Source organism: Agrobacterium sp. GD03872 (assembly GCF_029840625.1).
GTDB lineage: Bacteria > Pseudomonadota > Alphaproteobacteria > Rhizobiales > Rhizobiaceae > Agrobacterium > Agrobacterium fabrum_A.
Genome location: NZ_JAOCCY010000003.1, coordinates 389,345 through 444,827 on the forward strand (window position 1 = coordinate 389,345; position 55,483 = coordinate 444,827).

Annotated in this window: 57 protein-coding genes, 4 tRNA genes and 2 pseudogenes (2 of these 63 cut by a window edge); 18 read left to right on the forward strand and 45 right to left on the reverse strand. The window is 59.3% G+C overall.

Annotation, left to right across the window (positions count from 1 at the left end):
• From rplN to rpsL, 16 genes are all read right to left on the reverse strand, one after another.
• Positions 1-85, reverse strand: the start of a protein-coding gene (gene rplN, locus N5D22_RS09570; protein WP_003495199.1) for a 50S ribosomal protein L14. 284 nt of this gene lie to the left of the window's left edge; only the first 85 of its 369 coding nucleotides appear in the window; its start codon is at positions 83-85; its stop codon lies off the left edge, out of view.
• Positions 86-319: 234 nt separating this feature from the next.
• Positions 320-556 (reverse strand): 30S ribosomal protein S17, encoded by a 237-nt coding sequence (gene rpsQ / locus N5D22_RS09575; RefSeq protein WP_003495195.1) that lies wholly within the window; start codon positions 554-556, stop codon positions 320-322.
• An 11-nt stretch (positions 557-567) separates the two neighbouring features.
• Positions 568-768, reverse strand: a complete 201-nt coding sequence (gene rpmC / locus N5D22_RS09580; protein WP_003495193.1) for a 50S ribosomal protein L29 — start codon at positions 766-768, stop codon at positions 568-570.
• Positions 769-780: 12 nt separating this feature from the next.
• Positions 781-1,194, reverse strand: coding sequence for a 50S ribosomal protein L16 (gene rplP / locus N5D22_RS09585; RefSeq protein ID WP_003495190.1), 414 nt, complete (start codon positions 1,192-1,194; stop codon positions 781-783).
• Between the two features lie 38 nt (positions 1,195-1,232).
• Positions 1,233-1,964 carry a 30S ribosomal protein S3 gene (rpsC, locus tag N5D22_RS09590; RefSeq protein WP_003495188.1) on the reverse strand — a complete coding sequence of 244 codons (732 nt, stop codon included), beginning with the start codon at positions 1,962-1,964 and terminating at the stop codon, positions 1,233-1,235.
• Positions 1,964-2,353: a 50S ribosomal protein L22 gene (gene rplV, locus N5D22_RS09595; RefSeq protein ID WP_065113658.1), complete on the reverse strand. Its 390-nt coding sequence runs from the start codon at positions 2,351-2,353 to the stop codon at positions 1,964-1,966. The genes rpsC and rplV overlap by 1 nt, the downstream gene beginning before the upstream one ends.
• Before the next feature lie 2 nt (positions 2,354-2,355).
• Entirely contained in the window at positions 2,356-2,634 is a 279-nt protein-coding gene (gene rpsS / locus N5D22_RS09600; protein WP_003507772.1) for a 30S ribosomal protein S19, read from the reverse strand.
• 15 nt (positions 2,635-2,649) lie between these two features.
• The gene (gene rplB, locus N5D22_RS09605; RefSeq protein WP_003521004.1) at positions 2,650-3,486 is read right to left on the reverse strand and encodes a 50S ribosomal protein L2; all 837 of its coding nucleotides are present in this window, start codon (positions 3,484-3,486) and stop codon (positions 2,650-2,652) included.
• Between the two features lie 43 nt (positions 3,487-3,529).
• Positions 3,530-3,823, reverse strand: coding sequence for a 50S ribosomal protein L23 (locus tag N5D22_RS09610; protein WP_003521003.1), 294 nt, complete (start codon positions 3,821-3,823; stop codon positions 3,530-3,532).
• On the reverse strand, positions 3,820-4,440 hold the full coding sequence (gene rplD, locus N5D22_RS09615) for a 50S ribosomal protein L4 (RefSeq protein WP_279656170.1): 621 nt from the start codon (positions 4,438-4,440) through the stop codon (positions 3,820-3,822). Before rplD ends, N5D22_RS09610 begins: the two co-directional genes overlap by 4 nt.
• A 12-nt stretch (positions 4,441-4,452) precedes the next feature.
• Entirely contained in the window at positions 4,453-5,094 is a 642-nt protein-coding gene (gene rplC, locus N5D22_RS09620) for a 50S ribosomal protein L3 (RefSeq protein ID WP_004442604.1), read from the reverse strand.
• Between the two features lie 168 nt (positions 5,095-5,262).
• On the reverse strand, positions 5,263-5,571 hold the full coding sequence (rpsJ, locus tag N5D22_RS09625) for a 30S ribosomal protein S10 (protein ID WP_003507767.1): 309 nt from the start codon (positions 5,569-5,571) through the stop codon (positions 5,263-5,265).
• Positions 5,572-5,882: 311 nt separating this feature from the next.
• Positions 5,883-7,058, reverse strand: coding sequence for an elongation factor Tu (gene tuf, locus N5D22_RS09630; RefSeq protein ID WP_279656171.1), 1,176 nt, complete (start codon positions 7,056-7,058; stop codon positions 5,883-5,885).
• Between the two features lie 65 nt (positions 7,059-7,123).
• Positions 7,124-9,223 (reverse strand): elongation factor G, encoded by a 2,100-nt coding sequence (fusA, locus tag N5D22_RS09635; protein ID WP_279656172.1) that lies wholly within the window; start codon positions 9,221-9,223, stop codon positions 7,124-7,126.
• 34 nt (positions 9,224-9,257) lie between these two features.
• Positions 9,258-9,728, reverse strand: a complete 471-nt coding sequence (rpsG, locus tag N5D22_RS09640; protein WP_003507761.1) for a 30S ribosomal protein S7 — start codon at positions 9,726-9,728, stop codon at positions 9,258-9,260.
• Positions 9,729-9,805: 77 nt separating this feature from the next.
• The gene (gene rpsL / locus N5D22_RS09645; protein WP_003507760.1) at positions 9,806-10,177 is read right to left on the reverse strand and encodes a 30S ribosomal protein S12; all 372 of its coding nucleotides are present in this window, start codon (positions 10,175-10,177) and stop codon (positions 9,806-9,808) included.
• 526 nt (positions 10,178-10,703) lie between these two features.
• On the opposite strand from rpsL, the gene N5D22_RS09650 reads away from it, so the two are divergent.
• The 3 genes and pseudogenes from N5D22_RS09650 (at position 10,704) to N5D22_RS09660 (ending at position 12,485) form a co-directional block, all read left to right on the forward strand.
• Positions 10,704-10,997, forward strand: coding sequence for a hypothetical protein (locus N5D22_RS09650; RefSeq protein ID WP_035262574.1), 294 nt, complete (start codon positions 10,704-10,706; stop codon positions 10,995-10,997).
• A gap of 11 nt (positions 10,998-11,008) precedes the next feature.
• Positions 11,009-11,301, forward strand: a pseudogene (locus tag N5D22_RS09655) (VOC family protein).
• 98 nt (positions 11,302-11,399) lie between these two features.
• A complete protein-coding gene (locus N5D22_RS09660; protein ID WP_279656173.1) occupies positions 11,400-12,485 on the forward strand; it encodes a helix-turn-helix transcriptional regulator in 1,086 nt (361 codons plus the stop codon).
• Between the two features lie 151 nt (positions 12,486-12,636).
• Here the strand turns inward: N5D22_RS09660 and rpoC are convergent, their stop codons facing one another.
• The 9 genes from rpoC to N5D22_RS09705 all read right to left on the reverse strand — a co-directional run bounded on the left by rpoC (position 12,637) and on the right by N5D22_RS09705 (position 25,047).
• Positions 12,637-16,845 carry a DNA-directed RNA polymerase subunit beta' gene (gene rpoC, locus N5D22_RS09665; protein WP_279656174.1) on the reverse strand — a complete coding sequence of 1,403 codons (4,209 nt, stop codon included), beginning with the start codon at positions 16,843-16,845 and terminating at the stop codon, positions 12,637-12,639.
• A 179-nt stretch (positions 16,846-17,024) separates the two neighbouring features.
• Positions 17,025-21,161, reverse strand: a complete 4,137-nt coding sequence (gene rpoB / locus N5D22_RS09670) for a DNA-directed RNA polymerase subunit beta (RefSeq protein ID WP_279656175.1) — start codon at positions 21,159-21,161, stop codon at positions 17,025-17,027.
• A gap of 264 nt (positions 21,162-21,425) precedes the next feature.
• Complete coding sequence (gene rplL, locus N5D22_RS09675) at positions 21,426-21,806, reverse strand: 50S ribosomal protein L7/L12 (protein ID WP_279656177.1); 381 nt, start codon at positions 21,804-21,806, stop codon at positions 21,426-21,428.
• Between the two features lie 59 nt (positions 21,807-21,865).
• Positions 21,866-22,384, reverse strand: coding sequence for a 50S ribosomal protein L10 (gene rplJ / locus N5D22_RS09680; protein ID WP_003523725.1), 519 nt, complete (start codon positions 22,382-22,384; stop codon positions 21,866-21,868).
• 353 nt (positions 22,385-22,737) lie between these two features.
• Entirely contained in the window at positions 22,738-23,433 is a 696-nt protein-coding gene (gene rplA, locus N5D22_RS09685) for a 50S ribosomal protein L1 (protein ID WP_003523724.1), read from the reverse strand.
• A 2-nt stretch (positions 23,434-23,435) separates the two neighbouring features.
• On the reverse strand, positions 23,436-23,867 hold the full coding sequence (gene rplK, locus N5D22_RS09690; protein ID WP_003523723.1) for a 50S ribosomal protein L11: 432 nt from the start codon (positions 23,865-23,867) through the stop codon (positions 23,436-23,438).
• A gap of 144 nt (positions 23,868-24,011) precedes the next feature.
• Positions 24,012-24,542: a transcription termination/antitermination protein NusG gene (gene nusG / locus N5D22_RS09695; protein ID WP_003523721.1), complete on the reverse strand. Its 531-nt coding sequence runs from the start codon at positions 24,540-24,542 to the stop codon at positions 24,012-24,014.
• 45 nt (positions 24,543-24,587) lie between these two features.
• The gene (gene secE, locus N5D22_RS09700) at positions 24,588-24,788 is read right to left on the reverse strand and encodes a preprotein translocase subunit SecE (protein ID WP_003523719.1); all 201 of its coding nucleotides are present in this window, start codon (positions 24,786-24,788) and stop codon (positions 24,588-24,590) included.
• 183 nt (positions 24,789-24,971) lie between these two features.
• Positions 24,972-25,047: transfer RNA gene (locus N5D22_RS09705), tRNA-Trp, on the reverse strand.
• Between the two features lie 186 nt (positions 25,048-25,233).
• Here N5D22_RS09705 and N5D22_RS09710 point away from each other — a divergent pair.
• Complete coding sequence (locus tag N5D22_RS09710; protein ID WP_279656178.1) at positions 25,234-25,821, forward strand: histidine phosphatase family protein; 588 nt, start codon at positions 25,234-25,236, stop codon at positions 25,819-25,821.
• A 68-nt stretch (positions 25,822-25,889) separates the two neighbouring features.
• Here the strand turns inward: N5D22_RS09710 and tuf (N5D22_RS09715) are convergent, their stop codons facing one another.
• Positions 25,890-27,065, reverse strand: a complete 1,176-nt coding sequence (gene tuf / locus N5D22_RS09715; RefSeq protein ID WP_279656171.1) for an elongation factor Tu — start codon at positions 27,063-27,065, stop codon at positions 25,890-25,892.
• A gap of 404 nt (positions 27,066-27,469) precedes the next feature.
• Between tuf (N5D22_RS09715) and N5D22_RS09720 the strand changes: the two genes are divergently transcribed.
• The gene (locus tag N5D22_RS09720; RefSeq protein WP_279656179.1) at positions 27,470-28,102 is read left to right on the forward strand and encodes a TerC family protein; all 633 of its coding nucleotides are present in this window, start codon (positions 27,470-27,472) and stop codon (positions 28,100-28,102) included.
• 472 nt (positions 28,103-28,574) lie between these two features.
• On the opposite strand, the gene N5D22_RS09725 is transcribed toward N5D22_RS09720, so the two are convergent.
• Positions 28,575-28,943 (reverse strand): MliC family protein, encoded by a 369-nt coding sequence (locus N5D22_RS09725; RefSeq protein WP_279656180.1) that lies wholly within the window; start codon positions 28,941-28,943, stop codon positions 28,575-28,577.
• Positions 28,944-29,569: 626 nt separating this feature from the next.
• Entirely contained in the window at positions 29,570-30,019 is a 450-nt protein-coding gene (locus tag N5D22_RS09730) for a hypothetical protein (RefSeq protein ID WP_279656181.1), read from the reverse strand.
• A gap of 263 nt (positions 30,020-30,282) precedes the next feature.
• Here N5D22_RS09730 and N5D22_RS09735 point away from each other — a divergent pair, with 263 nt between their 5' ends.
• Both N5D22_RS09735 and N5D22_RS09740 read left to right on the forward strand, forming a co-directional pair.
• Positions 30,283-30,609, forward strand: coding sequence for a BA14K family protein (locus N5D22_RS09735; protein ID WP_279656182.1), 327 nt, complete (start codon positions 30,283-30,285; stop codon positions 30,607-30,609).
• A 112-nt stretch (positions 30,610-30,721) separates the two neighbouring features.
• A complete protein-coding gene (locus N5D22_RS09740; RefSeq protein ID WP_279656417.1) occupies positions 30,722-30,916 on the forward strand; it encodes a hypothetical protein in 195 nt (64 codons plus the stop codon).
• A gap of 70 nt (positions 30,917-30,986) precedes the next feature.
• Here N5D22_RS09740 and N5D22_RS09745 read toward each other — a convergent pair.
• Both N5D22_RS09745 and N5D22_RS09750 read right to left on the reverse strand, forming a co-directional pair.
• Positions 30,987-31,060: transfer RNA gene (locus tag N5D22_RS09745), tRNA-Gly, on the reverse strand.
• 25 nt (positions 31,061-31,085) lie between these two features.
• Positions 31,086-31,170: transfer RNA gene (locus N5D22_RS09750), tRNA-Tyr, on the reverse strand.
• Between the two features lie 209 nt (positions 31,171-31,379).
• Here N5D22_RS09750 and rlmB point away from each other — a divergent pair.
• Both rlmB and N5D22_RS09760 read left to right on the forward strand, forming a co-directional pair.
• Positions 31,380-32,267, forward strand: a complete 888-nt coding sequence (rlmB, locus tag N5D22_RS09755) for a 23S rRNA (guanosine(2251)-2'-O)-methyltransferase RlmB (protein ID WP_020009380.1) — start codon at positions 31,380-31,382, stop codon at positions 32,265-32,267.
• Between the two features lie 76 nt (positions 32,268-32,343).
• Positions 32,344-32,736: an acyl-CoA thioesterase gene (locus N5D22_RS09760; RefSeq protein ID WP_279656183.1), complete on the forward strand. Its 393-nt coding sequence runs from the start codon at positions 32,344-32,346 to the stop codon at positions 32,734-32,736.
• 87 nt (positions 32,737-32,823) lie between these two features.
• On the opposite strand, the gene N5D22_RS09765 is transcribed toward N5D22_RS09760, so the two are convergent.
• On the reverse strand, positions 32,824-33,483 hold the full coding sequence (locus N5D22_RS09765; RefSeq protein WP_279656184.1) for a hypothetical protein: 660 nt from the start codon (positions 33,481-33,483) through the stop codon (positions 32,824-32,826).
• Between the two features lie 340 nt (positions 33,484-33,823).
• Between N5D22_RS09765 and N5D22_RS09770 the strand changes: the two genes are divergently transcribed.
• Together N5D22_RS09770 and N5D22_RS09775 are read left to right on the forward strand one after the other, a co-directional pair.
• The gene (locus N5D22_RS09770; RefSeq protein WP_279656185.1) at positions 33,824-34,228 is read left to right on the forward strand and encodes a DUF2946 family protein; all 405 of its coding nucleotides are present in this window, start codon (positions 33,824-33,826) and stop codon (positions 34,226-34,228) included.
• 47 nt (positions 34,229-34,275) lie between these two features.
• Positions 34,276-35,640: a PepSY domain-containing protein gene (locus N5D22_RS09775; protein ID WP_279656186.1), complete on the forward strand. Its 1,365-nt coding sequence runs from the start codon at positions 34,276-34,278 to the stop codon at positions 35,638-35,640.
• A gap of 64 nt (positions 35,641-35,704) precedes the next feature.
• On the opposite strand, the gene N5D22_RS09780 is transcribed toward N5D22_RS09775, so the two are convergent.
• Positions 35,705-36,181, reverse strand: coding sequence for a nuclear transport factor 2 family protein (locus N5D22_RS09780; RefSeq protein ID WP_279656187.1), 477 nt, complete (start codon positions 36,179-36,181; stop codon positions 35,705-35,707).
• Positions 36,182-36,193: 12 nt separating this feature from the next.
• Positions 36,194-36,805, reverse strand: coding sequence for an NAD(P)-dependent oxidoreductase (locus tag N5D22_RS09785; protein WP_279656188.1), 612 nt, complete (start codon positions 36,803-36,805; stop codon positions 36,194-36,196).
• Positions 36,806-36,959: 154 nt separating this feature from the next.
• On the opposite strand from N5D22_RS09785, the gene N5D22_RS09790 reads away from it, so the two are divergent.
• A complete protein-coding gene (locus N5D22_RS09790; protein WP_065655871.1) occupies positions 36,960-37,343 on the forward strand; it encodes a helix-turn-helix domain-containing protein in 384 nt (127 codons plus the stop codon).
• Between the two features lie 17 nt (positions 37,344-37,360).
• On the opposite strand, the gene N5D22_RS09795 is transcribed toward N5D22_RS09790, so the two are convergent.
• Both N5D22_RS09795 and N5D22_RS09800 read right to left on the reverse strand, forming a co-directional pair.
• Positions 37,361-37,783 (reverse strand): GNAT family N-acetyltransferase, encoded by a 423-nt coding sequence (locus tag N5D22_RS09795; RefSeq protein WP_279656418.1) that lies wholly within the window; start codon positions 37,781-37,783, stop codon positions 37,361-37,363.
• Between the two features lie 107 nt (positions 37,784-37,890).
• A complete protein-coding gene (locus N5D22_RS09800) occupies positions 37,891-38,244 on the reverse strand; it encodes a DMT family protein (protein ID WP_003507620.1) in 354 nt (117 codons plus the stop codon).
• Between the two features lie 266 nt (positions 38,245-38,510).
• Between N5D22_RS09800 and uvrB the strand changes: the two genes are divergently transcribed.
• Positions 38,511-41,477, forward strand: a complete 2,967-nt coding sequence (gene uvrB / locus N5D22_RS09805) for an excinuclease ABC subunit UvrB (RefSeq protein ID WP_279656189.1) — start codon at positions 38,511-38,513, stop codon at positions 41,475-41,477.
• A gap of 127 nt (positions 41,478-41,604) precedes the next feature.
• Here the strand turns inward: uvrB and N5D22_RS09810 are convergent, their stop codons facing one another.
• Positions 41,605-42,204, reverse strand: coding sequence for a hypothetical protein (locus N5D22_RS09810; RefSeq protein ID WP_279659049.1), 600 nt, complete (start codon positions 42,202-42,204; stop codon positions 41,605-41,607).
• A 176-nt stretch (positions 42,205-42,380) separates the two neighbouring features.
• On the opposite strand from N5D22_RS09810, the gene N5D22_RS09815 reads away from it, so the two are divergent.
• Positions 42,381-43,349, forward strand: a complete 969-nt coding sequence (locus N5D22_RS09815; protein WP_279656191.1) for an alpha/beta hydrolase family protein — start codon at positions 42,381-42,383, stop codon at positions 43,347-43,349.
• Between the two features lie 35 nt (positions 43,350-43,384).
• Here the strand turns inward: N5D22_RS09815 and N5D22_RS09820 are convergent, their stop codons facing one another.
• On the reverse strand, positions 43,385-43,810 hold the full coding sequence (locus N5D22_RS09820; protein ID WP_279656192.1) for a DUF1801 domain-containing protein: 426 nt from the start codon (positions 43,808-43,810) through the stop codon (positions 43,385-43,387).
• Between the two features lie 141 nt (positions 43,811-43,951).
• On the opposite strand from N5D22_RS09820, the gene N5D22_RS09825 reads away from it, so the two are divergent.
• Positions 43,952-44,407, forward strand: a complete 456-nt coding sequence (locus N5D22_RS09825; RefSeq protein ID WP_003522438.1) for a PRC-barrel domain-containing protein — start codon at positions 43,952-43,954, stop codon at positions 44,405-44,407.
• A 159-nt stretch (positions 44,408-44,566) separates the two neighbouring features.
• Positions 44,567-45,175 carry a DUF922 domain-containing Zn-dependent protease gene (locus N5D22_RS09830; RefSeq protein WP_279656193.1) on the forward strand — a complete coding sequence of 203 codons (609 nt, stop codon included), beginning with the start codon at positions 44,567-44,569 and terminating at the stop codon, positions 45,173-45,175.
• An 8-nt stretch (positions 45,176-45,183) separates the two neighbouring features.
• Here N5D22_RS09830 and N5D22_RS09835 read toward each other — a convergent pair whose 3' ends face one another.
• Complete coding sequence (locus tag N5D22_RS09835) at positions 45,184-45,819, reverse strand: J domain-containing protein (protein ID WP_279656194.1); 636 nt, start codon at positions 45,817-45,819, stop codon at positions 45,184-45,186.
• A 407-nt stretch (positions 45,820-46,226) separates the two neighbouring features.
• On the opposite strand from N5D22_RS09835, the pseudogene N5D22_RS09840 reads away from it, so the two are divergent.
• Positions 46,227-46,536, forward strand: a pseudogene (locus tag N5D22_RS09840) (nuclear transport factor 2 family protein).
• A gap of 90 nt (positions 46,537-46,626) precedes the next feature.
• On the opposite strand, the gene N5D22_RS09845 reads toward N5D22_RS09840, so the two are convergent.
• Positions 46,627-47,196 carry a hypothetical protein gene (locus tag N5D22_RS09845; protein ID WP_279656195.1) on the reverse strand — a complete coding sequence of 190 codons (570 nt, stop codon included), beginning with the start codon at positions 47,194-47,196 and terminating at the stop codon, positions 46,627-46,629.
• A gap of 271 nt (positions 47,197-47,467) precedes the next feature.
• Positions 47,468-47,543: transfer RNA gene (locus N5D22_RS09850), tRNA-Thr, on the reverse strand.
• Between the two features lie 212 nt (positions 47,544-47,755).
• Here N5D22_RS09850 and N5D22_RS09855 point away from each other — a divergent pair.
• The gene (locus N5D22_RS09855) at positions 47,756-49,489 is read left to right on the forward strand and encodes a GGDEF domain-containing protein (RefSeq protein WP_279656196.1); all 1,734 of its coding nucleotides are present in this window, start codon (positions 47,756-47,758) and stop codon (positions 49,487-49,489) included.
• Positions 49,490-49,518: 29 nt separating this feature from the next.
• Here the strand turns inward: N5D22_RS09855 and N5D22_RS09860 are convergent, their stop codons facing one another.
• The 5 genes from N5D22_RS09860 to N5D22_RS09880 all read right to left on the reverse strand — a co-directional run.
• Positions 49,519-50,628: an endonuclease/exonuclease/phosphatase family protein gene (locus N5D22_RS09860; RefSeq protein WP_279656197.1), complete on the reverse strand. Its 1,110-nt coding sequence runs from the start codon at positions 50,626-50,628 to the stop codon at positions 49,519-49,521.
• Positions 50,629-50,843: 215 nt separating this feature from the next.
• Positions 50,844-51,872 (reverse strand): ABC transporter ATP-binding protein, encoded by a 1,029-nt coding sequence (locus N5D22_RS09865; RefSeq protein WP_279656198.1) that lies wholly within the window; start codon positions 51,870-51,872, stop codon positions 50,844-50,846.
• On the reverse strand, positions 51,860-53,554 hold the full coding sequence (locus N5D22_RS09870; protein ID WP_279656199.1) for an iron ABC transporter permease: 1,695 nt from the start codon (positions 53,552-53,554) through the stop codon (positions 51,860-51,862). The genes N5D22_RS09865 and N5D22_RS09870 overlap by 13 nt, the downstream gene beginning before the upstream one ends.
• A 9-nt stretch (positions 53,555-53,563) precedes the next feature.
• Entirely contained in the window at positions 53,564-54,547 is a 984-nt protein-coding gene (locus N5D22_RS09875; protein ID WP_196378737.1) for an ABC transporter substrate-binding protein, read from the reverse strand.
• 330 nt (positions 54,548-54,877) lie between these two features.
• Positions 54,878-55,483: the end of a PLP-dependent aminotransferase family protein gene (locus tag N5D22_RS09880; RefSeq protein ID WP_035223971.1), read on the reverse strand. Its footprint extends 639 nt past the window's final position; 606 of the gene's 1,245 nt are visible here — the last part of the coding sequence; its start codon lies beyond the right edge, outside the window — the gene reads right to left on this strand; its stop codon occupies positions 54,878-54,880.

A 55,483-nucleotide genomic window follows, 5' to 3' on the forward strand; every position in this document is an offset into this window, starting at 1 on the left:
TCGAGCCGCCCAGCACCTTGATGCACATGACACGACGTGCGCCGGAATTATCCGCCACGTCGAGGTTTGTTTGCATCTGAATCATGTCAGGTCGCCTTCTTGTTGTTACCGGAACGGTTGGGCAAACTCTCCCGAGCAAGCCCCCTGCCCCAGCTTATGAATATCTCTTTTTTTGCGCGGAAATGTCGTGACAGGGTGGTTTCCCGAAGGACCTTCCGTGCGCATCAAAGCAAAAGACGCTCGATTCACGAGCGTCCTTGCGGTGCTTCATACAGGAATTCGCGCCAAGTGCAAGACACCTGGCGCGATTCTGATGAAATTAAGCCTGGGCGGAAACGACCGTCCAGCGCTTGTCCTTGGAGATCGGTGCGCATTCCTCGATGGAAACGACATCGCCGACCTTATACTGATTGTTTTCGTCGTGTGCCTTGTACTTCTTCGAACGACGAACAGTCTTCTGAAGCAGCGGGTGAGCGAATCGACGCTCAACGCGAACTACGACAGTCTTCTCGTTCTTGTCGGACACAACGACGCCCTGCAGAATGCGTTTCGGCATATTATTCTTCCTTAGGCCTTGGCTTCTGCCGCCTTCTGGCGGGCAATGGTTTTAACGCGGGCGATATCCTTGCGGACTTCGTTGATGCGCGAGGACTTCTCCAGCTGACCAGTTGCCTTCTGGAAGCGCAGGTTGAACTGCTCCTTCTTCAGATCGGCGAGCTTGTCCTTGAGCTGGTCGGCGCTGAGGCCGCGAACTTCATCGGCTTTCATGTGCCTTGCTCCTTACTCTGCGATGCGCTGTACGAAGCGCGTCTTGACCGAGAGCTTGGCAGCGCCGAGACGAAGCGCCTCACGGGCGATTTCCTCGGACACACCGTCGATCTCGAACATCATACGACCGGGCTTGACCTTGCATGCCCAGTAATCGACCGAACCCTTGCCCTTACCCATACGAACTTCGGTCGGCTTGGCCGTTACCGGAACGTCGGGGAATACGCGGATCCACACACGACCTGCGCGCTTCATGTAACGCGTGATCGCGCGGCGGGCCGCTTCGATCTCGCGTGCATTCACGCGGTTCGGTTCCTGCGACTTCAAGCCGAATTCACCGAATGCCAGGTCAAAGCCGCCCTTGGCGACGCCCTTGATGCGTCCCTTGAACTGCTTACGGTACTTAGTACGCTTTGGCTGCAACATTTTCTTACTTCTCCGAGCTTATCTTTCGCCAGCGTCAATCAAGCGTTTTCGCGACGACGATCGGGACGATCGCCACGCTCACGGCTTGCAGGGCCCTGTGCGTCGCCTTCGAGACCGCGACGCTCAGAAGCCATCGGATCGTGCTCAAGGATTTCGCCCTTGAAGATCCAGACCTTGATGCCGCAAATACCGAATGCGGTTTCAGCTTCAGCCGTGCCGTAGTCGATGTCCGCACGCAGCGTGTGCAGCGGAACGCGACCTTCGCGGTACCATTCGGTACGAGCGATTTCTGCACCGCCGAGACGGCCGCCGCAGGTGATCTTGATGCCTTCGGCGCCAAGACGCATTGCGGACTGAACAGCACGCTTCATCGCACGGCGGAAAGCCACGCGGCGCTCGAGCTGCTGAGCGATCGACTGGGCAACCAGCGTCGCGTCGATTTCCGGCTTGCGCACTTCAACGATGTTGAGGTGCGTTTCGGAGTTGGTCATTTCGGAAAGCTTCTTGCGAAGCTTCTCGATGTCCGCACCCTTCTTGCCGATGATCAGACCCGGACGAGCCGAGTGGATCGTGACGCGGCACTTCTTGTGCGGACGCTCGATGACGACCTTGGCGATGCCGGCCTGCTTGAGTTCCTTGATCAGGTAAGCCCGGATCTTCAGGTCTTCATGCAGAAGCTTGCCGTATTCTGCGGTGTCAGCGTACCAGCGGCTGTCCCAGGTACGGTTGATGCCGAGACGGAAGCCGATCGGATTGATTTTCTGACCCATTATGCGGCCTCCCCTTTTTCCTCGACTTCACGAACGACGATCGTGAGGTGAGAGAACGGCTTTTCGATGCGGGAAGCACGACCACGGCCACGAGCGTGGAAACGCTTCATGGTGATGGACTTGCCAACATAGGCCTCGGCGACGACGAGAGCGTCGACGTCGAGGTCGTGGTTGTTTTCCGCATTGGCAATTGCAGATTCCAGCGTCTTCTTGACGGTGCCTGCAATGCGCTTGCGGGAGAATTCGAGCTCGGCGAGAGCGCGATCAACCTTCTTGCCACGGATAAGAGCGGCAACCAGGTTCAGTTTCTGGGGGCTGACGCGGAGCGTACGGGCAACGGCCTGAGCCTCGTTGTCCTTCAGCCGGCGTTCGGTCTTAGCCTTCGCCATGATTACTTCCTCTTTGCCTTCTTGTCCGCGCCGTGACCGTAATAGGTACGGGTCGGAGAGAATTCACCGAACTTGTGGCCGACCATGTCTTCGTTGACGGAGACGGGCACATGCTTGCTGCCGTTGTAGACGCCGAAGGTCAGACCAACGAACTGCGGCAGGATCGTGGAGCGACGGCTCCAGATCTTGATTACTTCGTTACGTCCGCTCTCGCGCACCTTCTCAGCCTTGGTGAGAAGATAGCCGTCAACAAACGGACCTTTCCATACTGAACGAGCCATTAGTGACTACCTCTCTTACTTCTTACGCTGATGGCGCGAGCGCATGATGAACTTGTCGGTCGACTTGTTCGAACGGGTGCGCTTGCCCTTCGTGGGCTTGCCCCACGGAGTAACCGGGTGGCGACCACCCGACGTGCGACCTTCACCACCACCGTGCGGGTGGTCGACCGGGTTCATGACGACGCCGCGAACGTGCGGACGCTTGCCGCGCCAACGGGAACGACCGGCCTTGCCGTCGTTGATGTTGGCGTGGTCCGAGTTCGAAACAGCACCGATCGATGCGAGGCAGGAGCCGTGCACCAGACGCTGTTCGCCCGAGTTGAGACGCAGGATGGCCATGCCGGCATCGCGGCCGACGAGCTGGACATACGTACCGGCGGAGCGAGCGATCTGACCGCCCTTGCCCGGCTTCATCTCGACGTTGTGGATGATCGAACCGACCGGAATGTACTGAAGCGGCATGGTGTTGCCGGGCTTCACGTCCACTGCCTTGTCGGAGGCGATCACCTTGTCACCGGCAGCGAGACGCTGTGGCGCGAGAATGTAAGCCTGTTCGCCGTCGGTATACGTAACCAGCGCGATGAACGCGGTGCGGTTGGGGTCGTATTCCAGACGTTCAACGGTGCCTTCAACGTCGAACTTGCGACGCTTGAAGTCAACCAGACGGTAGGTCCGCTTGTGACCGCCACCCTGGAAACGGACGGTGATCCGGCCCTGGTTGTTACGGCCACCCTTGGAGCTGAGGCCCTGGGTGAGAGCCTTTACCGGCTTGCCCTTGTAGAGCGAAGCGCGGTCCACGATAACCAGCTGGCGCTGGCTCGGCGTGGTCGGATTGAAACTTTTCAATGCCATTTTCTTGTTCCCTTTTGGGTCTTTGCCCGCTTGGGCCTAACCTTTAGAGTCCGGTGGACACGTCGATGGATTGACCTTCGGCGAGCGTAACGACGGCTTTCTTGACGTCCTTCAGCTTACCGGCGAATCCACGGAAACGACGGGTCTTACCCTTGCGGATAAGCGTGTTCACAGCCGTGACTTTGACGCCGAAGAGAGCTTCCACGGCAGCCTTGATTTCAGGCTTGGAAGCATTCTTGGCGACGTTGAATACGACCTGGTTCTGTTCGGATACCAGCGTCGACTTTTCCGTGATCGAAGGAGATACGATCACATCGTAGTGGCGAAGATCCGTCATTTGAACCGCTCCTCCAGAGCCTCTACAGCAGCCTTGGAAAGCACCAGCTTGCCACGGCGCAGGATGTCGTAAACATTGATGCCCTGAACCGGCAGAACGTCCACATTCGGGATGTTCTGAGCAGCGAGCTTGAAGTTGCCATCAAGTTCGGCGCCGCCGATAACGAGAGCGTTGGTCAGGCCAAGCGAAGCGAAGCTGCCCAGCAGAGCCTTGGTCTTTGCTTCGGACGCAACGAGCTGATCGACGATGATCAGTTCTTCAGCCTTCAGCTTTGCAGACAGGGCGTGACGCAGAGCGAGCGCACGAACCTTCTTCGGAAGATCGTGTGCATGGCTGCGAACGACCGGGCCGTGGGCCTTGCCGCCGCCGCGGAACTGCGGTGCGCGAGCCGAATGGTGACGAGCGCGGCCCGTACCCTTCTGCTTGTACATCTTCGCGCCGGTGCGGGAAACTTCCGACCGGCTCTTGGACTTGTGGGTTCCCTGCTGCTTCTTTGCAAGCTGCCAGCGAACCATGCGGGCCAGGATGTCCTGGCGGGGGTCGAGGCCGAAGATCTCATCCGACAGAGAAACCTTGCCGGCGTCTTTTCCCTCGAGGGTCTTGACGTTCAATTCCATGATAAGGCTCCCTTACTTCGCAGCCGACTTGACGGCGTCGCGGACGATGATCCAGGAACCCTTCGAACCGGGAACTGCACCCTTCACGAGGATGAGGCCACGGTCTTCATCAGTCGAAACGACTTCGAGGTTCTGGGTCGTAACGCGGGTCTGGCCCATATGACCAGCCATGCGCTTGCCCTTCCAGACGCGACCCGGATCCTGGTTGGAACCGGTCGAACCGTGTGCACGGTGCGAGATCGAGTTACCGTGCGAAGCGCGACCACCACCGAAGTTGTGACGCTTCATAGCACCGGCGAAACCCTTACCGATCGTGGTTCCGGTGACGTCGACCAGCTGGCCGGTCTGAAAATGATTTGCGGTCAGTGTTGCACCGATGTCGATCAGGTTCTCGGGGGAAACCCGGAACTCGACGAGCTTTGCTTTCGGTTCGACATTGGCAGCGGCAAAATGACCGCGAAGAGCCTTCGTCGTGTTCTTGACCTTGGACTGGCCGGCACCGAGCTGAACTGCGGTATAGCCATTCTTGTCTTCCGTGCGCTGGGCAACGACTTGTACGTTATCCAGTCGCAATACTGTTACGGGGATATGTTCACCTGCGTCGTTATAGACGCGTGTCATACCCACTTTCTGTGCAATCACACCTGAACGCATTGGTTCATCCTCTTGCGAGCCTTGAAGGGAAAACCCTCTCTGGCCTTTGTTAAGGAGTGCCCTTCGACATCTCACGATGTTTCCGGTCTCCGGTTTGGAAGTCGTTGGATTACTCCACGTACCTTCCTTGTTATTTCAGCCCTCACCATGGATGGTTCGGGCCGGGTCTTAGAGCTTGATTTCCACGTCAACGCCAGCAGCGAGGTCGAGCTTCATCAGAGCATCGACAGTCTGCGGGGTGGGGTCAACGATATCGAGAAGACGCTTGTGCGTCCGCATTTCGAACTGTTCACGGCTCTTCTTATCAACGTGGGGAGAGCGGTTGACGGTAAACTTTTCGATGCGGGTGGGGAGCGGAACCGGGCCGCGAACGCTGGCGCCGGTGCGCTTTGCGGTCGACACGATTTCACGGGTAGAGGCATCGAGGATCCGGTGATCGAACGCCTTGAGGCGGATACGGATATTCTGGCCGTTCATTCGTCTTGTCCTTGTTCTTTGTTATTCGTTTCCGCACGCGGAAACACATGAACTTCTATTGATCGTGGCGCCGCAGATTTTCAAAAATCGAGAGGGATGTGCGTCACACCCCAATCATTTCGGTAGTCTGTATTGCTAAAAACACCGCGTTTCGCAATCGCTTGCGAATCCAGCGGTGATTGTGAGTGCGCGTTTACGCGCTTTCACCGAATTTTTCAAGCACTAAAAATGCAACGCCGCCAGGCTTTTTACCAAAAGTCCGGCGGCGGTGCTGTTCACACCGCCGCCAGTCTGAATTTCAAAGGTCGAAATTACTCGACGATCGAAGCCACGATGCCTGCGCCGACGGTACGGCCGCCTTCGCGGATAGCGAAGCGCAGCTTTTCTTCCATCGCGATCGGAACGATCAGCTCGACGTCAACGGTGACGTTGTCGCCAGGCATAACCATTTCCGTGCCTTCCGGAAGCGTCACGATGCCCGTTACGTCCGTCGTGCGGAAGTAGAACTGCGGACGGTAGTTCGTGAAGAACGGCGTATGACGGCCGCCTTCTTCCTTCGTCAGGATGTAGGCTTCGGCCTTGAACTTCTTGTGCGGCTTCACCGAACCCGGCTTGCACAGGATCTGGCCACGCTCGACGCCGTCACGGTTAACACCGCGAACCAGTGCGCCGATGTTGTCGCCGGCCTGGCCCTGGTCGAGCAGCTTGCGGAACATTTCAACGCCGGTAACCGTCGTCTTCGAGGTCGGACGGATGCCGACGATCTCGACTTCTTCACCAACCTTGACGATACCGCGCTCAACGCGACCCGTCACAACCGTACCACGGCCGGAGATCGAGAACACGTCTTCGATCGGCATCAGGAACGGCTGGTCGATCGGACGCTCAGGCGTCGGGATGTAGGCGTCGACAGCAGCCATCAGCTCGCGGATCGCGTCTTCACCGATCTTCTTGTCAGAATCTTCAAGAGCGGCAAGTGCCGAACCCTTGACGATCGGAATGTCGTCGCCCGGGAAGTCGTAGGACGACAGAAGTTCGCGAACTTCAAGCTCGACGAGCTCGAGAAGCTCGGCGTCGTCAACCTGGTCGACCTTGTTGAGGAACACGACGATCGCCGGAACGCCAACCTGACGGGCAAGCAGGATATGCTCGCGGGTCTGCGGCATCGGGCCGTCGGCTGCCGAGCAAACCAGGATCGCGCCGTCCATCTGCGCTGCACCGGTGATCATGTTCTTCACGTAGTCGGCGTGGCCGGGGCAGTCGACGTGCGCGTAGTGACGGGCAGGCGTTTCGTATTCAACGTGCGCCGTCGAAATCGTGATGCCACGGGCCTTTTCTTCAGGCGCGGCGTCGATCTGGTCATACGCCTTGAATTCGCCGAAGAACTTCGTGATCGCTGCCGTCAGCGACGTCTTGCCATGGTCAACGTGACCGATCGTGCCAATGTTGACGTGCGGCTTATTGCGCTCAAACTTGCTCTTTGCCATTAGTGGCTCTCCATTCTTGTCCCTTGACGGGAATAATCTTCAAAATTCGGTGGGGCGTACCCCGATCACTTCTGACCGGAGTACTTAGCCTGGATTTCCTGCGCCACGTTCGACGGAACCGGCGAATAGTGGTCGAACGTCATCGAGTACTGTGCACGGCCCTGCGACATGGAGCGCAGGTTGTCGACGTACTTGAACATGTTCGCGAGCGGAACATGCGCGTTGATGACAACGGCGATACCACGGCTTTCCTGACCCTGGATCTGACCACGACGGGAGTTCAGGTCGCCGATAACGTCGCCGACATAGTCTTCCGGCGTTACGACTTCGACCTTCATCATCGGCTCGAGAAGCTGTGCGCCAGCCTTCTTCGCTGCTTCACGGAAGCAGGCACGCGATGCGATTTCGAAGGCGAGAACCGACGAGTCAACATCGTGGAATGCACCGTCGACCAGCGTCGCCTTGACGCCGAGCATCGGGAAGCCAGCCAGCGGACCGGAAGACAGAACGCTTTCGATACCCTTCTGAACGCCCGGGATGTATTCCTTCGGAACAGCACCGCCGACGATCTTCGACTCGAACTTGAAGTCTTCGCCTTCGGGGTTCGGTTCGAAGATGATCTTCACGCGAGCGAACTGACCGGTACCACCGGACTGCTTCTTGTGCGTGTAATCTTCTTCGTGCTGACGCGTGATGGTTTCGCGGTAGGCAACCTGCGGAGCGCCGACGGTTGCTTCAACCTTGAACTCGCGACGCATACGGTCAACGAGAATGTCGAGGTGAAGTTCGCCCATGCCCGCGATGATCGTCTGACCGGATTCTTCATCCGTCTTGACGCGGAACGAAGGATCTTCAGCAGCCAGACGGTTGAGCGCGAGGCCCATCTTTTCCTGGTCGCCCTTGGTCTTCGGCTCGATCGCGATCTGGATGACCGGCTCGGGGAATTCCATGCGCTCGAGGATAACCGGCTTCAGCGGATCGCAGAGCGTGTCGCCAGTGGTGGTTTCCTTGAGGCCAGCCAGAGCAACGATGTCGCCGGCAAAGGCTTCTTCGATGTCTTCACGGCTGTTGGAGTGCATCTGCAGCATACGGCCGACGCGCTCGCGCTTGTCCTTGACCGTGTTGATGACAGACGTACCCTTTTCGAGCTTGCCCGAGTAGATACGTGCGAAGGTCAGCGAACCGACGAAGGGGTCGTTCATGATCTTGAACGCGAGCATGGAAAGCGGCTCGCTGTCGTCGGCATGACGCTCGATTTCGGCTTCGGTCTTGAAGTCGATACCCTTGATCGCCGGAATGTCCAGCGGAGACGGCAGGTAGTCGACGACGGCGTCGAGAAGCGGCTGAACGCCCTTGTTCTTGAACGCGGTGCCGCAGAACATCGGGTGGAACTTCACGTCGATGGTGCCGCGGCGAACGAGCGCACGGATCTTGTCGTTGTCGGGCATGATGCCGTTCAGGTAGTCTTCCATCGCTTCTTCGTCGATCTCGACAACGGTCTCGATCAGCTTTTCGCGATATTCGTCAGCCTTGGCCTTCATGTCATCGGGGATTTCGACGACGTCCCACTGAGCGCCGAGCGATTCGTCGCGCCAGATGAGTGCGTTCATCTCGATCAGGTCGATAACGCCCTTGAACTCGGTCTCAGCGCCGATCGGCAGCTGCATGACAACGGCGATGGCGCCGAGACGGGTCTTGATCATTTCTACCGAGCGGTAGAAGTCAGCACCGGTCTTGTCCATCTTGTTGCAGAAGATCATGCGCGGAACATGATACTTCTCGGCCTGGCGCCAAACGGTTTCCGTCTGCGGCTCAACACCGGCGTTGGCGTCGAGCAGCGCGATGGCGCCGTCGAGAACGCGCAGCGAACGCTCAACTTCAATGGTGAAGTCGACGTGGCCGGGGGTGTCGATGATGTTGAAGCGGCGCATCTTGCCGTCGCGACCCTTCCAGAAGGTCGTGGTGGCAGCGGAGGTGATGGTGATACCACGCTCCTGCTCCTGCTCCATCCAGTCCATCGTGGCAGCGCCATCGTGGACTTCGCCGATCTTGTGCGACTTACCGGTGTAATAAAGGATACGCTCGGTGGTCGTCGTCTTGCCGGCGTCGATATGCGCCATGATACCGAAATTGCGGTAGTCTTCGATTTTATATTCGCGAGCCATAATGGACTGCCTTTCGATATGCGACCGGTTAAGATTACCAGCGGTAATGCGAGAATGCGCGGTTGGCGTCGGCCATCTTGTGCGTGTCTTCGCGCTTCTTGACAGCGGAACCACGGTTGTTCGCGGCGTCCATGAGTTCGCCGGAAAGGCGATCGACCATGGTCGTTTCGTTGCGCTTGCGAGCAGCAGTGATCAGCCAGCGGATGGCGAGAGCCTGGCGGCGCTCCGGACGAACATCGACCGGGACCTGATACGTGGCACCACCAACGCGGCGCGAACGCACTTCAACGTGCGGAGCAACGTTGTCGAGGGCGGAGTGGAACACGCCGAGCGGCTCCTGCTTCGTCTTGCCCTGAACGACGTCGAACGCGCCGTAAACGATGCTTTCTGCGACCGACTTCTTGCCGTGAAGCATGATGGCATTCATGAACTTGGTGACGACCAGATCGCCGAACTTCGGGTCCGGGTTGATCTCACGCTTTTCTGCACTATGGCGACGGGACATATTCTTTGTCTCTCAATGTTATTGACGCTAAACCACGCGGAGAACCTCGCGCAGCGCCGGAATTTGTTAAACCCGAATTACTTCGGACGCTTCGCACCGTACTTGGAGCGGCGCTGCTTGCGGTTCTTGACGCCCTGGGTATCGAGAACACCGCGGATGATGTGGTAACGCACGCCCGGCAAGTCCTTTACGCGGCCGCCGCGGATCATGACCACGGAGTGTTCCTGAAGGTTGTGACCTTCGCCCGGAATGTAGCCGATGACTTCGAAGCCGTTGGTGAGGCGGATCTTGGCAACCTTACGCAGAGCCGAGTTCGGCTTCTTCGGGGTCGTCGTGTAAACGCGGGTGCAAACGCCACGCTTCTGCGGGTTTTCCTGAAGAGCAGGAACCTTGTTGCGCTTTACCTGTGCCTGGCGAGGCTTGCGGATCAGCTGGTTTACGGTAGGCATATAACCATCCCTTGCAAAAACTACTTTAGCCACCCTCACGGGTGGCGGCTATGCCGTTGCCGGCGACGATGCACGCATATATCCTCATGCGCAAAACGTGGCCCGATCCGTTTTCACGGATGGACCACCAAGAGCAGAGGACACCGGATGAGGCGTCTTGCGTGCAACATTCGTGTCTTCTACGTGCAATGGAGACCCGTTTGAGATGATGTTCGGGAAAAAGGTTACCGAACGGCCAGCACCCACAGAGGCTCCGATGGCGGGCGTACTACTGTTTTAGCCAGCTTTCGTCAAGGGCGAATCCACATTTTGCGCCGCCACCCATGGCCGCAAAGCCCACGTCCGGGCCATTTCCAACCCGCTTTAACATAAGTCGGCGCAGAAGGCAGCGATTTTGACCTCCACGCTTTGGCTTTTCATAAAATCCGTCTATTGATTCCCCATGGCGGGCCGGAGCGGCTCCGCCATGGGCGGGACCGATTCCCTCGGCCCGCATCACAGCAACGACAGATCAAGGAACCGCGTCATGAGCACCCTCCCCGACAACGACAACGGACGCGACGAGCCGATGGTCTTCATCGTCATCGGCAAGGCCTATGAGACCGACAATTCCGAGGGCATCGACATCCACGTCATCCTGCGCGCGCCGGACGACGATACCGCCGTGCGCGAAACGCTGAACGCGCTTTCCGAGGAAGGTTTCATCGAAGCCGACCTCGACCAGATCGGCATGCTGACCGACGTCCCGGATGAAGAGCCGCATGCCTCCGCCTATCAGGGCGCGCTCGAAGGCGAAGTGGCCATCATCCGCTTCGCCTGAGGTGCAGGACCATGGCGGTAAGACGCGTCGTCGCCAATATTGCAACGCCCGACCCCGCTGGATCGTTACCCATGCCAGCCCGCTCGAAGCGAGAGCACAGGTCAGTTTCGCACGCGAAGGCGGTTCCGGCACGGATGTGCCGGATCTTTCCATCGAGGTCGATAATTTCGACGACGTCCATGCCAGCATCCAGAAGGCCGGCCTGGCGATCGAATACGGCCCCGCCGTCGAGACGTGGGGCGTCCGCCGAATGTTCGTGCGCGATCCGTTCGGCAAACTTGTCAATATATTAAGTCACGCATAGATTATATACTTTAAATACAATCGCATTGTTACTTTATCCATTGAACAACACCCACACATCAGCTTAAAGTAGTACCGGTACATGATTTCGGTGGCGGGTTGGATACTATATCGTCGGCAGACATTATCGATGAGATTTACGAGGCGGCGCTTTTCCCTGATCGCTGGACTGACGTGATAGCGACAATCGGCCAGCGGCTGGATTTCTGGGGCGGCGCTCTTACCTGGGGCAAGGGCGAAGACGAGACCTGGCTCTTCACCCCCAACTTTCAGGAATTGATGCAGGCCTTCATGCAAGGCGGCTGGAACCGGCGCAATGACCGCCTCGCCCGCGCAATCCGCGAAGGGCAGTTTTCCTTCGTCCAGGATTTCGACGTCTTCACCCATGACGAATGGGCCGGATTGCCGATCGTGCGCGACTTCCTGATGCCGCGCGGATTGGGATATGGCGCGGCGACGCAGGTTGCGCCGCCGGACCATCCGGAAATGACGGTGCTTTTCGAACGCAGGCTCGACAGCGGCGTCATCGAGCCGGAAACCATGGCGGCGCTGGACGGGTTGAGGCCGCATATTGCCCGCAGTCTCACCCTCGCAACCCGGCTGCAGCGGCAGAAGGCTGACGCCATGACGCTTGGGCTGAACGCCATTGGCGCCCCCGCCGCGGTGCTTCAGGCAAGCGGACGCGTTCTTTCCGCCAACGATCTCTTTCTTTCCCTGCAGAAATGCATATCCACCCGCGCCCGCGACAGGATCGTGATCTCCGACGAAAGGGTAAACCGGCTGCTCTACAAGGCGCTTGCCGGGCGGAACATCGGCTCTTTTCCCCTTCCGGCCGGCGACGAAGGCATATGCATTCTTCACGTCATACCGCTGCGCCGAAACGCACTGGACCTATCCCCGAATGGCTGCGCCATCATACTGATATCACAGCCCATGGGCACCGTTGCCGATGCGAGTTCACTGCTGAAGGGGCTGTACGACCTCACCAAGGGCGAGGCCCGCGTGGCTCTCGAAATCATGAAGGGGCTTTCGCTTCCCGCCGTCGCAAAACAATTGCAGATCTCCCATGAGACGGTGCGCAGCAACGCCAAGTCGATCTATGCCAAGACCGGCAGCACCGGCCAGACCGATCTCGTTCGTCGGCTCTCCGTCCTCACCCGTTACAACATCCGCGAACAGGGCTGACCCGCGCCCGCGCGGCTGCAGACGCTCTCCAGAGAAATCGTAAAATCGCCCTGGCTCTCCCAGTGCCCCTCACAAACAAAAACGCCCGGATTGCTCCGGGCGTTTTCACTGAACCTTGGCGGAGCTTCGCAAAGCCCCTGCCCTCTCCGCCTTATTCGGCGGCCGGAGCCTGGTCCGTCATGTCCTGCAGCATCTGGTTCGCAGAGCCTGCACCGGTACCCTTGCGGCGTTCCTCGAGGATGAGGTCGTCGCGCGAGGTCGCGATGCGGCGGATCTGCGTCATGGTGCCGCCGGTACCGGCCGGGATGAGACGGCCGACGATGACGTTTTCCTTGAGGCCCTGCAGCGTGTCCGTCTTGCCGGCAATCGCAGCTTCCGTGAGAACTTTGGTGGTTTCCTGGAAGGATGCGGCCGAGATGAAGGACGGCGTCTGCAGCGAAGCCTTGGTGATGCCGAGCAGAACCGGCTCGCCATAGGCAGGCTTCTTGCCTTCTTCGATCAGGCGGTCGTTGTTGTCGTCAAGCTCGATGCGATCGACGTTGTCGCCAACGATGTACTGGCTGTCGCCAGCATCGGTGATTTCAACCTTCTGCAGCATCTGGCGAACGATCACCTCGATGTGCTTGTCGTTGATCACAACGCCCTGCAGACGGTAGACTTCCTGGATTTCGTTCACGAGGTAAGAAGCCAGAGCCTCCACGCCCTTGATCGCCAGAATGTCGTGCGGCGCCGGGTTACCGTCGAGGATGTATTCACCCTTCTCGATATAGTCGCCTTCCTGAAGGTGGAAGGGCTTGCCCTTCGGGATCAGGTATTCGACCGGCTCGACGCCGTCTTCCGCAGGCTCGATCATCACGCGACGCTTGTTCTTGTAGTCGCGGCCCAGCCGGATCGTACCATCGATCTCTGCGATGATGGCGTGATCCTTCGGACGACGGGCTTCGAACAGTTCGGCAACGCGCGGCAGACCGCCGGTGATGTCCTTCGTCTTGGCGCTTTCCAGCGGCGAACGTGCAAGCACGTCACCCTGGGAGACCTTCGCACCCGGCTCGACCGACAGGATGGCGTCGACCGAGAGCTGGAAGCGGGCTTCGCCACCACGGGCAAGCTTGGCAACCGCACCGGAAGCGTCCTTGATGACGATTGCGGGCTTGAGGTCCGAACCGCGCGGCGTCGAACGCCAGTCAATGACCTGGCGCTTGGTGATGCCGGTGGATTCGTCGGTCGCTTCCAGAACGGACAGGCCGTCGACGAGGTCTTCGAAGTGAACGGTACCTTCCACTTCCGTCATCATCGGACGGGTGTAGGGGTCCCACTCTGCAAGACGCTGGCCACGCTTTACCTTGTCGCCATCGTCCACGAAGATCTTCGAACCGTAAGCAACACGCTGCGTGGAACGTTCCGCGCCGCGCTCATCGAGGATCGTAACGGACATGTTACGGCCCATGGCGATGAGAACGCCTTCGGAGTTCCGCAGGATGTTGCGGTTCTTGATCTGGATCGTGCCTTCATACGAGGCTTCGAGGAACGACTGGTCAACCACGTTTGCCGTACCACCAAGGTGGAACGTACGCATGGTGAGCTGCGTGCCCGGTTCACCGATCGACTGTGCGGCGATGACGCCAACGGCTTCGCCCATGTTGACAGGCGTACCGCGTGCAAGGTCACGACCGTAGCAGACGCCGCAGACGCCGATCTGCACTTCGCAGGTAAGCGCCGAGCGGATGCGAACGGACTGGATGCCGGCTTTTTCGATGGTCGCAACATCGGCTTCGTCGATCAGCGTTCCAGCCTTGACGATGTTCTCGCCGGTGACCGGATTGTCGATGTCATCAAGAGCCGTACGGCCGAGGATACGTGCGCCGAGCGAGGCAACGACCTGACCGGCATCGACGATGGCGGTCATGGTGAGGCCCTTGTCGGTGCCGCAATCCCTGGAGTTGACGATGCAATCCTGCGCGACGTCGACGAGACGACGGGTCAGGTAACCCGAGTTCGCGGTCTTCAGGGCGGTGTCTGCAAGACCCTTACGGGCGCCGTGGGTCGAGTTGAAGTACTCGTTAACGGTCAGGCCTTCCTTGAAGTTCGAGATGATCGGCGTCTCGATGATTTCACCCGACGGCTTCGCCATCAGGCCGCGCATGCCGCCCAGCTGACGCATCTGGTTCGGAGAACCACGGGCGCCCGAGTGGGACATCATGTAGATGGAGTTCATCGGCTTCTGGCGGCCCGTTTCCGGATCGAACTCGACAGCCTTGATGCGTGCCATCATCTCTTCGGCGACCTTCTCGGTTGCCTTGCCCCAGGCGTCGACAACCTTGTTGTACTTTTCGCCCTGGGTGATGAGACCGTCATTATACTGCTGTTCATATTCCTTCACGAGAGCTTCGGTGTCGCCGACGATCTTCACCTTGCTGTCCGGAATGACCATGTCGTCCTTACCGAACGAAATGCCGGCGCGGCAGGCATGGGCGAAGCCGAGCTGCATGATGCGGTCGCAGAAGATGACCGTGTCTTTCTGGCCGCAATGACGGTAGACCGTGTCGATCATCTTGGAGATGTTCTTCTTGGTCATTTCCTGGTTGCAGACGTCGAAAGGCACGTTGACGTTCTTCGGCAGAAGTTCGCCAATCAGCATACGGCCGGGTGTCGTCTCATGAATCTTCGAAACCGGCTTGCCATCGGCATCCACGGTCTTGAAGCGGCCGCGGATCTTGGCATGCAGCGTCACGACCTTGTTTTCAAGCGCGTGATGCAACTCGCCGATATCGGAGAAGGCCATGCCTTCGCCCGGCTCGTTCTGGTTCATGATCGACAGGTAATACAGGCCGAGAACCATGTCCTGCGAAGGAACGATGATCGGGTGGCCGTTTGCCGGATGCAGGATGTTATTGGTCGACATCATCAGCACGCGCGCTTCCAGCTGGGCTTCCAGCGAGAGCGGAACGTGAACAGCCATCTGGTCACCGTCGAAGTCGGCGTTGAAGGCCGTGCAGACGAGCGGGTGCAGCTGGATGGCCTTGCCTTCGACCAGCATCGGTTCGAAAGCCTGGATACCCAGACGGTGCAGCGTCGGTGCGCGGTTCAGCAGAACCGGATGCTCGCGGATGACTTCGTCGAGGATATCCCAGACTTCCGGCTTTTCCTTTTCAACCAGCTTCTTGGCCTGCTTGACGGTCGAGGAATAACCCTTGGCGTCGAGGCGGGCGTAGATAAACGGCTTGAACAGTTCGAGCGCCATCTTCTTCGGCAGGCCGCACTGGTGCAGCTTCAGTTCCGGACCGGTCACGATGACCGAACGGCCGGAATAGTCGACGCGCTTGCCGAGAAGGTTCTGGCGGAAGCGGCCCTGCTTGCCCTTGAGCATGTCGGAGAGCGACTTCAGCGGACGCTTGTTGGCACCCGTGATGACGCGGCCGCGACGGCCGTTGTCGAACAGCGCATCGACGGATTCCTGCAACATACGCTTTTCGTTGCGGATGATGATGCCAGGCGCACGAAGCTCGATCAGGCGCTTCAGACGGTTGTTACGGTTGATGACGCGGCGATAGAGATCGTTGAGGTCGGAGGTCGCAAAACGGCCGCCATCCAGCGGAACCAGCGGACGCAGGTCCGGCGGAATGACCGGAACGACCTTCATGATCATCCATTCCGGACGGTTGCCGCTCTCCATGAAGTTCTCGACGATCTTCAGGCGCTTCATCAGCTTCTTCTGCTTGAGATCAGACGTGGTCTCAGCAAGTTCGGCACGCAGGTCGCCGGCGATCTTTTCGAGGTTCATCGAAGCCAGCATCTCGTAGATGGCTTCAGCGCCGATCATGGCGGTGAACTGGTCTTCGCCGAATTCGTCAACGGCAATCATGTACTCTTCTTCGGACAGAAGCTGGTTCTGCTTCAGCGAAGTGAGGCCGGGTTCGGTGACGATGTAGTTCTCGAAATAGAGAACGCGTTCGACATCCTTCAGCGTCATGTCGAGCAGGGTCGAGATACGCGAGGGAAGCGACTTCAGGAACCAGATATGGGCAACCGGCGCTGCGAGCTCGATATGGCCCATGCGCTCACGGCGAACGCGCGACAGCGTGACTTCGACGCCGCACTTTTCGCAGATGATGCCCTTGTACTTCATGCGCTTGTACTTGCCGCACAGGCACTCATAGTCCTTGATCGGTCCGAAGATGCGCGCGCAGAAGAGACCGTCGCGTTCCGGCTTGAACGTACGGTAGTTGATGGTTTCCGGCTTCTTGATCTCGCCGTAGGACCACGACAGGATTTTTTCCGGCGAAGCGATCGAAATCCGGATGGAATCGAAATGCTGCGCAGGCACCTGAGGATTGAAAAGATTCATGACCTCTTGGTTCATGCCTTGTCTCCTTGAGAGGCTAGCTGCTGCCCCTGTTTGCATCTGGACCGGCTTCTTCCCGGGTCGCCGTCCAGAGCTCTAAATACGGATTAACCGCACAATGCGGCGAAAGTGTCCCTCGGCAACGCTGGTGGCCGGAGAACCGGCAGGCGCCCAAAAGGCGCCCGCCTCTCTCATTTTTATTCCGCCGCGTCGGGCAGCTGGTCTTCGGGCTGGTTCTCGATCTTCGAGTTTTCCAGTTCGACCGAAAGACCGAGCGACCGCATTTCCTTGACGAGAACGTTGAAGCTCTCGGGGATGCCGGCCTCGAAGGTGTCGTCGCCACGGACGATTGCCTCATAGACCTTGGTGCGGCCCGCCACGTCGTCCGACTTGACGGTGAGCATTTCCTGCAGCGTGTAGGCCGCGCCGTATGCTTCCAGAGCCCAGACTTCCATTTCCCCGAAGCGCTGTCCGCCGAACTGCGCCTTGCCGCCCAGCGGCTGCTGGGTAACGAGCGAGTAAGGACCGATCGAGCGAGCGTGGATCTTGTCGTCGACAAGGTGGTTCAGCTTGATCATGTACATGTAGCCGACGGTGACCTTGCGGTCGAACGGCTCACCGGTACGACCGTCGTAAAGGACGGACTGACCGGATTCATGCAGACCTGCCTTCTTCAGCATCGCGGCGACGTCAGGCTCATGCGCACCGTCGAAAACCGGGGTCGCGATGGAAACACCGCGCTTGGCTTCTTCGGCAAGCTTGACCAGCGAGTCGTCATCGAAACGCTGAACCTCGTCATTGGCTTCAGACGCGTAGATTTCCGTCAGCTCGCTGCGAAGCTCGCTGATGTCCATCGTCTTGCGATACTCTTCGAGCATCTCGCCGATCTTCTTGCCCATGCCTGCGCATGCCCATGCGAGGTGGGTTTCGAGGATCTGGCCGACGTTCATGCGCGAAGGCACGCCGAGCGGGTTCAAGCAGATGTCGACATGCGTGCCGTCTTCGAGGAACGGCATGTCCTCGACCGGAACGATACGCGAGACGACGCCCTTGTTACCGTGACGGCCGGCCATCTTGTCGCCCGGCTGGATCTTGCGCTTAACGGCAACGAAGACCTTGACCATCTTCATGACGCCCGGAGGCATTTCATCGCCGCGCTGGACCTTTTCGACCTTGTCCATGAAGCGCTGTTCAAGGCGCGACTTGGATTCGTCGTACTGGCCACGAAGCGCTTCCAGCTCGGACTGAGCCTTTTCGTCTTCGACCGCGAACATCCACCACTGCGAGCGGGGATATTCAGAAACGACGGCGTTGGAAAGCTCGACGCCCTTCTTGAAGCCCTTCGGACCGGCGATGGAAACGTGGCCACGCAGCATGTCGATCAGACGGCCGTAGACGTTACGGTCGAGGATCGCCTGCTCGTCGTCGCGGTCCTTCGCCAGACGTTCGATCTCTTCGCGCTCGATAGCCATCGCGCGCTCGTCCTTCTCCACACCGTGACGGTTGAAGACGCGGACTTCGACGACCGTACCGAACGTGCCCGGAGGCATGCGCATGGAGGTGTCGCGAACGTCGGAGGCCTTTTCACCGAAGATGGCGCGCAGAAGCTTTTCTTCCGGCGTCATCGGGCTTTCGCCCTTCGGCGTGATCTTGCCGACGAGGATGTCGCCCGGCTGAACTTCCGCACCGATGTAAACGATACCGGCTTCGTCGAGGTTCTTCAGCGCTTCTTCCGAAACGTTCGGAATGTCGCGCGTGATTTCTTCCGGACCAAGCTTCGTGTCGCGCGCCATCACTTCGAATTCTTCGATGTGGATGGAGGTGAACACGTCGTCGGAAACGATACGCTCCGACATCAGGATCGAGTCTTCGTAGTTGTAGCCGTTCCAGGGCATGAACGCGACGAGCGCGTTGCGGCCGAGAGCCAGGTCACCGAGGTCGGTCGACGGACCGTCCGCGATGATGTCACCCTTGGAGATGATGTCGCCGACGGAAACCAGCGGACGCTGGTTGACGCAGGTGTTCTGGTTCGAACGCTGGAACTTCTGCAGACGGTAGATGTCAACACCGGACTTGCCGGCATCGAGGTCTTCCGTGGCGCGGATAACGATACGGGTCGCATCCACCTGATCGACCACACCGCCACGACGGGCTGCGATGGCAGCGCCGGAGTCACGGGCAACGATCGGCTCCATGCCGGTACCGACGAACGGCGCCTCGGCGCGCAGAAGCGGAACGGCCTGACGCTGCATGTTCGAGCCCATGAGCGCGCGGTTGGCGTCGTCGTTTTCCAGGAACGGAATGAGAGCCGCTGCGACCGAAACGAGCTGCTTCGGCGAAACGTCCATCAGGTTGATGTTGTCACGCGGTGCGAGCATAACTTCGCCCGAGTGACGGCAGACGACGAACTCTTCCGAGAAGGAACCGTCGTCGTTGAGCGGCGCGTTGGCCTGCGCGACGTAATACTTGGCCTCTTCCATGGCGGAGAGGTAGATCACGTCGTTGGTGACCTTTCCGTCCACGATCTTGCGGTACGGGCTTTCGATGAAGCCGTACTTGTTAACGCGGGCGAAGGTTGCAAGCGAGTTGATCAGACCGATGTTCGGTCCCTCAGGCGTCTCGATCGGGCAAATACGACCGTAATGGGTCGGGTGAACGTCGCGGACTTCGAAGCCGGCGCGCTCGCGAGTCAGACCACCCGGTCCAAGAGCCGAAAGACGGCGCTTGTGGGTGATTTCCGAAAGCGGGTTCACCTGGTCCATGAACTGCGACAGCTGCGAGGAACCGAAGAATTCGCGAACGGCGGCGGCTGCCGGCTTCGCGTTGATCAGGTCCTGCGGCATCACGGTGTCGATTTCGATCGAGGACATACGTTCCTTGATCGCACGTTCCATGCGCAGAAGGCCCAGACGATACTGGTTTTCCATCAGTTCGCCGACAGAACGCACACGGCGGTTGCCGAGGTTGTCGATGTCGTCGATTTCGCCCTTGCCGTCGCGCAGTTCGACCAGCATCTTGACGACGGCGAGGATGTCTTCCTTGCGCAGCGTGCGCACGGTGTCTTCCGCATCGAGGTCGAGGCGCATGTTCATCTTGACGCGGCCAACGGCCGACAGATCGTAACGCTCTGCATCGAAGAACAGCGAATTGAACATCGCTTCCGCCGATTCCATGGTCGGCGGCTCACCCGGACGCATGACGCGGTAGATGTCGAACAGGGCTTCCTGACGGTTCTCGTTCTTGTCGGCAGACAGCGTGTTGCGGATATAGGCGCCAACATTGACGTGGTCGATGTTGAGAACCGGAATCTCGTCAAAGCCGGACTGCAGGATGAGACCGAGCGTCTTCTCGTCGATTTCGTCGCCGGCTTCGAGATAGATTTCACCCGTCGCGTAGTTGACGATGTCTTCAGCCAGATAGTTGCCGTAGAGGTCTTCGTCGGTCGCCTTCAGCGCCTTGAGGCCCTTTTCCGAGAGCTGGCGGATGAGGCGCGGCGTCAGCTTCTTACCGGCCTCGACAACCACTTCGCCGGTATCGGCGTCGATCATGTCGGTGACGACCTTGGCGTTCTTCAGAGCCTCGGGCTGGAACGGAATGCGCCAGCCGTCGCCGTCGCGCTCATAGGAAGCCTTGGTGTAGAAGGTCGACAGAATGTCTTCGCCATCCATGCCAAGCGCCATCAGCAGCGAGGTCACAGGGATCTTGCGGCGGCGGTCGATACGCGCATAGACGATGTCCTTGGCGTCGAACTCAATGTCGAGCCAGGAACCGCGATAGGGGATGACGCGGGCAGCGAAGAGCAGCTTGCCGGAAGAATGGCTCTTGCCCTTGTCGTGATCGAAGAACACGCCCGGCGAACGGTGCATCTGCGAAACGATGACGCGCTCGGTGCCGTTGACGATGAACGTGCCGTTATTGGTCATGAGCGGCATGTCGCCCATGTAGACGGACTGTTCCTTGATGTCCTTGATGGACTTCGCGCCGGTATCTTCATCGATATCGAACACGATGAGGCGCAGCGTCACCTTGAGTGGCGCAGCATAGGTCAGATCGCGCTGACGGCATTCCTCGACGTCGAACTTCGGCGCTTCGAATTCGTAGGACACGAATTCAAGCATGGAGGCGCCGGAAAAATCGGTGATCGGGAATACGGACTTGAATACGGCATTCAATCCCTCGTCGGGACGGCCACCCTTAGGCTCGTCAACCATGAGAAACTGGTCGTACGAAGCCTTCTGAACCTCGATGAGGTTCGGCATTTCCGCTACTTCTGGAATTTTGCCGAAAAACTTGCGTACGCGCCTGCGACCGTTAAACGAAAGGGTCTGAGCCATCGTCGCTCCTTTAAAAATTGCATCCGGGCCTGCAACGGACGGGAACCGATGGCCAGTCGATCCCGTCAAGCAATGGGTATCATCAATCTCGTTCCACATCCCGGATCGATCAGGCCGGATTGCCTAGATGAGCCGGTTCGGAACCATTCTCTTGAAGAACCCATTACCCAAAAGCCATTTTCACGCGGCTTTTGGGTAATGAGTTTTAAAAAACGATAACGACGGAAAGGGGCATGAAGCCCCTTCCCGCCAGTAATCGCAAGATTACTTAACGTCGACCTTAGCGCCGGCTTCTTCAAGCTTCTTCTTGAGATCAGCAGCTTCAGCCTTGGAAACAGCTTCCTTGACAGCCTTCGGAGCGCCTTCAACGAGGTCCTTGGCTTCCTTCAGGCCGAGGCCCGTGATAGCGCGAACTTCCTTGATGACGTTGATCTTGTTGGCGCCAGCGTCAACCAGGATCACGTCGAATTCGGTCTTTTCTTCTTCAGCAGCAGCAGCAGCGCCTGCACCGCCGGCAACAGCAGCAACAGCTACCGGAGCAGCAGCGGAAACGCCCCACTTTTCTTCGAGAAGCTTGGACAGTTCTGCAGCTTCCAGAACGGTCAGCGAGGAGAGGTCTTCTACGATCTTTGCGAGATCAGCCATTTTGATAGTTCCTTTTGTTCAGTTCGAACCAGTTTGAATATTTACAGCGAAAAACCGCCTTAAGCGGCTTCGTCCTTCTTGGCGTAAGCCGAGAACACCCGAGCCAGCTGGCTTGCAGGTGCGGCGACAACCGTAGCGACGCGGGTTGCCGGGGCATTGAGAAGGCCCAGCAGCTTTGCGCGCAGCTCGTCCAGCGAAGGCAGGGTCGCAAGCGACTTGACTGCTTCGGCGTTGAGCGTGGTTGCACCCATGGCGCCACCGAGAACAACGACCTTGTCGTTGGTCTTGGCGAAGTCCATGACGACTTTCGGAGCGATCATCGGGTCGACGCTGTATGCAATCAGCGTCTGGCCCTTGAAGAGATCTGTCATCCCTTCCGACTCCGTGCCCTGAAGAGCGATCTTGGCCAGGCGGTTCTTCGCGACCTTGACGGTGCCTCCGGCAGCGCGCATCTTCGAACGGAAGTCGTTCATCTGCGCAACGGTGACACCAGCATAGTGGGCCACGACAACCGAACCGGAAGCCTTGAAGACTTCGTTCAGCTCCGTGACGAATTCGCGTTTTTCCGCTCTTTCCACTGTCTGTCTCCAGTAGACGGGAACACAACATGTGAACCCGTCGGGTTTGCCTTTGCCCCAAGGGACCTTTTTACAAAGATCCCGAGCGACGCTCGAGGATCCTGTCCCCCGCTCTGTCGCCGCAAACGGCTTCAGGCACAGGCACACCAGGTTCGAACCGGACAGTCAGGCATCCAGGATGCCTCAAATCCAGCCTCACCCGTCTCATGCAGGTTGAATGATTAAGGCCAGGTCCCGAAAGACATGGCCACCCGCAATCTCGGACAGGAGTTCCGGGTTTCCCCGGAAATCTCCGGCTCCTGGGAGCCGGAAATTCTTGTATTCACACTTCCCTTGGGAAGCGCGAGAATTGATTAAGCCGTAACCGACGAAGGGTCGATCTTGACGCCCGGACCCATGGTCGAGGAAATCGCGACGCGCTTGACGTAGTTGCCCTTGGCGCCAGTCGGCTTTGCCTTGATGACGGCATCGGCGAAAGCCTTGATGTTTTCTTCAAGAGCCTTGGCGTCGAACGAAGCCTTGCCAACGCCAGCGTGTACGATACCGGCCTTTTCGACGCGGAACTCGACAGCGCCGCCTTTGGACGCCTTGACGGCGCCGGCAACATCCATCGTGACCGTACCGACCTTCGGGTTCGGCATCATGCCACGCGGGCCGAGTACCTTGCCGAGACGGCCGACGAGCGGCATCATGTCCGGGGTCGCGATGCAACGATCGAAGTCGATCTTGCCGCCCTGAACGATTTCAACCAGTTCTTCTGCACCGACAACGTCAGCGCCAGCAGCCGTGGCTTCATCAGCCTTGGCGCCACGGGCGAAGACGGCGACGCGAACGTCACGGCCGGTGCCGTTCGGCAGGTTGACGACGCCGCGAACCATCTGGTCCGCATGGCGCGGGTCAACGCCGAGGTTCATCGAAACTTCAACGGTTTCGTCGAACTTGGCGACAGCACGTTCCTTGACCATCGAAATGGCGTCGGTGAGAACGTAAAGCTTGTTGGGATCCACGCCTTCGCGGATCTTCTGAATGCGCTTTGCTACCTTGGCCATGATCAACCTACCACTTCCAGGCCCATGGCGCGGGCGGAGCCCTCAACCATTGCCATTGCGCCTTCGATGTCGGCTGCGTTCAGATCCTTCATCTTAGCTTCAGCGATCGTCTTGACCTGAGCCTTGGTGATGGAGCCGACCTTGGCGCCCTTGCCAGGCGTCTTGGAACCGGAGGTGATCTTTGCTTCCTTCTTCAGCCAGTAGGTCATCGGCGGCTGCTTCATGACGAAGGTGAAGGACTTGTCCTGGTAATAGGTGATGACGACCGGGATCGGCATACCCTTTTCCATTTCCTGCGTGGCGGCATTGAACGCCTTGCAGAATTCCATGATGTTAATGCCACGCTGACCAAGTGCCGGACCGATCGGCGGGGACGGATTGGCCGCCCCGGCCTTTACCTGCAACTTGAGCTGGCCTGCAACTTTCTTAGCCATATCTCTCTGCCTTTCAATTCAAACCGGTTACCCGGCTTCTCTTAAGCCGGATTGCTCCGGCGGCTGCGGTTGCGTGGTGCGGCGCCCTGCCCCGGCTTAAAGAGCCAGTTAGCCTTCCACGCGCTTGGGGCTTTGCCCCGCCAATCAGACCTTCTCGACCTGATTGTATTCCAGCTCGACCGGCGTAGCGCGGCCGAAAATCGACACTTCCACCTTCAGGCGCGAACGCTCTTCGTCGACATCCTGAACCACACCGTTGAACGACGCGAACGGACCGTCGGAAACGCGAACCTGCTCGCCGATCTCGAACGAAACCGAAGACTTCGGACGCTCGACACCTTCCTGAACCTGACCGAGGATACGCTCGGCTTCATAATCGGGAATCGGAACAGGCTTGCTGTCCGAACCGAGGAAACCGGTAACCTTCGGCGTGTTCTTGATGAGGTGATAGGCCTCATCCGTCAGGTTGGCGCGCACCAGCACGTAACCCGGAAAGAACTTGCGCTCGCTATCGACCTTACGACCGCGACGCACCTCGACCACCTTTTCGGTCGGCACGAGGATTTTCTCGAAAAGATGATCAAGACCCTTCTGACGGGCCTTTTCCTCGATCGACTCGGCGACCTTCTTTTCGAAATTCGAATATGCGTGAACGATATACCAGCGCGCTGCCATTTTTATTCTCCGTTCGATCCTTCTACCGGGCCCTTGACCGCGCCGTCACCGGCCTACGTTCAGCACCAGGCTGAGCAGCCAGCCGATGAGCTGGTCCGCAGCAAAGAAGAACAGAGCCGCAAAAATGACCATCACCAGCACCATAGCCGTCGAAATCATGGTCTCGCGGCGCGACGGCCAAGTGATCTTTGACGCTTCGGCGCGAACCTGCTGCAGAAACGTAAACGGATTGGTTTTGGATGCCATTGACTGCCCACGCAATTACGGCGCGTAAAGCCGAACTAATCAGCCCCACGCACCGCGTGTCTGTTTTGACCCTACATAAACATCGATTCCACTTTTAACAAGAGGAAATCGACATTCGGCGAAATTCGCCGGAAAACCGGCCCCATCTGCCATGCAGCGAAAACCGCGCTTGCGAATGGAAAGTGGCAGGGGCAGAGGGGCTCGAACCCCCGACCTGCGGTTTTGGAGACCGCCGCTCTACCAACTGAGCTATACCCCTTAATCACCTGAACCGGCCGCGAAATCGCTTGGCCAATTCGGTATGCGCTCCTTTAAGGTGCAGGGAAAAGAATGGCAAGTGTGTTTTTTGTTTTTTCACATTGTCTGGCAAAATAGCCCGGCACAGGCCCGCCCGACAGGGCGCATCGTCAATTCCCTGATCTTGCTTGTATTTCACAGGAACACCATGAGCATCTATCTCATCCGCCACGGCCAGACCGAATTTAACGCCGTTCGCCGCTGGCAGGGACAGGTCGACTCACCGCTGACGGCGACCGGACGGGAGCAGGCCATGCGCATGGGACGCAGGCTCGCCGCGCTGATCGAAACGGATGAGGTGCATATTTTCTCCAGCCCGCTTGGGAGGGCAAGACAGACCTGCGAGATCATCGCTGGCGAGATCGGCATGATCGACGGCATCACCCTCGATCCCGGCCTGATGGAGATCGGCATGGGCGTATGGGACGGCATGACGGATTACGAGATCGATTATGAATATCCCGGCATGCGCGACGGGCTGGATCGATACGAATGGTTCTTCCACGCGCCGGGCGGTGAGACGTTCGAAAGAATGACGAGCCGGGTGGCCCACAGCCTGGAGACCATTCAGCAGAGACAGGCTCGCGATGCGATCGTCATCTGCCACGGCATCACCAGCCGCCTGTTGCGCGGCGTCTATGCGAACCTTCCAAAGGAGGAAGCATTGCGCCTTGATGTGCCGCAGGACGCATTCTTCCATCTTAAGGATGGCGACATCGTCCGCATCGACTGCTGAACCCTTTCGGGCAATAAAAAACCCCGCTGTTTCCAGCGGGGTTTTCTCAAATCCCTTGCGGGAAAAGATTACTCGACGATCGAGGCCACGATGCCGGCGCCGACGGTACGGCCGCCTTCGCGGATAGCGAAGCGCAGCTTTTCTTCCATCGCGATCGGAACGATCAGCTCGACGTCAACGGTGACGTTGTCGCCAGGCATAACCATTTCCGTGCCTTCCGGAAGCGTCACGATGCCCGTCACGTCCGTCGTGCGGAAGTAGAACTGCGGACGGTAGTTCGTGAAGAACGGCGTATGACGGCCGCCTTCTTCCTTCGTCAGGATGTAGGCTTCGGCCTTGAACTTCTTGTGCGGCTTCACCGAACCCGGCTTGCACAGGATCTGGCCACGCTCGACGCCGTCACGGTTAACACCGCGAACCAGTGCGCCGATGTTGTCGCCGGCCTGGCCCTGGTCGAGCAGCTTGCGGAACATTTCAACGCCGGTAACCGTCGTCTTCGAGGTCGGACGGATGCCGACGATCTCGACTTCTTCACCAACCTTGACGATACCGCGCTCAACGCGACCCGTCACAACCGTACCACGGCCGGAGATCGAGAACACGTCTTCGATCGGCATCAGGAACGGCTGGTCGATCGGACGCTCAGGCGTCGGGATGTAGGCGTCGACAGCAGCCATCAGCTCGCGGATCGCGTCTTCACCGATCTTCTTGTCAGAATCTTCAAGAGCGGCAAGTGCCGAACCCTTGACGATCGGAATGTCGTCGCCCGGGAAGTCGTAGGACGACAGAAGTTCGCGAACTTCAAGCTCGACGAGCTCGAGAAGCTCGGCGTCGTCAACCTGGTCGACCTTGTTGAGGAACACGACGATCGCCGGAACGCCAACCTGACGGGCAAGCAGGATATGCTCGCGGGTCTGCGGCATCGGGCCGTCGGCTGCCGAGCAAACCAGGATCGCGCCGTCCATCTGCGCTGCACCGGTGATCATGTTCTTCACGTAGTCGGCGTGGCCGGGGCAGTCGACGTGCGCGTAGTGACGGGCAGGCGTTTCGTATTCAACGTGCGCCGTCGAAATCGTGATGCCACGGGCCTTTTCTTCAGGCGCGGCGTCGATCTGGTCATACGCCTTGAATTCGCCGAAGAACTTCGTGATCGCTGCCGTCAGCGACGTCTTGCCATGGTCAACGTGACCGATCGTGCCAATGTTGACGTGCGGCTTATTGCGCTCAAACTTGCTCTTTGCCATGTGAATTGCTTCCTGTGAACGTGAAGTAGTTTCCCCGGCGTACCGGTTTGGTGTCGCCGTTTAAGGCTTTGTAAGCGAATGCGCAAGACTTAATTGTGAAAGCGTCTTGGCGCGCGCCCTAAGCGTGCCTTTGCACGCTTATGTGGTGTATGGTTTGCCACATTTAAACCCCCTCCAAGGGGGAGGTCGAGGCAGGTCCGGGGAGCCCCCTCCTCCACCATCTCCGATCACGAATTGAGATATTTCCATCACAACTTCTTTACCTGCACGGGCATGATGGCTTAAGGACAGTCCATCGCTGGGGGGAGACGGGCGATTGCAACGGGACGCCATGCGCCTTCCCGGACGACATATCGATCCGCCGCTTCTCCCTCGTGTCCTTCTATCCTTTTCAGGACCATCCCATGGAAATCTTCACAGCCGCCGGTTTCACGGCATTCTTACAGGTCATAGCGATCGATCTCGTACTGGCGGGCGACAATGCCATCGTCATCGGCCTTGCCGCCGCCGGTCTTCCGGCCCATCTGCGCCGCAAGGCGATCCTGGTCGGCATCATCGCCGCCACGGTTCTGCGCATCGGCTTTGCCGCGGTTACCGTTCAGCTTCTCTCGATTGTCGGTCTGCAATTGTTCGGCGGCCTGCTGCTCGCCTGGGTATGCTGGAAGATGTGGACCGAACTGCGCGAGGCCGCCGGCTCCATGGAAGACGAGGTGACGGACGAAGAGGCCGACCTGACCAAGGGTCACAAGACCTTCCTGCAGGCCGCGACCCAGATCGTCATCGCCGATGTCTCCATGTCGCTGGACAATGTGCTGGCCGTCGCCGGCGCCGCACAGGAGCATGTGACCGTGCTGATCATCGGCCTCATCGTCTCGATTGCACTGATGGGTCTCGCTGCCAACTTCGTCGCCAAGCTGCTGCACCGGTATCGCTGGATTTCCTATCTCGGCCTGATGGTCATCATCTATGTGGCGCTCAACATGCTCTACCACGGCACGGTCGAAGTCCTGCCCTACCTACAGGCCTATATCAGCTGAAACGGCCTGCAGAGCCCGCCCTTTTAAAACGGTCCGGAAACACAGTTTCCGGGCCTTTTTTCATGACGCGGAAACATGGGCCGATGTCTCCCACCCTGCCGCAGACACATCGGGAATCAGTCGCCGCAGGCGCTGCAACATCTGGAGAAAACAGGGAAATCGTGATTCTTCGCCCATGGATTCTGGCAATTGAGGTCAGCCACGGGCAAGCCTAGGGAGCTAAGCCATAAGTCATAATAATAAAAAGAAAGGTAAAGCTGCCAATGGCTTATGACTGGAGCGGCGGTCGCACCCGCCGCCTTCGCCGGATGAAGCTGGGCGTCGTCGCCAGTTCTCTCATCCTGCTGGCGCTTCTTGCGTCGCTCGTTCTTGGCTGAACGCGCTGCGCGCGCACTCCCACGCTGACCGGCGGCAGGCAAGGTTTTCGAAGACCGCCCTGCCGCCGCTCCCCTGAGGGGAAAATCGCCAGCGATCAGGGCTTTTTGACTTCGGTGCAATGAACCGGCTGCTTCATCTCCGGATCCGCCATCAGATCGTAGAGATCGGCTTCGTCACCCTTCGACCACCAGACATGGATGCCGCCCTGATATTTGGCACCCGACCCGGAGATGACATTGGCGGCAACGGTAACACCGTCCTTCAACCCCAGCCGCACGAGGCTGACATCGCCGGCATTAAAATAGACCGCCTCAACCCTGTCGGCGGCGCATTGGTAGACGGTCTCCACCTTTTCGACCGTCGTACCGTCCGGAAGCGGAATCACCATATCTTCGGCCATGGCGCCGGTCGCGACCGACGTGGTAAAAGTTGCAAGGCATATCGCGGCAGCGGATTTTTTCATGATGATCCTTTCCTGATGTCATCCGACCATAAGGCCATGCCAGCAAAGCCGAAATGCGGCCGCCGCCCCTCGCCTATCAAATTTCCGGGAATACCGGCCAGGGGCGCGCCGCAACGTCATGCCGGCACAGGTGTCGCCGTACCTTCACTCCGGCCGGCAAGCTGTAGCAAAACCTATCGAAACAGCCAGTAGACAACGCCAAGGATCACCGTCCACATCAGCAGCGATATGGCCAGCACGGTGAGATAGTTTCGAAATCGTCTGGTCATCCGCCCACATTATCGGCCAGCCGTCATGGAACAGCCCTGGCCGTTGAGTTGCTGGATGCGGGTCAAGCCGCAGGATCAGTTCTTTCTAGCAAGAGACTGAATCGCAAGCCATTCGCAGATTTTACCCGCCCGAAAACAGGGTTGCCCCTACCGGAGTTTTCCGGCCCGCCACGCAACGGAGACATTCGCAATCAGATCTCGCCTGCGCATAGGAGGCACTCTCCCCTGCGCCGGAAATGGCAGCAAAGGCGCATGAGCGGATAGTCGCAGCCGAATCGACTCACGCCTTATCCGAGACTGCTTCGGATAAGGCGCCTATACCGGAGCGACGACCATCGGCCACCGCTCCTGCCCGTCTCAGCTCTTGAGAGCCGTGTTGCAGAGGCTCCAATAACCGCCGCCCTTCTGGATCCATTTCAGATCGCCGAGCGTGCCGTCATTCTTGTTCTTGTGATAGGAGTCGACACAGGTTTTCAGGCGGGCCTTTGCCGGTGTCTCGCTTGAATATTTCTTATCGACCCCGTTCGGGAAAGCGACGCCCTTCGGGGCCTTTATCGTCGCCTTTGCGGGTTCTTTTTCGGTGGTGGCCGCGACCTGCTTGTCGTCGGCAGCATCTTCAGCGGCCGCCTCGCTGCCGCAGAACTTGGCGCGATAGTCGTTCCACTTGATATCCTTGGCGGACCCATCGGCTTTCGCCGCCTGATATTTCACGCTGCACTCCTTCATGGTGAGTGCGGCTGCGGGGGAGACGAACGCCGCCGATGCCAGCAGCGCAAAGGAGGAGAGAATGACAACCCTGTTCAACATTGAAGACTCCCGTTTGCATGATTGCCGGCCGACTATCCGACCGGATTTTCCGCTTGTCAACGAGCAGTGCGGCAAGGATACAAAGTCCGGTTGAGCGGGCATAAAACGAGCTCATCGCACGCCGCATTTTCCGATGAGGCCAGCATCGAACAACGAACCGTCACTCGGCCGGAGAATCACGTCTTCGTGTGGCGTCAAGCCTCCAGCGGAACGAAATTCCTAAATTTTCGTTAGCATCCCGAACGAATAACGAGGATTTATCGATGTTGAGGATGCCGAAGACCATCTCCGCGCTCGCTCTTGGCGTCGCGATATCCGCCGCCACCGTCATGCCCGCGCATGCGCTGAGCCTCATACAGCCGGCCTACAAACCCCAGCAGCAGGCACAGAGTTCAGATCAGCAGGCCTATCCCGCCTCGGCCTTTGCCGCGGGGAAAGGCGAGGAAGCCACGCCCAATGGTTACGCCCTGTCGCAAACCGAAATCAACCACATAAAATGGTGTGCGGCGCGTTACACATCTTACCATCCCAGCGACAACAGCTATATGGCCGCCGCCGGCACAAGGGCACAGTGTCGTTCGCCTTATTGATTCGTCCACGACGCATGCGCCGCTGCCGACAAGATAAAATTTACCTTAAATACTATCGATCTGAACCTTTTTCCCCGCAGGTCGTTTGAAGCGCACCAGCGGGGAAAACGCGATGCCGTGGAATCTTGAAAAACTTGAACGAGAACGGATTGACCTGATCGAGGTCATTACCGCGCTGCGCCACCTGGAGCGCCTGTCCACCGCAGACCGCATCTCGATCTTCGAGGAAATTACGGCGCATATGGAAAGGCTGAGCGAACTGGACGCGGAGAAACTGCGGATCGGCTCCACCTTGCAGGCAGGCTGAAAAGAAACCGCATCGCCAAAGGCCGCACATCAGCGCCAGACAAACATTCTTGATCTTGTGGGGAAATTTCTGGAGCGGGTAGCGGGAATCGAACCCGCGTATTCAGCTTGGAAGGCTGCTGCTCTACCATTGAGCTATACCCGCGGTGGTGATTTCGATCCGTGCAGAATGGTGGAGGGAGTTGGATTTGAACCAACGTAGGCGTAGCCAACGGATTTACAGTCCGTCCCCTTTAACCACTCGGGCATCCCTCCAGCTTTCTGCTAGGATCGAGCGACCAAGCTCTTCAGATTTCGCTGCGGCGAAGCGCCGTTGCGTCGTCTGTGGCGCGTATATGACGGCCTCGTTCGTTTCTGTCAACACGCCCTTTCACGAATTTTCGGGAAAAAATTCAAACCTCTTTGCCACCCTGTGGATTATCGCGGGGGCTGGTGCGCGCCTCCTGGCGGAGATATAAGGCGCCATGAGCAAAGACGATCCCAACAACAAATCCACCCGCGACACGCACTACGCCAACCTGCGCCGTGCCGTGCGCGACGCCAAGCGCGAGCGCGGTGAAATTCCGACCCCGCAGCAACCGAAGCGCCGCAACCGCGGCGCGGATGACTGGAAACCGCCGCAGCTTGCGCCGGATCAGGTGCATCTTTACGGCCTGCATACCGTGCGTGCGGCGCTCGCCAATCCCGAACGGCAGATCGTCAAGCTCTCCGTCACCCAGAACGCCTTCGCACGCCTCGATATCGGCGAGGCCGATGCCCAGCCCTTCCCCGTCGAGATGGTTTCCCCTCAGGATATCGACCGTGTGCTCGGTCCCGAGGCCATCCACCAGGGCGTGATGCTGGAAACCCGGCCGCTGCCGGTCAAGCGTCTCGGCGCGCTGAAGGATAGCCCGCTCATCCTCGTGCTCGACCAGGTCACCGATCCGCACAATGTCGGCGCCATCATGCGCTCGGCGGTCGCCTTCAACGCCGGCGCCGTCATCACCACCATGCGCCACAGCCCGACCGAGTCGGGCGTGCTGGCGAAATCGGCTTCCGGCGCGCTGGAACTCATTCCCTATATCCAGATCACCAATCTGGCCGATGCGCTGGGCGAGTTGCACAAGCTCGGCTTCTTCTCCGTCGGCCTCGATTCGGAAGGCCCCGCCCCCATAGAACAGACATTCAGCGGCGAAAAGATCGCACTGGTGCTGGGCGCCGAAGGCAAGGGCCTGCGACAGAAGACACGCGAAACCGTCTCGGCGCTTGCGCGTCTCGACATGCCCGGCGAGATCAAATCGCTCAACGTTTCGAATGCGGCGGCCATCGCCCTTTATGCAACGCAGCAATTTCTGGGCAAAGCGTCGTCCTGACGCTTTGCCTTCCTTGCGAAATCGCAAAGCGCAACGCATGCTGCGCCTTTGTCATTCGCACGGAGCAAATCGCAACATGACCGACCAGACCATCAAACCGACCGGCGAGCTGACGCTGAGAACGCTCGCCATGCCGGCCGACGCCAATCCGGCCGGAGATATTTTCGGCGGCTGGGTCATGTCGCAGATGGACTTGGCAAGCGGCATCCGTGCGGCGGAGCGTTCCCGCTGTCGCGTCGTCACGGCGGCGGTCAAGGAAATGGCCTTCGAGCTGCCGGTGAAGATCGGCGATACGCTGTCCATCTATACCGATATCGCCCGCGTTGGCCGCACCTCCATCACGCTGACGGTGGAAGCCTGGGCGCAGCGGTCGCGATATGACAAGCTGGAAAAAGTCACCGCCGGCACCTTCATCATGGTGGCGATGGACGAAAACGGGCAACCCACGCCCATTCCGGCGACGGAGTAGGCGCGCTGCGGCACTGGGCTCCAGCGCCGCTCTCCATTCAAGATGCATGTCGGGCAAGCCATGCCGGCATCTCAGGCATTGCCGGGATCATTCTTCGCCGGCAGGCCGAGCAACGGGGAAGGCCGCGCAATAGACGCGGATATTGGCTTTGAACCGTTCAGCAAAATGCAGGGTGAATGAATTGTCGACCGGGAACGGGCTTTGCAGCACCTCCCACGGAAGTTGCTTAAAAAGACCCGACTGTCCGTATTTCGGCAGGATTTTGATCGCGAAACTGCCCTGCTCATAGGCCGGCCCCGCCCACCGCGCATCCCTGCAGCGCCAGTCGTTCTCGTGCTTTTCCCATTGGTCGGGCTGATACAGTGCCGCCCATTCGAGCATAAGGTCCAGCGCGACGATCCCCTTGCATATGAATACGCCCGCATTGAAGGGACTGCGCCAGACTGGATTGTCGGATGCGTAGATGAAAACTTCATCGCCCACGAAAAACCGGGTGACCGGCATCGCAAGATCGTGGACGACCGCATCGGTATCCAACCACAATACAATGTCATAGCCGGATTTCAGATAAAACATCACGACATGGGGCTTTGCCCAAAATGGCGGAATATCCATCCCCAACCGGCTGACGAAAAAGTGCTCATAACCGTGCTGTTTTGCATAGTGCGAATTGCGGAGGATCAATGGCGCGAGAAATCCCAGTGCATCGGGTGGGCGGCTATCGAACTGCACAATGGCTATTTTCATAAAAGAAACCCCGCGGCCACGGTTCTATTGCCCAGCTCAGCGCAAAATTAAGAAACACGAGAAATAAATCATTGAGCAATCGTAAGAATAATTATGAATTTTGACTTATTTTCAAATAAATAACATTATAATATAATTTATTATCATTTATAAAAATAAATTATATAAATCAATACACAAAAAGCACACTGAAAGACAAACTACAACTTCAAAACGACGTAGTATAAGCGCACAGCCAAAATCGCAACCAAGGTAAATATTGCTGGCCGGCCCTGTTGTCTTTCCCTTGCCGTCATTGTGTCGCGGTGACATTTCACAACAAATATGACATTCCGGTTCCATGGGGTTCATTCGCAGGATCATGCAGGACAGGAGTTCGGCTGGCGCCATCGCCACGCTGGCCGTTCTGCTTTTCCTTTTGCAGGGTCTCGCCAATGGCCTGACCAGCGGCAATATGGCGATGGCCGCGCTTGCGGCGGATGAGATCATCTGTTCCAGCCATATGCCTGAAGGCGGCTCCGGCAAACAGAACCCGGCCGGCAAGATCGCCGACGATTGTTGCGGCACGCTCTGCCGTCTGGCCTCTGCTGCAGCCACCGCTCTTCCGGTTATTCCCGTCGAACGCGCGGACAGTATCCTGCCGACGGTCGAAGTCGCCTTTCTGAACGTCGACGCGGCATTGCCGCCATCGCCGCCCAACCTGGAATCGCGCCCGCGCGCGCCGCCCTCCGCTCCGCAGCGCTAGAAGACTATCCGGCCTGCCGGAAAATCAATTCTCTTGCGGAGACATCCATGTCCGTTACGACCTCCTTCGAGGGCGAGCGTGCGCCTGCGCATTCCTCGTCCGCAAATCTTTACCGCGCCGTGTGGCGCTGGCATTTCTACGCCGGTCTCTTCGTCCTTCCCTTCATGATATCGCTCGCCGTCACCGGCGCGCTTTATCTCTTCCGGGACGAATTCGACAATCTCATCCATGCGGATCTGAAGCGGGTGGAGGCGGCGCAGAACGCACCGAAAGTGCTGCCTTCCGAAATCGTTGCCGCAGCGCTTGCAGCCGTTCCCGGCGCCGCCGTCAAATATACGACACCAGCCGATCCGGGCGCATCGACGGAAATCACCGTCAATACGGCCGATGGCAAGCGGGCCGTCTACGTCAATCCCTATACCGGAGAAGTTACCGGTTCCCTGCCGGATCGCGGCACGGTCATGTGGACGATCCGCTACCTGCACAGCCTGAAATATTTCGGCACCTATGCCCGCTACCTGATCGAGATCGCCGCCGGCTGGTCGATCCTTCTCGTCGCCACCGGCATCTATCTCTGGTGGCCGCGAAAACAGACAGGCGGTGTGGTAACCGTGCGCAGCACGCCGAAAAAGCGGGTGTTCTGGCGCGATACCCATGCGGTAACAGGTATTTTCGTCGGGTTTTTCATCGTCTTCCTTGCCGTCACCGGCATGCCCTGGTCGGGCGTCTGGGGCGCGAAGGTCAATGAATGGGCAAATGGCAGCAATTTCGGATATCCGGCAGGCGTGCGCACCGATGTCCCCATGTCCGGCGACCATCTCGATCACCTGGCGAAGACAAGCTGGTCGCTGGAACAGGCGAAAATCCCTGAATCCGTGGCTTCAGCGGAAAGCCAACCGATCGGGATCGATGCAGCGATCGCACGCTTCGACGCGCTTGGCCTTGCCGCCGGTTATGCCGTCGCCCTGCCGGGGAAACCCACGGGCGTTTACAGCGGCTCGGTTTATCCCGACGATCTGGCGCAGCAGCGTGTCGTCCATCTCGATCAATATAGCGGCGAACCGCTGATCGACATGGGCTATGCCGATTACGGCCCGCTCGGCAAGGCGCTGGAATGGGGCATCAACGTGCATCTGGGACAGCAATATGGCCTTGCCAACCAGATCCTGCTTCTGGCGGCCTGCATCGGCATCGTCCTGCTTGCCGTATCCGCCGGCATCATGTGGTGGAAACGCCGCCCCAAGGGTTCGCTCGGCGTGCCGCCTTTGCCGCAGGAAAAACGCGTCCTGCGCGGCCTCCTCGCCATGCTTGCCATCGGCGGCATCATGTTCCCGCTGGTGGGCGCAAGCCTGCTGGCAATGCTGGTGATGGATATGGCCGTACAGACCCGCCAGAAGCGGCGCACGCTCTAAAAAACAGCCGGCCGGGAGAAAACCCGGCCGGCCCCATGTGTTTGGCCTGAGGGCGGAAGCCGCCTCAGAACATCGTATTGTTGTTCGCCGCCGTTTCCGGAACAGGCTGGATCACGTCCCAGTGCTCGGTAATCTTGCCGTCGGTGACGCGGAAGATATCGACGATGGCCCTGCCGCGATCGCCTTCATTTTCCGTCGAATGAATGTGCAGATAGACCAGATCGCCATCCGTGGCGCTACGCACGATCCGCGCCTTCGACTGCGGATTCTCCTTGAAGAAGCCAGTGAAATAATTGACGAATGGCGCCTTGCCATCCGGTACCCTCGGGTTGTGCTGTTTGTAGCTGTCGACGAGGACGGTGGCGCCCTTCGCCACATCATGCTTGTTGAAGACCGTATCGTAGAACTCGATCACCAGCTTGCGATTGGCTTCTTCCTGCGCGAAGTCCCGCGTTGCGGTTTGCGCCAGAACCGGTGCGGCCATCAAGGCGGGCACGAGGGCGAAAGCGGCGACGGCAAGACGGCGTGTTACGAAATTCATGGGTGATACCTCTCAATAACCGATGGTGAAACGCTGACGGGAATGTTGCGGCTTCTCGATTTCATCGACAAGCGCGATGGCATAGTCTTCGAAGGAAATACGGCTACCCTCATCGTTGCTGAGGAGATTATCCTTGCCGATGCGGAATTTGCCGGTTCTTTCGCCTGGCACGAATTCGGCGGATGGCGACAGGAACGTCCAGTCGAGCTGCTTTTCCTGCTTCAGCAGGCCCAGAAACTCTGCGCCCTTGGTTGCTTCGGCCTTGTAGGCGGCCGGAAAATCCGGCAGGTCGACCACACGCTGGCCCGGTGCGATTTCAAGGCTGCCGGCGCCGCCGACCACGAGATAGCGCGGAACGCCGGAGGCTCGCACGGCCTCGATCAGCGTTGCGGGATCGCTGGCGGTGAAATGCACCGAACTAATCACGGCATCGTGACCCTTCAGCAGTTCAGAAAGCCCCGCCTGATCGAAAACATCGCCCTTCTTTGCCGACACATTCGGAAGGCTGGCGATCTTTTCGGGATTGCGGGCAATGCCCGTCACCTGGTGTCCCCGGTCGGAAAGTTCCTTCAGAATACGGGACCCGGCATTGCCGGAAGCGCCGATGAGCGCAATTTTAGCCATGGCTTCTTTCCTCTTGTCACTATCGTTATAGGTCTAGATTATAGACCGCAGGGAAGAGCTATGGTATCGCAGCCGTAGCCGCAAGAAGTCAGCGGCAGCTGATCTGGTCACATGGCGATGACCTGCAAGGGTAAAAAGGGCAAAGGGTAAGGACATGGCGGATACGCAGACGAAAGAGGTTTTTGCCTTCGACCAACCCTGCCCCATCCGCGACGTGCTGGACCGCATCGGCGATCAATGGAGCCTTTTGGTTCTGGAAGCCCTGCAGGGCGGCGTGCTGCGATTCAATGAGCTGAACCGCAGGATCGACGATATTTCCAAGCAGATGTTGTCCCGCACACTGAAGCGGCTGGAAGAGGACGGCTTCATCCGCCGCACGCTTTATGCCGAGGTGCCGCCGCGCGTGGAATATGAGCTGACCAATCTCGGCCGCTCGTTTCTGGTGCCGATGCAATTGCTGGTGCAATGGGCCGACGAGAACCACGTTCGCATCTGCAAGGCCCGCCTGCAATATTCCGAAAACGACAATCGCGGCTGACCGGAAGCAGGCCGCGTCTATCCCAACCGGTAAACCTTGCAGACCAGCCCTTCCGACTGGCGATAGGTCGTAAATCCCATGGCGTCGTAATAGCTTTGCCCGAGCATGTTGTCCGCACCGATGCTGGCATCGATATTCTGAAGGCCGCGCGCCTCCGCCGCCCTGCGCGTTGCCGCGAAGAGGGCGGATCCCACGCCTCTTCGCGCCGCCTGCGGGCTGACATGGGTGCCGATGATGCCCCAGCCTTCCGCCACGCCATAGGGATTGTCCGTCCGCGCATAACGCAGAGACTGGAAGCCCAGGATACGCCCGTCGCCGTCCTCGGCGACCGAGCATTCGATACGGTCGGCGTGCTGGATGTAATTCTCCAGCACCGCCGTGATATCCGTTGGCGCTTTTCGGAGGCCGGCCGAGAATATCTCGTTCTGAACCGCCGCCATTCCGGTTGCATCGTCAACTTTCGCAGGCCGTATTTTCATCGATACATCACCTCATATCCGTTGCGACTGGTTCCGGGCCGGCGAAGCGCTGGGGTATTTATTCCTTTTCAGGAGCGGAAAATGAAGGAAGCACCGAAAGCGATCAGCGCAAAACCGATCACGTGATTGATGGTGATGCTTTCCTTCAGCCAGAAGATCGAAAACAGCGCGAAGACCGCGAGCGTGATGACTTCCTGAATGGTCTTGAGCTGCGCGGTGGAATAGACCTCCGAACCGATGCGGTTCGCGGGAACGGCAAGCACATATTCGAAGAAAGCGATGCCCCAGCTGGCGACAATCGCCAGGAAAAGCGCGCTGCCCTTGTGCTTGAGGTGGCCGTACCAGGCGAAGGTCATGAAAACATTGGAGGCGATAAGCATCAGGACAGGCCAGATATGGGCAGGGCTGATTGAGAACGGCATGATGGGTCCTGGAAAAAGGGAGGGATGTCATGAAATGCGGCAGGAGAAGGCAGTCAGAAGGGAACCCTCATTCCACCCGTATGGATTTGCTCTAGCGCATCCGCCAGAAAACCGGAACGATTTCCTACGGATTCGAGCAAAGCTGTCTTCAGCCGCTACGCAACGCATCCGGCCGAATTTTGTTCCGCACGATTCGTTTCCTTTTTGTACTCATTTTTTCACCGCATCCCCTTCCCTTTAAGCGTGACTCCCTCCATATTTCGCCCATGGCCAGATCACCGAAAAACTCCACCTCCTCGCCCTCGGGCTTCGAGGAAGCTCCGCAATCGTCCTTCGAAGGCGCGCCGCTTAGCGGCAGCGTCGCCGATTGGGTGAAGCAGCTCGAGGCGGAAGCGGAGGCGTCCTCCGTGGAAACCCAGCGCGAAATCGCCTCGAAGGCGGGCAAGCACCGCAAGAAGATCGAGATCGAGGCGCGCAAGGAGGCCCAGAAAGCCCCCCCGAAGACGGCCAAGAACACCACGGTCTCCAAGACCGCACGCGGCGTTTCCATCGGCGCATCGAGCGATCCGAAAACCCGCGCCGCCGCCGGTCTCAATCCGGTCGCCGGCATGGACGTATCGCTGGAGGATGCCGCCAACCTCGCGCCGGGCGCCGTCACCGCCACGGTGGATGCGCTGTCGAAACTGATCGAGAGCGGCAATCCGCTGTTCAAGGACGGCAAGCTGTGGACGCCGCACCGCCCGGCCCGCCCGCCGAAATCGGAAGGCGGCGTCGCCATCCGCATGGCCTCGGACTACCAGCCCGCCGGCGACCAGCCGACGGCCATCAACGACCTCGTGGAAGGCATCAATTCCGGCGAACGCAGCCAGGTGCTGCTCGGCGTCACCGGCTCGGGCAAGACCTTCACCATGGCCAAGGTGATCGAGGCGACGCAGCGCCCGGCTGTCATCCTCGCCCCCAACAAAACGCTGGCCGCGCAGCTCTATTCGGAGTTCAAGAACTTCTTCCCCGACAATGCGGTGGAATATTTCGTCTCCTACTACGATTATTACCAGCCGGAAGCCTATGTGCCGCGCTCCGACACCTTCATCGAGAAGGAATCCTCGATCAACGAACAGATCGACCGGATGCGCCACTCCGCCACCCGCTCGCTGCTGGAACGCGACGACTGCATCATCGTCGCCTCGGTTTCCTGCATCTACGGTATCGGTTCGGTCGAGACCTATACGGCCATGACCTTCCAGATGCAGGTGGGCGACCGGCTGGACCAGCGCCAGCTTCTGGCCGACCTCGTAGCCCAGCAATACAAACGCCGCGACATGGATTTCCAGCGCGGCTCGTTCCGCGTGCGCGGCGATACTATCGAAATCTTCCCGGCCCACCTTGAGGATGCCGCCTGGCGTATCTCGATGTTCGGAGACGAGATCGATTCCATCACCGAATTCGACCCGTTGAGCGGCCAGAAGACAGGCGACCTGCAATCCGTCAAGATTTACGCCAATTCGCACTATGTCACCCCGCGCCCGACGCTGAACGGCGCGATCAAGTCGATCAAGGAAGAATTGAAGGGCCGCCTCGCCGAGCTGGAAAAGGCCGGACGCCTGCTGGAAGCCCAGCGGCTGGAACAGCGCACCCGCTACGATGTGGAAATGCTGGAGGCAACCGGCTCCTGCGCCGGCATCGAAAACTATTCGCGTTATCTCACCGGCCGCAATCCCGGCGAACCGCCACCGACCCTGTTCGAATATATCCCTGATAATGCCCTGCTCTTCATCGATGAAAGCCACGTCTCCGTCAGCCAGATCGGCGGCATGTATCGCGGCGACTTCAGGCGCAAGGCGACGCTGGCCGAATATGGCTTCCGCCTGCCCTCCTGCATGGACAACCGGCCGCTGCGCTTCGAGGAATGGGACGCGATGCGCCCGCTCACCGTGGCGGTTTCGGCAACCCCCGGTTCATGGGAGATGGAACAGTCCGGCGGCGTCTTTGCCGAACAGGTCATCCGCCCGACCGGCCTCATCGATCCGCCGGTCGAAGTGCGCTCCGCCCGCAGCCAAGTCGACGACGTTCTCGGCGAAATCCGCGAGACCGCCGCCAAGGGTTACCGCACGCTCTGCACCGTGCTGACCAAGCGCATGGCCGAGGACCTGACCGAATATCTGCATGAACAGGGCGTCCGCGTCCGTTACATGCACTCTGACATCGACACGCTGGAGCGCATCGAGATCATCCGCGACCTGCGCCTCGGCGCTTTCGACGTTCTCGTCGGCATCAACCTTCTGCGCGAGGGCCTCGATATTCCCGAATGCGGTTTCGTCGCCATCCTCGATGCCGACAAGGAAGGCTTCCTGCGCTCGGAAACCTCACTGATCCAGACCATCGGCCGCGCCGCCCGTAACGTCGACGGCAAGGTCATCCTTTATGCCGATAATATCACCGGCTCGATGAAGCGGGCGATGGAGGAAACCTCCCGCCGCCGCGAAAAGCAGATGGCCTATAATGCCGAACACGGCATCACGCCGGAATCTGTCAAGGCGAAGATCTCAGACATTCTTGATTCTGTTTATGAGCGCGATCACGTAAGGGCCGATATTTCTGGCGTTTCCGGCAAGGGCTTCGCCGATGGCGGCCATCTGGTCGGCAACAATCTGCAGGCCCATCTCAACGCGCTGGAAAAATCCATGCGCGATGCCGCAGCCGATCTCGACTTCGAAAAAGCCGCCCGCCTGCGCGACGAAATCAAACGCCTCAAGGCCGCCGAACTGGCGACCATGGACGACCCGATGGCCAAGGAGGAGGCCCGCGCCATCGAAGGCGGCGGAAAGAACAACAGACGCAGCCACTTGTCGATCTCGCCGCCGGAGGGTGAGACGTCCGGCAGGACGGAGGCGGGCGCCGCAGCGAACGAAAGCAGCAAATCCCTCTTCGCCAAACCCTCGCTCGACGAAATGGGCCCCGGCTCGGATGCGGGAAAACCGCTGTTCCGCAGGAACACACTGGACGAGATGACGGTGGGCAGGACCGAAAAACCCGTGCGCGGCACGGTGCCCGACAAGCCGGAGACCGAATCCGGCAAACGGTTCTCACCGTTGCCGGAAGGCCAGCCGGAGCGCGCCACGGACGATCCGCGACCGCTGGTGCGCGGCAAGATCGGTGCGGGCTCCTATGAGGATGCCGGTGAGCAGAAGCGCAAGAGCCGAACCAAGGGCAAGACGGGCCGGCCGGGGCGCTGATGCGCGAAGACACGAGGTCGATCTGACGGACAGCGGGTAACGTACCCGCTGCTCCATATGAGAAGTTTCGGGAGGCCGTACGGAAACCTGAAACGGGACAAGGCATCCAGACACTCGGCAATCGCCGTCAGTTCTCGCATTGCCTGATTAGCGACCTGATCTCGGTCGGTCCGAATAGCTTGACCAGATCGTTATCTATCGATGCGGGAATATAATCTTCGTTTTCCGCGGGCTTGATGTAGGTCGAAGAATAGATCGGACCGGCGGGAAACGCGCCCGTGAGGCAGGCCTTCAATATCTTGATCTCCGTGCTGCCCCTGATACGCGGTCCCTGAATGCGGGAACGGCGCACCCGCTCCTGTAGCTCCGCGAGCCCGGCAACATCCTCAGGCTTAATTCGCCACACGGTCGCGGCTGTTCCCATCCGTTTTTCCGGCCGGAACCCTGCAAGGGCAGCGGCATCCGTATCCTCTACCAGCGTATAGGTATAGACCGTCTCGCCTTCCAACCCATCTGTCCGGCTCCGGGCGATCATCACGGCATCGCCGGAGCGCAACGAAAGATAGGCGGGAAGCTGCAGCCCCACCCGCACATGCTCGAAATTCATTGTCAGAAAATCGAGCCGCATGAGCTTGGGAATGCTGGAAATCGGCACTGTCATGCAGCCGGAAAGAAGCAGGAGCAAAACAAGCAATCGTGTGAAATGCGATAAAGTCAATTTTATCATGATCAAAACCTGAAAGCTGCAGCGCGATGCAAAAGGGCCGCTGGATCGGGTTTTCCGAAGCCGTTGCATCGCGCGCAAACTTGCGCGGGCGACATTGCCGCAACATTATGGATTCCGGAACGCCCAGTGCGCGCGCACATTGATATGTTCTGGAAATGGCAGCAGGGAGCGACCGCATGTATCGAAAAAATCTGGCGGCATTCTGCCTTCTTGTCACCTGCACCCCGGTCTTTGCCGGACAGATCGAGGATGCGACCTTCCATAGCGCCGCCCTGAACGCGCCGCTTCCCGTCAACATCTATCGCCCGGACGGCGCGCCGCCGGAAAACGGCTGGCCGGTGCTTTATCTCCTGCACGGTCATGATGGCGACCAGAACAGCTGGCGCGATCTCGGCAATATCGAAAAGACGCTCGATACGCTCATCGCCGCCGGCGCCATCCGCCCGCTGGTTGTCGTCATGCCCGGCGTCAAGAACAGCTGGTATGTGGATTCCGCCGCTGTCGGCGGCCCCGGCGATTACGAAACCGCCCTGACCGGCGATCTGCGCCACCAGATCGAAAAAACGCTGCCGGTGCGGAAAGATCGGCAAGGCCGCGCCATCGCCGGCCTCTCCATGGGCGGTTTCGGCGCCCTGCATCTCGCCTATGGCCATGAAGACCTCTATGGCGCCGTGGCCAGCCTGTCGGGCGCTATCTGGCAGAATGTCCCCGCATCCGATCTCGACAAGACGCCTGCCGAACTCAAGCTCATTCAGGACAGCGCCTTTTTCCACCGGGTCGACCGCACCACTGTCACCAGCGGCATCGTGCTTCCTTCAACCGGCGACCATTTCTCCGGCGCCTTCGGCACACCTTTCGATGCAAGGCTCTTCAACGAAAAAAACGTCTTCACCCTCGTGGCGCAGCATGTCGCCGAAAGCCAGGATTTGCCCGCCACCTATCTGACCGTCGGCGACGATGACGGCTTCTTCCTCTGGCGCGGCGCCATCGCCCTGCATGAGACGCTGCAAGCCGACAAGCGCAAATCCGAGCTGCGGGTGACCGATGGCGATCACGTCTGGTCGGTGTGGAAGGTCTCGATTATCGACGCGCTGAAGTTCATCGATGGGGAATGGGACAAGGCTGCCGACAAAGCCAAGGATTGAGGCGTGGGCCTCTTTCTCGTCGCCGGATAGATCCATTACTTTCCGGCCCGCTTTTTCCCGCTCTTCCCCACCGCATTTAGCGCCACCGCCGCCCGGATCAGCGCCGCCAGCGCCTCCTCATCCACGACATCCCCCTCGTGAAAATCAATCGCCCGCCGCGTATTGCCCTCAAGGCTCGAATTGAACAGCCCCGCCGGGTCCTCCAGCGAGGCGCCCTTGGCAAATGTCATCTTCACCGCGCTTTTGTAGGTTTCGCCGGTGCAGAGGATGCCCGCATGCGACCAGACCGGCACGCCGCGCCATTTCACCTCTTCCACCACCTCCGGATCGGCCTTCCTGATCACCGCGCGAATATGCGCGAGCGTCTCACCGCGCCAGTCGCCGAGCTCCGCGATCTTCCGGTCGATGAAGTCCGATGGTGCGGTCTCCTCCGCATCTTTCCCCACCGTGTTTTTCGCCATGGCATCCTCCCGATTTCGATGCACGCCTGTTCCTTTTTTCAGCATAGACGAAATTTTCCTGTCCTCCCATGAGGAACCAAATCCGCCTCCCGTCGTTTCCTCCCCGAACGCAACGTTCAGCATACAAAGGGAAGAAACATCATGAAAATCAAGGTCATCGCTCTCGCTGCGGCAGCAGCGCTCTCCTCTTCCGTGGCTTTTGCCCAGACGGCCACTACTGCTCCTGCTGCCGGCGCGGACGCCACTTTGTCCGGCCCCGGCATTACCATGGGCACCAAGGCCAGCGGCCCGCTGAAGTTCGTTAATGTCCAGAAGACCGATCTCACCGCCTCCCAGCTCGATGGCATGGACATCTATAACGCCCAGAACGAAAACATCGGCGAAATCGAGGATGTCGTCATCGGCGACGGCAAGTCGGTGATCGGCCTTGTGGCCAGCGTCGGCGGCTTCCTCGGCATCGACAAGAGCTATGTGGTGCTCGACCCGGCTTCCGTCGCTGTTCACAACGACAACGGCACCTGGAAGGCCTATGTCGACACCACCAAGGAAGCGCTGCAGAACGCTCCGAAGCTCGATTACGACAAGCTGGACGACTGATTACCCCTGCAGTCGTACGCTTGTCTCCCCCGCGTCGAGGCGCGGGGGTTTTCGTATGGGCTATTCCACGCAGAAGCCGGCGATCCTCGCCCGCATCCCCCTTGCCTCACCGCCTGCCCCTCGCCTATCTTCGGCGCGCAAAACACCAAGGATCGATGCGTGCCCGTCCATAGTCTTTTTTCCCTTTCCGTCAGTGCCGCCCTGTTGCTGAGTGCTCTTCCGCTGTCAGCGCAGTCTGTCGGCTGGAAACCCGCCGAACAGATAAAAACCTACGCCATCAGCGGCAATACGGGCGGTGCGCTTTATCAGTCGATCGGCGAGCGCGGTCCGACCGCCGGCGTGCAGGCCATTGCCCACACCACCTTCAAGCTGACATGGCGGCGCGATTATCGCCCCCAGCCGGATGGCGCTTGCATTCTCGCCACGGCAAGACCCAATCTCACCATCATCTACACCTGGCCGAAAGCGCCGGCCAATCTGCCGCCCGCCGTCGCCGCCAGCTGGAGGACCTTCATTTCCGGCGTGGAAACCCATGAACGCGTCCATGGTGACCATATTCTCGATATGGTGAAAAAGATCGAGGCCTTCAGCATCGGCCTGAGGGCAGAGAACGATCCCAAATGCCAGAAGGTGCGCGCCGTTCTGCAGCAGCGTCTGGGTGAGCTTTCCAACGAGCAGCGCCAGCGCGGCCGCGATTTCGACCGGGACGAGCTTTCCCCCGGCGGACGGGTGCATCAGCTCATCCTCGCCCTCGCCAACGGCCCCTGAACGGCCGCCTATTCCGCCGCCTCGCCTTTCAGCAAGGGCTCGGCCAAGGCCACGCTTTCGAGCTCGTAGGAATAACCTTCGAGCATCGTATAGGCCTGTTCGATCACCTCGATCTGGGCTTCGGCATTACGGATGGCTTCGGCGATGGATTGGCTGCGGGCGCGCAGCATGGAGCTCAGCACATCGGTTTCCGGCTTGCGGCCGAGACGGTCCATATGTTTGCGAACCCGGGTGCGGTGCCGTTCCAGCTCGAGAATATGGAAACGGCTTTTCAGAATATCGTCGGTCAGCTTGCGGCGCATGGCGGCCACGGGGTCGAAACTGCCGGGTTCGCGTTCGTCCAGAATAAATTCATTCACCAGCGTTTCCAGCATCAGCAGGCCCTTGAGGTCCTTGGCGTCGGCAAGCTGCGGATCGTAGCCGGTATCGTCGAATACCTTGCGGCGCACCGGATCCTTCAGCAGCTCATAGGCCGTCTGCAGCCGCGCGAATTGCTCGGCGTCGCCGCCGCTATCGGGATGCGCGGCCTTGGCCACCTTGCGGTAGGCCGACTTGATCGCCGCCTCGTCGGCATCGCGCTCCACGCCAAGCAAAACATAGGGATCAATCACAAAAACACCTTCAAACGCAACTGTTACCCGCATGCCTTATGCCACCCTCATGAGGCCTGCGAGTGGATCATAGGCCAAATCCGCCCGGCACGGCACCCCGCCCCGGCGGTTAAACCGGCAAAGCCCACACAAAAGCCTCGTGGCAGCCGGCAGGACGGCCGGTGAAAAGCCCTTGATGCCGAAATTTGTCGGACCCAAGGCGACTATAGTGACGGGCGGGACAAAATTGTGGAAAGCGGCGGCAAAACACACCGCAAGGCTCGATACCGCACCTGCCGCAGCCGGTCGGAAAACACCACGGGCGGAGGCGTAACCGGCGCGTTTTCAGGGGGTTATGGTGGAAACGCGTCAACGGGTGTAAGCTCGGCTTTTGGATCCGAAGGGAGGACGATCCGATGCCGCAAACGATTACCCAGACCGTCACGGATTATGTCCATGCCATGGCCTATGCGGATGAGAGCCTGATGCGGGATGTTTTCGACCCGCGCGCCAGCATCGTCGGAACCTTCGAAGGCGAAATCGAATGGCTGTCCCTGGAGGACTTTGTCGACCAGATGCGCAAAAAGCGAACGCGGCCTGCCCGATCACGATCCCGCTTTCGAAATCATGGGTATCGACAAGGAGGGTGACAGCGCCTCGGTGAAGCTGACGACCCGTTTCGACGGTATGGATTTTTACGAATATCTGTCCCTGCTGGAGCGCGACGGCAACTGGTCCATCGTGCACAAGCTTTATCACATAAAGCCATAGGCATTATCGAAACCGCCACCCCGCTTTGTGCGCTTGCGCGTTTCACTCGCAGCCCGAGCCGGCGATCTGGTTATTTTGCCGCTGAAAGAACTAGAACAGGTCGCTGTAGATCGCCGTTATCCAGAGCGCGTTCAAGAAGAGCCAGACGACACCGAGCCACATGATTTTGCGGCTGTTATCGGTTCTCATCGCCACGACAGCGATAAGCAGACCGCCGGCTATCCTTGCCAGATACCATGGCCCGAGCTGTTCGAAGTGCTCTTTCCCCTTGATGTAGGTGTCCATCAGATCGAAGACGAACGAGGCGGCAAACAGGGCAAAAAACGCATGCCGCCGGCGCACGAAAAAACTTTCCCGTTCGGACGACTCCTGAATGTGATCGGGATAAAGCAGCGTCGACATCAGGAAGAAAAGCGAGGTGTAGACGAGAACGAAGATGTAAATCCAGAAATTCCAGTTGTGGATCAGCCGTAAGGCGAACTCCCACCACCAGAAGTGGATCGCTCCAAGAAGCAGGACAAGCGACCAGACGATCTGCGCGTGCATGCGGTCAGTCTTCTGCGGCTCCTGCAGCCTTCTGGAAAGGCCGGACAGCACTCTGGTGATCGCCAGGCCGAGAATGAGGCTTACCAATATCCGCAAATGACCATATGCATCCATTGGAAGCGCCCGCTATCGTTCAACCCGTCCGCTGAACAATATGCTTAAACCCAAGGACTTTACAACTCTGGCGGATACCGCACTTTTCCCGATCTCGCCTTGTGGTGGACCAAACCACTTCCCTGATATGGAAACCCTGCGGTGGGCTGGTCAGAACCAAGAACTCCGGCTTGGTCGGGGTTCAACCGTTCGCAGCAACGGACCCAAAGCGCCACGCATCGCGCAGTGCATCATTCAACCGAATAGATCGCCATTAAGTGATTGATTTTACTGGTGCCCCCGGCAGGGTTCGAACCCGCGACCCCCTGATTACAAATCAGGTGCTCTACCAACTGAGCTACAAGGGCAAGCCAGTGCCTTGCCAACTATCAGATTCTGACTTGGTGTAAAGTAAAAACTGGCTATATCGCATTGGCAGGGCGCTTTTCCACATAGTGGACCCAGCGAGGTCGGCAGGGCGACGATCGCCGCAAAAGGCCCGGAAAATAAGCGAAGTATTTACGCAGCGCCGTTAAAATGGCGATGAAACATAACCATTCCAGTGAGAACAACGCTTCAGATGCGCGCGAGCATACAGAAAGTCCAGCTGACAGGCACGATCATCATCGCCGTAAGCTCTATCCTGCTGGCGACCCTTGCCGCGCTGCCCAGCGTCTACAATTATCTGCGTTATCGCACCAATGCGGCGCAGCTCACCCGCTTCGAAACCGCTCTCCAGTCCGCATGGCTGGTCTCGGCCGAGCGCGGGCCCGCCAACAATCTGATGGGCGCCTCCGTGCCGGATGCAAGGCTGGTCGAGGGGCTTGCCACCGCACGCAAGGCAACGGACGACAAGCTGTCGGAACTGGAGAGATACTTCACCGACGATATCAAGACACAGCCTGAACTGGCGGCGTCACTTGCTGAAACCCGCCAGAGGCTCAGGCAATCGCGGGAGCTGGTCGATCAGGTTGTCGCGCTCCCCCCTGACGTACGCAACCACGGCCCAATGTCCAACGCGATTTCATCGATGTTCAAGGCGGCGGACAGCGTCAACATGCTGCGCGGCAGGGCGGCGCGCGCCATCATCAAGGTAACGCCCGATGTGGCGATCGACATCGCGCTGACAGGCACCGCCGGCGTCATGCGGGACAGGATCGGCCGCCTCGGTTCCTATGTGATCATGAGTCTCAATGCGAACAGGCAGGAAAAACTCGGTTATCGCGCCAAATTCGACACCGAGATGCAGGGGCTGATGTCACTGAAAGCCTCGCTGATCAATTATACCGCCGCCTATCTGTCGACGCCGCAACTGGACGGAGCGCTGCGCGACCTCGAAACCTATTATTTCGGCCAGGCGCTGCGTTATGCGCAGAATACCATCGTGATGGCCCAGCCGTCCGCCCAGCCGAGCGCTCTTGAATTCTCCAGGAACTATATTGCCGGCATGCGTTCGTCCGATACGTTACGCGACCTTATCCTGTCCGAAACGCGCGCGCGGATCGAAAAGAGAAAGCAGGAGGCGCTGATCTACGGTGCAACATCCCTCCTCCTCGCGGGTATCGCGGTCTTGGTGCTGTTGCGGCTGACATCCGTTTACAAGACCACGCTGTTCCGGCCCATGCAATCCGTCCAGGCGCAGATCGCCGCCATTGCCGCCGGTGATCTTTCCGGGGGCAAGCATGCGGACAAGGTGGCCCCGGAAGTGAAGAAAATGTTCCAGGAGCTGGATTTCCTGCGCGAGCAGCTTCGTCAAAAGGGAGAAATGGAGAAGCAGCAGCGCGCGCTGGCCGAGCAGCTCCGAACCCTGTCCGAAACCGATGCGCTGACAGGCGTCTTCAACCGCCGCGCGTTGGAAAAGGCTGTTCGCGCCTTGCTGACCGGCGACGAACAATATCACGCACTCGGCGTGATGATCATCGATATCGACCATTTCAAGTCGATCAACGACCGACACGGCCATGCCATGGGCGACCTTGCGCTGCAAAAGACGGCGAACCTTCTAAGGAGCGCGTTGCGCAAGGGCGACATTCTGGCACGATATGGTGGCGAAGAATTCGTCGTCGTGCTGCAGGATGTCAGCCACGCCACGGCCACCGCCGACCGTCTTCGCCGCCTGATCGAAGCCCAGACCATCGATGAGCAAAGCGGCCTGTCGCTCACGGCCAGTTTCGGCGTGGTCTGGCAGGAAGTGCGGGCCATCACCAGCTGGGAAGAGTTGATCGCCATCGCCGATGACCGGCTTTACGAGGCCAAGCGTGCGGGCCGCAACCGGGTCTGGGCAACCTATTTCCCCAAGGCCGCGAACGGCTGAGTGACCCGCCGGCGACGGTGATGCGCCGCCTAGATCAGATCCAGCGTCATGACCACGGGGCAATGATCGGAAGCCTTCGGGCGGTCCCAGCCGGTGCGGGGGTAACGCTCCACCGCCTGCCCCGGCGGGAAGACCGTGCGGTATGGCTGTCCATTGCGAATGATTTCGGGGACATGCGTGGCGTTCGTTTCCGCAAGGCGCGGCGAAAGCCAGATATAGTCGAGCTGGCACAGGTGCTGCTCCTGCGGCCCGCGTGAGTGGTAGAGCGTCCAGCGATCCATGACGTCACGGCGCATCATCGGATTGACCACGAAACCATCGGCCGTGAAAATATCGAGCGCGCTGCGCTCCTCCTCGACGGGCGCGAAGCTGTAACCGCTGCGCCTGTCGCCGGAAATCACGACACGTTCCTGATAGTCGTTCATATCGCCGCAGATCGCGAAATTCTTGTTGCGGGTATTGCCGACACCCCAGCGGTTTTCAATGATACGGCGAACAGCCATCGCCTCCGCCTCGCGGATCGGCATGGTGCCGAGCCGGGCGTCGACCGCATCGCGGGCATTGGTCATGGATTTGAAATGCGTGACGTAAAGCGTCAGCGGCTTGCCGCCGATCCTCAGATCGATTTCCAGGCAATCCCGTTTGAAGATTTTGTCATCGATCTGGTTGGTCGCCGCCAGCTCCGGATTGAAGAGATCGAGATTGCGGTAGGTCAACGCCGCATGGCTCTTGATGTCGACGACCTCGATCCTGTCGCCGTCCCGCGTCTCCTCGCGCATGACGACGGCGACATCGATGCCGCGGCCGTCATTACCCTCGACCAGATATTTCTGCAGGTAGCCATTGCCGACCATGCGGTAGAGATAGCCATATTCGAAGGCCTGCAACGCGGCCATGTTGTCCACTTCCTGCAGGCAGAGAATATCGGCATTCGCGTCGGCGATGGCGAGCGCCGAAAGCTGGCGCGTATCGTCGGTGGAAGACACCATCCGCGCGCTTTCCAGCGCCTGATAGGTCGCCTCGTCCCTGATATCGAAAAGCTGGATCGCCCTGTCGCGCCGCGTCTGGTTGCGAAAGCCGGTGAAATCGAAACGGGTGAGGAGATTCTCGATATTGAAGGTGGCAAGCCGAAGCGACATGAATCAATCCTATTGCTGCAGGGGAAGCTTAGCTGGTGTCGCGCCGCCTCGCCAGTAGCTAGGGCCACGTCCTTCACCCTCCCTCATTCCTGTGCTCGTCACAGGAATCCGGTCAGCCCAAGTCCTTGGGCTGAAAGGACTCTCTCCGCCGCGCAGACGCGCGTCGGCTGGATCCCTGTGACAAGCACAGGGATGAGGGAAGTACACTTATCGCACTAAAGCCGCCACGCCGCACGAATGGCAACCGGCAACCGATCACCGACAGAAGCCGCTTCCCGCGAATAGGCTCTCAGCACCTGCCCGTCCGGCATGTCGAGACGTAGGGCATAACGCTCGCCCTCGTAAAGAACCGACGTCACAGTGCAGGCGATGCCCTCCGCATCCCGCACCACATCCTGCGGCCGCACGAGAATATCCGCCTGCGGTGATCCGGTTCCGCTCTCCATAGCCGCCCGAAGTCCCGTCCAATCGAGGTCGCGCGCAGCCACTTCCGGTACCGGCAATGTCACGATTGCCCCCTGCCCCACCAGCGAACCGACAAGCCTGCCCTCCGGCCGCGCATACAGTTCCGCCGGCGGCGCGACCTGCAAAAGCTTGCCCTGCGACATCACGGCGACATCGGTCGCCAGCGCCATGGCTTCCGCCTGATCGTGGGTGACATAGATCATCGTCGCGCCGGAGCGGATGTGGAACTCGCGGAACGTCTCCTCCATCTCCTGCCTGAGATGCCGGTCGAGATTGGCGAGCGGCTCGTCGAGCAGCACCACGTCAGGCTCGGTAACGAGGCAGCGGGCGAGCGCCACGCGCTGCCGCTGGCCACCGGACAATTCGGCGGGACGGCGATCGGCAAAGCTTTCGAGACGGACGGCGGCCAGCGCCTGACCTACCTTCTCGCGATATTTCTCGCCTGATATGCCGCGCACCTTCAAGGGATAACCGGCATTGTCGGCAACCGACATATGCGGCCACAGCGCATAGGACTGGAACACCATCGCCATGTTGCGCCGCTCCGGCGGCACCATGCTGCCGGCATCGGCCAGCACCCGCTCGCCGAGCAGAATGGAACCGTCGGTCGGCTGTTCGAAACCGGCGATCATGCGCAGCACCGTCGTTTTGCCGCAGCCGGAAGGCCCGAGCAAAGCGAGAAAACCGCCATCACGTACCGTGAGCGACACATCGTCCACGGCTGGTTTCGAACCGGCACCGAAACTCTTCGACAGGCGGTTGAGGATCAGTTTCGCCAAGGGACCACTCCTTTCGGCAGATAGCGCCCCAGAATTTCGAGCAGCAGCATGAGGATAATCACCATGATGACAACGAGTACCGAAAGTGCAGAGGCAAGATCGAAGCTGCCGCTGTCATCGAGATTGTAGATGAGGACGCCAAGCGTCTGGGTGCCGGCGGACCACAACAGCGCCGAAACCGTCAGCTCATTGCAGGCGATCAGGAAAACGAGAATGACCGACGCCCCCGCCGCAGGCCCGACCAGCGGCAGGATGATATCCTTCAGCCGCCGCCAGAAGCCGGCGCCGGAGAGCCGTGCGGCCTCCTCCAGCGATGGGTCGAATTGCAGGAAGGCACTGACCATGGGTTTGAGGCTGACGGCGAAGAAGGAGGAGAAATAGGCAAGCAGGATGATCCAGATCGTCCCGTAAAGCGTCACGCCGAGAAGTGGGATCGGAGCTGCAAAAAGCAGCACGAAGGAGACGGAAATCACCACACCAGGCAGCGCATAGGGAATATCCACCAGCGCCGAAAGCAGGAACATGAAGCGGCTCTTGCCGCGCACCAGAAAATAGGCCGTCAGCACCGTCACCGCCAGCAGGCAAAGCGAGGTGGCCGTCGCCAAAAATAGCGAATTGCGGAAGGCGGTACGCGTCACGCTCTGCCGATAGAGCAGCTCCTCATAGGCATGCAGCGTCGCAGTCTTCAGGCTGAGCGGCACGCCATAGGCAGGCGCAAGCGAGCTTGCCACCAGCGCAGCGAGCGGTGCGACCAGCATGAAGAACAGCACCAGCCAAAGGGCGAGTTCCGCCGGCACCCGCCAGCGCGAAAGCCCGAAGGTTGCGGCTTTGCCGGAAAGGCCGATGATACGATAATCCCTGCCCTTCATCGCCCGTTCCTGAAGTGCAAGCCCGGCGACCGAGATGATGGCGATCATGGTGGAGAGAATGGCGATATCGCCGAAGGTGCTGGTGCCGAAACTGGCGAAACGGCTGTAGATGAGCGTCGGCAAAGTGAAGATCGAGGCGGGGATGCCGAGGATCGCCGGAATGCCGAAATTACCGACACTGGAGACGAAGGAGATCGCCGCCCCGGCGATCAATCCCGGCGTCGACAGCGGCAGGATGATATCGAACAGCACGCGGCGCGGCGAAGCGCCGGAAAGCTTGGCCGCCTCGATTCCGTCCTGCGGCAAGGCCAGTAGGCCGGCGCGCAGCGACAGATAAACGAGCGGCGCGTGCTGCACGCCGAGCAGAAGCGCGATGCCCGCAATGGAATAAAGCGGCTGCGGCGAACCCATCGCCGGCGCAAGGCCAATCGCCTTCAAAAGCGTGCTCGACGGGCCGGTCATGCCGATCCACGACAGCGCCGTCACCTGCGGCGGGATCATCATCGGCAGCATGAACAGGAAACTCAGGATCGACTTGCCGCGGATGTCGCAAAGCGTCAGCGAAAGCGCGAAAGCGCCGCCGATCAAAAGCGAAATCAGCATGCCGAAAAACGAGGTGGAGAGCGTGTTCAGCGCCGCATCCCAAAGGGCGGGATCGGCGAGAAGCCGCCATATGTCACCGTTAAGTGACGATATGATGCCGGTATAGGCGAGCCGCCCGAGCGGCAGGGCGCTGAGCGCAAAAACAACGCTGACCACAAAAGGAAACAGCCAGCGCGGCTGGCTGCTTCCATAGGCATTGGAACGGGACATGCCGCTATATCAGCCCTTGGAGCCGAAGATGTCGGAGAAAGTCTTCAGGTCCTGTTCGGAATTCTTCAGCGCATCGGCAGCGTTGAGCGGCAGAACCTTGATCTTGTCGCGGGCCGGGAAACCTTCCGGCATGCCGGCATCGGCACGCACGGGAATGTAACCGAGCTTGACGAAGCCCTGCTGGCCCTTTTCGGACAGCACGTAATCGACGAACTTCTTGGCCGCTTCCTCATGCTTGGTGCCCTTGATGATCGCGACCGGCTCGGTGACGGCCGAAACGCCCTCTTCCGGGAAGACGAACTCAACCGGCGCGCCCTTGGCCTTTTCGCGGATCGGCATGTAATCGACGACCACGCCATAGGCCTTTTCGCCCGAAGCGACGGACTTCAGTACCGCGCCGTTGCCGCCGCCGGCAATGGCTTCATTGGTCTTCAGCTGCTTGTAATAGTCCCAGCCGAGATCCTTAACAGCGGCGAGCGTCTGCGCATGGATCAGCGCCGCACCCGAGGTCAACGGGCTCGGCATGGTCACGAGACCCTTGGCTTCCGCCTTGGCCAGATCCTTCCAGCTCGTCGGCTTCATCGCGGCAGCGGTGTTGTACATGATGCCTGTCGTGATGAGCTTGGTGGAGTAATAGAAGCCGTCCGCATCGTAGAGCGAGGCGTCGATATTCTTGGCTTCCGCAGACTTATGGGCGAGAAGCTGGCCAGCCTGCTTCATGCGCTCCAGCGTCACGGTATCGGCGATCAAAAGCACGTCGGCAACCGGATTGCCGGCATTGATCTCAGCCATCAGCTTGGCCATGATCTTCGGCGTTCCGTCACGCACCCATTCAACCTCGAGACCGGGATTGGCGGCCTTGAAACCATCAACGGTCGCCTGCGCGTCCTCGTTGGGCTGGCTGGTGTAAAGCACCAGATCGGCGGCATTGGCGGCGGTGGCGATGAAGCCGAGCGACACGATGGCGGTGAAAGCGGAGAGCAGCGTTTTCATGGGTCCAGTCCCTGTTGTTTGGTGGGACCGCTAAAACATGATTGCATAACATGTATGTGACAGGCAGGATTTTTGGGGTGGGATCTGTTGGGGCCGTCGCGGTTAGGAGTAACAATGCCCCTTCGCGCTTGCAGCTCACCCCCCTCTGCCCTGCCGGGCATCTCCCCCTCAAGGGGGGGGATCGGCAAGAGGCGCTGACACCACTTCATTTTCAGCTGTTGATATGGCGATACCTTAACCGCGAGTCGATCTCCCCCCTTGAGGGGGAGATGTCCGGCAGGACAGAGGGGGGTAAGCCGCACCCTCCGTCACTCCCGAGAACCGCCGACATCAAATCGCCGGCAGCGCCTCGCCCGTTTCCGCCTGTGCCGTTGCGATCAACCGGCCAAGCCGCTTCATGCCTTCCTCGATCATCGCCTCGTTGGCGCAGGAGAAGCTGATGCGCAGCGTGTTCGTGCCAGAGCCATCCGCAAAGAATGCCCGGCCGGGAACGAAGGCAACCTTTTCCGTGGCGATGGATTTCGCCAACAGAGCGGCGCCATCCATCCCCTCAGGCAACGTCACCCAGATGAACATGCCACCTTCCGGCTTCGTCCAGCGCGTACCCTTCGGCATGTATCTGTCGAGTGCGGCCAGCATCGCATCCCGGCGGGCGCTATAGGCGGCTTTAATCTTGGCGACCTGCTTGTCGAAGCCGCGCGAGGCGACACGTTCGATGGCGATCTGGTTGATGGTCGAGGAGTGCAGGTCGGCAGCCTGCTTCATCAGCACCAGCTTGCGGATAACCGGCGCGGAAGCGACGATGTAACCGACGCGAAGGCCTGGTGCGAGCGTCTTCGAAAAGCTGCCGCAATAGATGGTGCGGGTGTTCTCAATGCCGCCCGAGCGGGCGATGTCGAGCGCCATTATCGGCGGAACAGCTTCGCCATCGTAACG

What these genes read in the sequence shown, in the direction of transcription:
- N5D22_RS09790 (WP_065655871.1), top strand. Translation starts at nt 36,960, where the DNA reads ATGGCGGATACGCAGACGAAAGAGGTTTTTGCCTTCGACCAACCCTGC.
- rplB (WP_003521004.1), bottom strand. Translation starts at nt 3,486, where the DNA reads ATGGCATTGAAAAGTTTCAATCCGACCACGCCGAGCCAGCGCCAGCTG.
- N5D22_RS09855 (WP_279656196.1), top strand. Translation starts at nt 47,756, where the DNA reads ATGCGCGCGAGCATACAGAAAGTCCAGCTGACAGGCACGATCATCATC.
- rpsQ (WP_003495195.1), bottom strand. Translation starts at nt 556, where the DNA reads ATGCCGAAACGCATTCTGCAGGGCGTCGTTGTGTCCGACAAGAACGAG.
- N5D22_RS09650 (WP_035262574.1), top strand. Translation starts at nt 10,704, where the DNA reads ATGAGCACCCTCCCCGACAACGACAACGGACGCGACGAGCCGATGGTC.
- N5D22_RS09835 (WP_279656194.1), bottom strand. Translation starts at nt 45,819, where the DNA reads ATGCGGGTAACAGTTGCGTTTGAAGGTGTTTTTGTGATTGATCCCTAT.
- N5D22_RS09825 (WP_003522438.1), top strand. Translation starts at nt 43,952, where the DNA reads ATGAAAATCAAGGTCATCGCTCTCGCTGCGGCAGCAGCGCTCTCCTCT.
- fusA (WP_279656172.1), bottom strand. Translation starts at nt 9,223, where the DNA reads ATGGCTCGCGAATATAAAATCGAAGACTACCGCAATTTCGGTATCATG.
- tuf (WP_279656171.1), bottom strand. Translation starts at nt 7,058, where the DNA reads ATGGCAAAGAGCAAGTTTGAGCGCAATAAGCCGCACGTCAACATTGGC.
- N5D22_RS09800 (WP_003507620.1), bottom strand. Translation starts at nt 38,244, where the DNA reads ATGCCGTTCTCAATCAGCCCTGCCCATATCTGGCCTGTCCTGATGCTT.
- rplD (WP_279656170.1), bottom strand. Translation starts at nt 4,440, where the DNA reads ATGGAATTGAACGTCAAGACCCTCGAGGGAAAAGACGCCGGCAAGGTT.
- rpmC (WP_003495193.1), bottom strand. Translation starts at nt 768, where the DNA reads ATGAAAGCCGATGAAGTTCGCGGCCTCAGCGCCGACCAGCTCAAGGAC.
- rplL (WP_279656177.1), bottom strand. Translation starts at nt 21,806, where the DNA reads ATGGCTGATCTCGCAAAGATCGTAGAAGACCTCTCCTCGCTGACCGTT.
- N5D22_RS09725 (WP_279656180.1), bottom strand. Translation starts at nt 28,943, where the DNA reads ATGAAAAAATCCGCTGCCGCGATATGCCTTGCAACTTTTACCACGTCG.
- rpsC (WP_003495188.1), bottom strand. Translation starts at nt 1,964, where the DNA reads ATGGGTCAGAAAATCAATCCGATCGGCTTCCGTCTCGGCATCAACCGT.
- rpoB (WP_279656175.1), bottom strand. Translation starts at nt 21,161, where the DNA reads ATGGCTCAGACCCTTTCGTTTAACGGTCGCAGGCGCGTACGCAAGTTT.
- uvrB (WP_279656189.1), top strand. Translation starts at nt 38,511, where the DNA reads ATGGCCAGATCACCGAAAAACTCCACCTCCTCGCCCTCGGGCTTCGAG.
- rpsG (WP_003507761.1), bottom strand. Translation starts at nt 9,728, where the DNA reads ATGTCCCGTCGCCATAGTGCAGAAAAGCGTGAGATCAACCCGGACCCG.
- N5D22_RS09735 (WP_279656182.1), top strand. Translation starts at nt 30,283, where the DNA reads ATGTTGAGGATGCCGAAGACCATCTCCGCGCTCGCTCTTGGCGTCGCG.
- N5D22_RS09815 (WP_279656191.1), top strand. Translation starts at nt 42,381, where the DNA reads ATGTATCGAAAAAATCTGGCGGCATTCTGCCTTCTTGTCACCTGCACC.
- rlmB (WP_020009380.1), top strand. Translation starts at nt 31,380, where the DNA reads ATGAGCAAAGACGATCCCAACAACAAATCCACCCGCGACACGCACTAC.
- N5D22_RS09820 (WP_279656192.1), bottom strand. Translation starts at nt 43,810, where the DNA reads ATGGCGAAAAACACGGTGGGGAAAGATGCGGAGGAGACCGCACCATCG.
- rplC (WP_004442604.1), bottom strand. Translation starts at nt 5,094, where the DNA reads ATGCGTTCAGGTGTGATTGCACAGAAAGTGGGTATGACACGCGTCTAT.
- N5D22_RS09785 (WP_279656188.1), bottom strand. Translation starts at nt 36,805, where the DNA reads ATGGCTAAAATTGCGCTCATCGGCGCTTCCGGCAATGCCGGGTCCCGT.
- N5D22_RS09710 (WP_279656178.1), top strand. Translation starts at nt 25,234, where the DNA reads ATGAGCATCTATCTCATCCGCCACGGCCAGACCGAATTTAACGCCGTT.
- N5D22_RS09780 (WP_279656187.1), bottom strand. Translation starts at nt 36,181, where the DNA reads ATGAATTTCGTAACACGCCGTCTTGCCGTCGCCGCTTTCGCCCTCGTG.
- N5D22_RS09775 (WP_279656186.1), top strand. Translation starts at nt 34,276, where the DNA reads ATGTCCGTTACGACCTCCTTCGAGGGCGAGCGTGCGCCTGCGCATTCC.
- N5D22_RS09765 (WP_279656184.1), bottom strand. Translation starts at nt 33,483, where the DNA reads ATGAAAATAGCCATTGTGCAGTTCGATAGCCGCCCACCCGATGCACTG.
- N5D22_RS09795 (WP_279656418.1), bottom strand. Translation starts at nt 37,783, where the DNA reads ATGGCGGCGGTTCAGAACGAGATATTCTCGGCCGGCCTCCGAAAAGCG.
- N5D22_RS09870 (WP_279656199.1), bottom strand. Translation starts at nt 53,554, where the DNA reads ATGTCCCGTTCCAATGCCTATGGAAGCAGCCAGCCGCGCTGGCTGTTT.
- nusG (WP_003523721.1), bottom strand. Translation starts at nt 24,542, where the DNA reads ATGGCAGCGCGCTGGTATATCGTTCACGCATATTCGAATTTCGAAAAG.
- N5D22_RS09720 (WP_279656179.1), top strand. Translation starts at nt 27,470, where the DNA reads ATGGAAATCTTCACAGCCGCCGGTTTCACGGCATTCTTACAGGTCATA.
- rpsS (WP_003507772.1), bottom strand. Translation starts at nt 2,634, where the DNA reads ATGGCTCGTTCAGTATGGAAAGGTCCGTTTGTTGACGGCTATCTTCTC.
- N5D22_RS09740 (WP_279656417.1), top strand. Translation starts at nt 30,722, where the DNA reads ATGCCGTGGAATCTTGAAAAACTTGAACGAGAACGGATTGACCTGATC.
- secE (WP_003523719.1), bottom strand. Translation starts at nt 24,788, where the DNA reads ATGGCATCCAAAACCAATCCGTTTACGTTTCTGCAGCAGGTTCGCGCC.
- rpoC (WP_279656174.1), bottom strand. Translation starts at nt 16,845, where the DNA reads ATGAACCAAGAGGTCATGAATCTTTTCAATCCTCAGGTGCCTGCGCAG.
- N5D22_RS09860 (WP_279656197.1), bottom strand. Translation starts at nt 50,628, where the DNA reads ATGTCGCTTCGGCTTGCCACCTTCAATATCGAGAATCTCCTCACCCGT.
- rplK (WP_003523723.1), bottom strand. Translation starts at nt 23,867, where the DNA reads ATGGCTAAGAAAGTTGCAGGCCAGCTCAAGTTGCAGGTAAAGGCCGGG.
- N5D22_RS09760 (WP_279656183.1), top strand. Translation starts at nt 32,344, where the DNA reads ATGACCGACCAGACCATCAAACCGACCGGCGAGCTGACGCTGAGAACG.
- N5D22_RS09770 (WP_279656185.1), top strand. Translation starts at nt 33,824, where the DNA reads ATGGGGTTCATTCGCAGGATCATGCAGGACAGGAGTTCGGCTGGCGCC.
- rpsL (WP_003507760.1), bottom strand. Translation starts at nt 10,177, where the DNA reads ATGCCTACCGTAAACCAGCTGATCCGCAAGCCTCGCCAGGCACAGGTA.
- N5D22_RS09610 (WP_003521003.1), bottom strand. Translation starts at nt 3,823, where the DNA reads ATGACGGATCTTCGCCACTACGATGTGATCGTATCTCCTTCGATCACG.
- rplA (WP_003523724.1), bottom strand. Translation starts at nt 23,433, where the DNA reads ATGGCCAAGGTAGCAAAGCGCATTCAGAAGATCCGCGAAGGCGTGGAT.
- rplP (WP_003495190.1), bottom strand. Translation starts at nt 1,194, where the DNA reads ATGTTGCAGCCAAAGCGTACTAAGTACCGTAAGCAGTTCAAGGGACGC.
- N5D22_RS09810 (WP_279659049.1), bottom strand. Translation starts at nt 42,204, where the DNA reads ATGATAAAATTGACTTTATCGCATTTCACACGATTGCTTGTTTTGCTC.
- N5D22_RS09845 (WP_279656195.1), bottom strand. Translation starts at nt 47,196, where the DNA reads ATGGATGCATATGGTCATTTGCGGATATTGGTAAGCCTCATTCTCGGC.
- rpsJ (WP_003507767.1), bottom strand. Translation starts at nt 5,571, where the DNA reads ATGAACGGCCAGAATATCCGTATCCGCCTCAAGGCGTTCGATCACCGG.
- N5D22_RS09730 (WP_279656181.1), bottom strand. Translation starts at nt 30,019, where the DNA reads ATGTTGAACAGGGTTGTCATTCTCTCCTCCTTTGCGCTGCTGGCATCG.
- rplV (WP_065113658.1), bottom strand. Translation starts at nt 2,353, where the DNA reads ATGGCGAAGGCTAAGACCGAACGCCGGCTGAAGGACAACGAGGCTCAG.
- tuf (WP_279656171.1), bottom strand. Translation starts at nt 27,065, where the DNA reads ATGGCAAAGAGCAAGTTTGAGCGCAATAAGCCGCACGTCAACATTGGC.
- N5D22_RS09875 (WP_196378737.1), bottom strand. Translation starts at nt 54,547, where the DNA reads ATGAAAACGCTGCTCTCCGCTTTCACCGCCATCGTGTCGCTCGGCTTC.